The sequence below is a fragment of the Rhizobium binae genome (assembly GCF_017357225.1).
GTDB lineage: Bacteria > Pseudomonadota > Alphaproteobacteria > Rhizobiales > Rhizobiaceae > Rhizobium > Rhizobium binae.
In genome coordinates this window covers 1-57,671 of the sequence record NZ_CP071606.1, presented here as the reverse complement: position 1 = coordinate 57,671, position 57,671 = coordinate 1, and the positions used below count along the sequence as shown (strand labels likewise).

Genomic DNA, 57,671 nt, shown 5'->3' with positions numbered 1-57,671 from the left:
CTTTCGCTGCCCCGAACCGAAACAAGGCGCCGACTACCGGCTGTTCTTCGGCGCGCCGGTGCGTTTCTCGCAACCGATCAGCCGCCTCGGCTTCGACAGCGCCCTGCTCGGTCTTCCGATTTCGCGCAGCGATCAGGCGCTCAAACAGTTCCTACGCGGAGCGCCGGCCAATATCCTGGTGCGCTATCGCTACGATGCCGGCATCGCCGCCGCCGTCCGCCGGCGCCTGAGCCAGACAACGCCGGCTCTCTGGTTGAACTTCGCCTCGCTCGCCGCCGAAATGCGCATGCCGCCCTCGACGCTCCGCCACCGCCTGCACGACGAGGGGCAAAGCTATGCCGCAATCAAGGATGAGATCCGGCGGGACCTCGCTGCCGAATTGCTGCTGAATACCTCGAAAACGATCAGCGAGATCGCCGTGCAACTCGGCTATTCCGAACCCAGCGCCTTCTTCCGGGCGTTTCGCAAATGGATGGGCAAGAGCCCTGAGACTTTCCGGTGGGAGGAAGCGGATTCGACTTAGATCAGTCGAACCGCTTAACGCGACTCGACTGGCTGCGCGCTTCCGAGAACATGGCGGCAATCTTCATCACGAAGGATTTGCTGAAGCGACCGAGGACCTCCTGATGAGGCTCGATATACCAGGAGTGCTCGACAATATCATGATTGTATTCGTCGACGACGATCCAGCTCTGCTTGAGATCCCCAAGTCCGGCCCGTCGGCGCTCGATATCGGGAATTTCTAAGGCAACCCTCCCCGGCTGCGGCGGCTGTGTGGTAATTGCCAGCAGCACGAGGTGCGTATTTCCATCACTGGTACTGCGGATTGCAATCACGACACAGACCGGCCGCTGTTTTCGTCCCTCGGTCTCACCGCGTTGATGCTGCCACGCCCAGAGATAGGGATAGGTGATCAGCTCACCAGGACGAAACTCATGGCTCATCGTCGTAGCCTTCACCCTTCGCCAGTCGCTCAATCGCCTCGCCAAACAGTTCGGCATGCTCGTCCGGCATCTCCGAGATGGCATGGGCGCGGCGCGGATCCGTACCACTGCGCATGCGCTCATAATGCTCATAGCTCATCAGCACGAAACGAGGCTTACTGTGGCGGGTAAGAACGACCGGTTCGCGGCTCGCGGCATCAGTGACGTCCCCGACCTGTTTGTTGAGATCACCCGTCGTGAACTGTCGCATCGAACAGCGCTCCTATTATTTCCATATGTTCCATATATTCCATGTTTTCCATATTTTCAAGAAACCGAACTCTTAAGCGCATTATTCGGAGACACTTTGAACCTTCCGCAACCCGCGCTACATATTTCAGCGGGAGGAGTGCCATGTTTGATTTCTCGCTCGGCGAAACCGCGGATGCGATCCGCGAAACGACGGCGCGGTTTGCCGCCGATCATATTGCTCCGCTGGCCACGGAGATCGATGAAAGCAACACGTTTCCACGCCAGCTCTGGCCTCAGATGGGCGCGCTCGGTTTGCATGGTATCACCGTCGAAGAAGAATTCGGCGGCACCGGTCTCGGTTATCTCGAGCATGTCGTCGCCATGGAGGAGATTTCGCGCGCCTCGGCCTCCGTCGGCCTGAGCTACGGCGCCCATTCCAATCTCTGCGTCAACCAGATCCGCCGCTGGGCCTCGCCGGAACAGAAGCATCGGCACCTGCCGAAGCTGATATCAGGCGAACATGTCGGCTCGCTTGCCATGTCCGAGGCCGGCTCCGGTTCCGATGTCGTCTCCATGCGGCTGCGCGCCGAGAAGAAGGGCGACCGCTACATTCTGAACGGCACAAAATTCTGGATCACCAATGCGCCGCATGCCGACGTGCTGGTCGTCTATGCCAAGACCGATCCGGCCGCCGGCGCGAAAGGCATTTCCGCGCTCATCATCGAGAAGGGAATGCCCGGCTTCAGCGTTTCCAAAAAGCTCTCCAAGCTCGGCATGCGCGGCAGCGACACGGCCGAACTGGTCTTTGAGGATTGCGAGGTGCCGGCGCAGGCGCTGATGGGGCGGGAGGGCGAAGGCGTGAAAATCCTGATGTCCGGCCTCGATTACGAGCGCGCCGTGCTTGCCGCCGGCCCACTCGGCATCATGCAGGCCTGCCTGGATGTCGTGCTGCCCTATGTGCGTGAGCGCAAGCAGTTCGGCAAGGCGATCGGCGATTTCCAGCTGATGCAGGGCAAGATCGCCGACATGTATGTCGCGCTGAATTCGGCGCGCGCCTATGTCTATTCCGTGGCGCGGGCCTGCGATGCCGGCCGCACGACGCGCACCGACGCGGCCGCCGCGATCCTTTTTGCCAGCGAGAACGCCGTGAAGGTTTCGCTGGAGGCGATCCAGGCGCTCGGCGGCGCCGGCTATACCAAGGACTGGCCGGTCGAGCGCTTCCTGCGCGACGCCAAGCTATATGATATCGGCGCCGGCACCAACGAGATCCGCCGCTACCTGATCGGCCGGGAGCTGATTGCGTCATGACGGTGATTTCGACCGCGATCGATCGCGAGAGCGAGAGCTTCAAAACCAACGCCATCAAGAACCGAGCCCTGATCGACGAGCTCTATGAGCGCTCGGCGAAGGCGCGCGAGGGCGGGCCGCAAACCGCGCGCGAGCGCCACACGGCCAAGAACAAGCTACTGCCCCGCGACCGCATCCAGCTGCTCATCGATGCCGGCAGTCCCTTTCTGGAGATCGGCACGCTGGCGGCAAACGGCATGTATGGCGGCGAGGCGCCGGGCGCCGGCATCATATCGGGCATCGCCCGTGTTTGCGGCCGCGAGGTGATGATCGTCGCCAATGACGCAACGGTAAAGGGCGGCGCCTATTTTCCGATGACAGTCAAGAAACATCTCAGGGCACAGGAAATCGCCCTGCAGAACCGCTTGCCCTGCCTTTATCTGGTCGACAGCGGCGGCGCCAATCTGCCGCATCAGGCCGAGGTCTTTCCTGACCGCGACCATTTCGGCGCAATCTTCTACAACCAGGCCCAGATGTCGGCCGAAGGCATTCCACAGATTGCCTGCGTCATGGGAAGCTGCACCGCCGGCGGCGCCTATGTGCCAGCCATGTCTGATGAAACGGTGATCGTGCGCAATCAGGGCACGATCTTCCTCGCCGGCCCACCGCTGGTGAAGGCCGCGACCGGCGAGGTCATTTCGGCCGAAGAGCTCGGCGGCGCCGAAACCCATGGCCGCCGCTCCGGCGTCGTCGACCATGTCGCCGAAAACGACGAACATGCCTTGCTTTTGGTGCGCGATATCGTCGCCAGCCTCAACAGCGTGAAGTCGATCGATATCGACATTCAGGCCCCCCGGCCGCCGAAGCTCGACGTCCAAGACCTTCACGGCATCATTCCCGAGGATGTGCGCTCGCCCTACGACGTGCGCGAGGTGATTGGCCGGATCGTTGACGGTTCGGAACTGCATGAGTTCAAGCCGCTCTACGGCACAACGCTCGTCTGCGGTTTCGCCCGCATCTGGGGCATGCCTGTCGCCGTCATCGCCAATAACGGCGTGCTCTTTTCCGAAAGCGCGCTGAAGGGCGCGCATTTCATCGAGCTCGCCTGCCAGCGCCGCGTGCCCCTGCTCTTCCTGCAGAATATTTCCGGTTTCATGGTCGGCGGCCGCTACGAGGCCGGCGGCATTGCCAAGGATGGGGCAAAGCTGGTGACAGCGGTCGCCACCGCGACGGTGCCGAAGGTCACCGTCATCATCGGCGGCAGCTTCGGCGCCGGCAATTACGGCATGTGCGGCCGCGCCTATCGCCCGCGTTTCCTCTTCACCTGGCCGAACAGCCGCATCAGCGTCATGGGCGGCGAACAGGCGGCCTCCGTGCTTGCCACCATCCGCCGCGACGCGCTGGAGGCGCGCGGCGAAGACTGGCCTGTTGATCAAGAGGAGGCCTTCAAGGCGCCGATCCGCGCCGGCTATGAAGCCGAGGGCAATCCCTATTATGCCACCGCCCGCCTCTGGGACGACGGCATCATCCATCCCAGCCAGACACGGGATGTGCTGGGCCTTGCCTTTTCCGCCTGCCTGAACGCGCCGATTCCGAAAGGGCCGCGCTTCGGCCTGTTCCGGATGTGAGGCGGCGATGATGGAAAGCCTTCTCATTGCCAACCGGGGCGAAATCGCCCGCCGCATCATCCGCACGGCAAAGACGCTCGGGATCCGCACGATTGCCGTCTATTCCGAGGCCGATCAGAGCTTGCCTTTCGTGCGGGAGGCCGACGAAGCGATCGCGATCGGCCCATCGCCGACCCGTGAAAGTTACCTCTCGCAGGAACGCATCCTGGAAGCCGCCCGCAAAACCGACGCTGCGGCGATCCATCCGGGCTACGGTTTCCTCTCAGAAAATGCCGAATTTGCCGAAGCGGTGGAAAAAGCCGGTCTCGTCTGGGTCGGCGCGCCGCCAGCTGCCATCCGCGCGATGGGGCTCAAAGACGCGGCAAAGGAATTGATGCAGGCGGCCGGTGTGCCGGTGACTCCCGGCTATCTCGGCCCGGACCAGAGCGAAGCAAGGCTTATGGCCGAGGCTGATGCCATCGATTATCCCGTCCTCATCAAGGCCGTTGCCGGCGGCGGCGGCAAAGGCATGCGCCGCGTCGACCGCCCGCAAGATTTCGCCGAACTTCTCGCCTCCTGCCGCCGCGAGGCATCCGCTTCCTTCGGTGACGATCGCGTCCTGATCGAACGCTATATTGCCAATCCGCGCCATATCGAGGTGCAGGTTTTCGCCGATCAGCACGGGAACTGCGTCCATCTCTTCGAACGCGACTGCTCACTGCAGCGCCGTCACCAGAAGGTCATCGAGGAAGCTCCCGCCCCCGGCCTCGATGCCGCCACACGGGCTGCGATCTGCGATGCGGCAGTGAAGGCGGCAAGGGCAGTCAACTATGTCGGCGCCGGCACGATCGAATTCATCGCCGATGCCTCGCAAGGCCTGCATCCCGACCGCATCTGGTTCATGGAGATGAACACGCGCCTGCAGGTGGAGCATCCCGTCACCGAAGCGATATCAGGCGAGGATCTGGTGCTCTGGCAGCTGAAGGTCGCAAGCGGCGAACCGCTGCCGAAAAGCCAGGACGAGATCACCATGAAAGGCTGGGCCTTGGAAGCCCGGCTCTATGCCGAAAATCCCGCCGCCGGCTATCTGCCCTCGACCGGCCGGCTCGAACATCTCAAGCTCCCCAGAACCGTCCGCGTCGACAGCGGCGTCGAACAGGGCGATGAGATCACCGCCTTCTACGATCCGATGATCGCCAAGATCATTGCGCATGGACCGAACCGCGACGCCGCACTGTCGAAACTCGCGGCCGCCTGCGCCGGCATCGAGGTTTGGCCGGTCAGATCCAATGCCGGGCTTCTCGCCCGCATCGCCGCCGCCCCGGATTTCCGCGCCGCCCGGATCGATACCGGATTCCTCGACCGGCACGGCGAAACTCTGGTGGCGAAGGTACCGGATCAGACGGCAATCGACCGTGTGGCCACTGTTCTTTCGCAGACACCCGGCGATGATCCCTGGTCGGCGCTTTCCGGTTTTCGCATCGCCGGGCCGAGTGACAGCCGCGTGCGCCTCCGCATCGACAGCCACCTCTATTGGGGACAGGCACGTCCGGAGCTTGAGACAACTACCGCCAAGATTGCGGAAACGACGGTGCTTTTCGATACCGGCAATGCCTGGTCGATCGGCCTGCCGCTTGCGAGCGAAATCGAGGCCGACCACGGCGCGGGCGACGGCGCGATCCTCTCGCCCATGCCCGGCCTCGTCATATCGGTCGATGTCGCCGAAGGCGATCTGGTCACCAAGGGAGACCGTCTGCTGACGGTCGAAGCGATGAAGATGGAGCATACGCTGCGGGCGCCCTTCGACGGCATCGTCGGAAAACTGCAGGTTTCGCCAGGAACCAGGGTCTCGGAAAACCAGCTGGTCGTCACCGTCGTGATGGGAGAGGAGTGATGGCTGGCCGCTATTTCGACGAGTGGACGGTCGGCGACCGCATCGCCCACGACATCCGACGCACCGTCACCGAGACCGACAACCTGCTCTTTACCACGCTCTCCCACAATCCTCAGCCGCTGCATCTCGATGCCGAATATGCGGCCGGCACCGAGTTCGGCCGGATCGTCGTCAACGGCACCTTCACTTTCGCGCTCACCGTCGGCCTTTCGGTCGTCGACACCACGCTCGGCACGCTCGTTGCCAATCTCGGCTATGACAAGGTGACGATGCCGAAACCGGTCTTCATCGGCGATACGCTTAGAGTGGAAAGCGAGGTGACGGAACTGCGCCGCTCGAACTCCCGCCCCGACGCCGGCATCGTCACTTTCCGCCATGTAACGCTGAACCAGCGCGGCGAGATCGTCTGCCAGTGCCTGCGTACAGCCATGCTGAAGGTGAAACCGTCATGAGGCTGCGCTCGCTGCTCTTCGTGCCCGGCGACCGACCGGAACGTTTCGAAAAGGCGCTCGCCTCGGGCGCCGACGCCGTCATTCTCGATCTGGAAGATTCCGTCGCGCCTGCCAACAAGCCAAAGGCCCGCGAAAGCGTGCACACCTTCGTGCAGCGCCATGCCGGCGAGACCGCTCTTCTGGTCCGCATCAATCCCCTGGCCTCGCCGGAATTCGAGGACGACCTCGCCGCCCTGAGCGGTCTTCAGCCTTTCGCGCTCATGCTGCCGAAGGCCGAAGGCGCCGCATCGGTGCGCAAACTTGCAAGCGCCCTCGAATCGGCTTTTCCCATCCTGCCGATCGCAACCGAAACGCCGTCGGCTATCTTCGAGATCGGCAGCTATCGTGAGGTCTCGGACAAGCTCTGCGGCCTGACCTGGGGTGCTGAGGATCTGCCGGCCGCGATCGGGGCTTCGACCGCGCGCAGGACGGACGGCCGCTATACGCCGCCTTACGAACTGGCCCGCTCGCTCACGTTATTTGCAGCCCATGCGGCAACCGTTCCGGCGATCGATACCGTCTATCCCGATTTTCGCGATCTCAATGGTCTGCGGGCCTATGTCGGCCGCGCCCGGCGCGACGGTTTCTCCGGCATGATGGCCATCCATCCGAGCCAGGTGGAAACGATCAATCACGCCTTCACGCCGGATGCCACCGAGATCGTCTGGGCGGAAAAGGTCACCGCCGCCTTTGCCGGCAGTCACAACGCCGGCGTCATCCAGCTCGACGGGCGCATGCTCGACCTGCCGCACCTCAAGCTCGCGCTCCGCATTCTGGAGTCTGGACGATAGGCAAAACCTCCGGCCAATCAGCCCGACTTTGCAATTGGCTTGGAGGCCACCTGCTCCGGCTCGAGGTAGCCGGCGCCAATCGCGACATAAAGGTCCACATAGTCCTTCGCCACCTGCTGCACCGTGGCGGCAAGACTTGCCTCGGCATCGGAGACCGAACGCTGGGAGTCGAGGACATCGAGCAGCGACGAGGCGCCATCCCTGTAGCTTACGGTCGAAAGCGCGAGCGACCCCTGCGCCGTCTCTACCTGCCGGCGTAGCGGCGCCAGCGTCTGCGTGTCGCGGCGGACCGCGGTAAGCGCGTTTTCGACTTCTTCGACGCCGTTCAGCACCGCCGCTTTCCAGGCGAGATACTGGGTCTTCGCATCGGATTTTTCGATCTCGACATTGGCGCGCAGCGTGCCGCCATCGAGGATCGGCAGGTTGAGCGATGGGCCGAAGGACCACGTGGTCAGACTTCCGCCGCTGGCGCCCGACGATTTGACCCAGCCCGGCGAGATCGAGCCGGACAAGGTGATCGACGGATAAAGCTGGGCTTCGGCTGCGCCGATATCGGCGACGGCTGCCGCCAGTTCGCGTTCGGCCTTGCGGATATCAGGTCGATTGCGGATGAGATCGGCCGGAATACCGGCGCTGATGTCGCCGCGGTACACCGGCTGGCCCGCACTCCTCTGCAGTTCGTCCATCAGCGCGGATGCCGGCATTCCGATGAGCGTGGCGATGTGATGGGCCGATTCCGTGAAGCTCTGCTGAAGGCCGGGAATGTCGGATTTTGTCGACTGTACCAGGCCCTCCGCCTGCACGACGTCGAGGCGGGACGCGGCACCGGCTTTCAGCTGCAGCTGCGTCAGTTCATACGTCTGCTGGCGGGATTTCAAACTCGCTTCTGAAAGCGCAATGCGCTCCTGATAGTAGCGGGCGTCGATATAGCTCTCGACGAGGTCCTTCAGGAAAGTGAGCTTGGCATTGTCGGCCGTTGCATAGGCGGCCCCGAGCGAGGCGATTGCACTTTCCCTCGAGCGCCGATACTGGCCGAAAAAGTCGAGCAGCCAGGAAAGGCTGGCTTCGCCGCCTGATGTGTTCGTGGTGCCGACGCTCGTGCGCAGCCGTCCCTTCTCGCCAGATAGCGTATGCGATGCGCCGACGGTCAGGCTCGGCAGGCCTCCGGCGCCGGCGACGGTGACGTTAGCGGCGGCCGAATTGATGCCTTCGAGCGCCTGCAGCACATCGAGGTTCTCATGGAGGCCATGGGTCACCAGTCCGTCGAGCCGCTTGTCGCGATAGGCCGTCCACCATTCAGCGGTCACGACATTGCCGTTGCTCTTGCTGCCGCCTTCCTCGAATTTGGCGGAAAGCGGCATTTGCCGTGGCACGTGATCCGGACCGCTGACGCAGCCGGCCACCAGAAGTGCCAGTGCGGATGCTGAGAAGCGGAGGGGTGATAATCTTGTGCGAAGCGACGTACTCACGGGCGAGCCTTCTGAACCGGGATCGTGGGTTCAGGCTTAGCGACGCCAGCGTTAATGACGGTTAAGGAACTGTAAAGTTAGGTAAAACCGCCTTCATCAGATCAGCTTTCATCGCCGCCCGCGCCATAGGTCATCGGTCTTCTCGGAAGTTCCAGCGTGATTGCCAGGCCGCCGGCCTCCGGCAATGACGCATGCACGCGTCCGCCGTGGCGCTCGATTGCCTGCCGGGTAATGGCGAGGCCCAGACCGTATCCGCCTCTCGGCACGGCATCCTTTCCGCGGGAAAAAGGCTGGAAGATACGTTCGAGTTCGTCGCGCCCGATACCCGGTCCCTGATCCGCGACGCGGATCGTCAGACGCTCGGCCGTCGCCTCGCAGGACACCGATATATACGAATGCTCCGCCGTATGTTTGACGGCGTTGCGGACGACGTTTTCGAGCGCCCGGTAGATCAGTTCGCCTTCGACATCGGCACGGAAGGCGCCGTCGACGCCTGTCGTGATCGAGATCACCCGCGCTTGGGCTTCGAATGCCGCGTCGCCGAGGATTTCGTTGAGGAGTTCGATGACATTAAGGGTCTGCGTCTTCAGCGGCAGCCTGGATCCCGCTGTCAGCCTGGCAAGTGTCAGGACCTCGCCTACCAGCGTATCGAGCCGTTCGACTTCGCGGTCCATGCGATCCAGCATGGCGCCGAGTTTGGCCGGGCTTTGCCTGAGGACGCCGACGGCTGCCTGCAGGCGGGACAACGGCGAACGCAGCTCATGGGAGACGTCATGGAACAGTCTTTGCTGCGCATCATGCAGCTCCTGAAGCCGGGCGGCGCTCGCATCGAAATCATAAGCAAGTGCGGTGACTTCATCCTTTCGTCCGGCCATCTTGTCGCCGATGCGGAAGTCGAAACGGCCATGGGCGAGCGCGCTCAAGCCGTCGCGCAGATGCACGACAGGTCGAATGAGGTATCGCGCCAGCGTACCGGCCGCGATCGTGCTGGCGACCAGAATGGTGAGCCACGGCAGGAATGGGCCAAGGCTGTCGAAGGTGGAACCGGCCGGAACCGACACGGAAAGCCGATAGCAGATCCCATCCTTCAGCACGGATCGGGTGGTGGCCGTGTTCTTCTCGGCGCAGGCGTCAGCCCCGTCAGGCTCCGACAGGGTCAGGCCGAGCGGTTGCGTCTTTTCGCTCTTGGTCACGAAACGCGTAGCGGCCGCTTCGCCGTCATCAGCCAGAATTTTTGCGGTCAGGTTCAACACGAGCGTCCGCCGCTCATGTTCCAGCTCGCTTGAAAAGGGAACCGCCTGAAGCAGCTTGACGATAAGGATAATGGCAGCAAGGCTTGCCGCCAGAGTGAGCCAGATGATCCTGAAGAATTTCCAGAAAAGCCGCGGCATGGTCAGTCTACGAGAAGTTGGTAGCCCTGGCCGCGAACGGACTGGATCCAGGATTGCCCGTCCTCCCGCAGTCCGAGCTTCTGGCGAACGCTGCTGATATGGACGTCGATACGGCGATCGAACGGGGTCAGCGGCTTGCCGAAGGCCCGCTTCGAAATCTCCTGCTTCGACACCAGCTGGCCGGCGCTGCGGGCAAGCACCTCGAGCAGGCTGAACTCGGTGCCGGTCAGCTCCAAAGTCTCGCCGCGCCATTCGGCGCTTCTGCTGCCGGAATGGATCACGAGCTGTCCCGCCCTGATCGTATCGGTCGATGCGCCGCCTGTCGGCTGGCCCGCGCGGCGCAGGATGGCGCGCAGCCTTGCCGCCAGCTCGCCGGGCGAACAGGGTTTCGACACATAGTCGTCGGCGCCGAGATTGAGGCCCGATATCCTGTCGACGTCGTCGCCCCTCGCCGTCAGCATCAAAACGGGAACCTGGCTCAGTTTCCTGATCCGCTGCAATACCTCGATCCCGTTCATCCGCGGCATCATGATGTCGAGAACGATGATATCGACCATATTGCCGGCGGCCGCGGCGATGGCGGCGCGGCCGTCCGTATCCGTCACTACGTTATATCCTTCCTCGACCAGATATTCCTGCAGAAGCGTCGTCAACTCGGCATCGTCGTCGATGAGGAGAACCTTGTTCATGTGCTTAGTCCGTCATTGATCGGGCAAGCCATACAGCACATACGCGCTCGCCCGGCGAAGTTTTACCTAACTTAACACTAAGTTGACCGCGCTTAACGTTCGTCCCGTTACTTATCCTGCCCATGACATCGACGCGCACCGGGACCGGGTTGCCTCGACATGAGCGGCACTCCTGCGTCGCGTTCGCGCGGATCCAGAGGCACCGATGCCTTTGACCACAAGGAATGCTTTGTTGAGAAAACCATCCAGAATACTTGCCGCTGCGCTGGTTGCGGCAGTTCTTGTCTGCCCCGTCCGTCTTGCCATGGCGGAACAGGCAGCCGCAACCGCGCTCACCGTCTCCCTGACGGCGCCGGCGCAACGGAACTGGCCTGAGACCGTTCCCGCGAGCGGGTGGTTGAAACCGTGGCAGGAAGCGATCATCGCCTCGGAGACGAGCGGCCTGCGCATTACCGAGGTTCTGGCCGATGTCGGCTCCGCCGTCACGAAAGGACAGACTCTCGTCCGGCTTTCGCAGGAGAGCGTGCTCGCCGACCTGCGCAAGCAGGATGCGGCCGTCGAGAACGCCAAGGCAAGCCTTACGAAGGCCAAGGCCAATGCCGACCGGGCACGGCAGCTCCAATCCTCGGGTGCGCTTTCTGACGAGAAAATCGTCGAGTATCTGGCCGACGAGCAGACGGCGACGGCAAGCCTTGCAGCGGAAGAGGCCGCACTCGACAGCGAAAAGATCAAGCTGGCGCAAACGACCATCACAGCGGTCGATGATGGAGTCATAACTTCGCGGTCCGCCAATCTCGGCGCTGTCGTCTCTACCGGCACCGAGCTGTTCCGCATGGTGCGCCAGCAGCGGATCGAATGGCAGGCTGAGGTTTCCGCCCGCTACCTCTCGCGGATTTTCGAAGGCTTGAGCGTCAGGATCAACGGGCCGGACGGCCAACCCATCGAGGCCAAGGTGAGACTTGTCGGACCGTCGGTCAGCACAGATACCAGCCGGGCGATCGTCTATGTCACGCTTCCAGCCGACATGCGCCTGCGCACCGGGCTTTACGTGACCGGCAACATCGAACTGCAGACCTCCCCGGCGCTGACCGTTCCCGAAACGGCGATCGTATTCCGGGATGGCATTAGCTACGTCTTCACCGCGGGCGAGGATCAACGGGTGCAAAGGATCCGGGTGGAAACCGGCCGCCGCAACAATGGCGAGGTGGAAATCGTCTCCGGCATAGACCGCTCCGCAAAAGTAGTGAGCTCCGGCGGCGCGTTCCTGTCGGACAACGACCTCGTAAAGATTGCGGAGACGAACTGATGAACTTCTCAGCATGGTCGATCCGCAACCCCGTACCGGCAATATTGCTGTTCGTGATGCTTGCCGTCGGCGGGCTCTTGGCCTTCAAGCAGCTGCCGATCCAGAACTTCCCCGATATGGATCTCCCGACGATCAGCGTCACCGCAACGCTCGACGGCGCAGCACCGACGCAGCTCGAGACCGAGGTCGCCCGCACCATCGAGGATAGTCTCGCCTCGCTCAGCTATCTCGACCACATCACCACGACGATCACCGATGGTACCGTCTCGATCAAGGTTTCCTTCAAGCTTGAGAAAGACAGCGAAACGGCTCTGAACGAAGTCCGCAACGCCGTCGACAGCGTCAAGGGCGATCTGCCGGCGCAGATGGAAAGCCCAAGCGTCACCAAGGTCACGGTACAGAGTTCCGCGCTCGTCACTTATGCCATTCGCTCGACCGCTCTCAACGAGACCGAACTTTCCTGGTTCGTCGACAATGATCTGACCAAGGCGCTGCTATCGGTGCCGGGCGTCGGACAAGTCAACCGCATCGGCGGCATCGACCGCGAGGTCCATGTGGATCTCGACCCTGCGACCATGGCGTCGCTTGGGGTCACTGCGGCGACCGTGTCATCGCAGTTGAAGGCGGTGCAGGCGGATACATCAGGCGGACTTGGCGAAATCGGCGGCACCCGCCAAACCTTGCGAACGCTCGGCGCCCTGCCCTCGGTCGAGGCGCTGAAAGCGCTTAGAATTCCGCTGGCGAACGGCCAGCAGATTCGCCTCGACGATATCGCAATTGTCACCGACAGCTTCGCCGAACGCTCCTCGATGGCCTATCTCGACGGGAGGCCGGTGATCGCGGTCGAGCTCAAGCGCTCGAACGGGTTTTCGGACAGCGGTGTCGCTGAGAACGTCGACACAGCGATCAAGCAGTTTGCCGCCAAGCATTCCAACGTGCAGATCGAAGACGCCTACAGTACGATCGGACCGATCATCGAGAATTACAGCGGCTCGATGCACATGCTGTACGAGGGTGCGATCCTGGCGATCGTCGTCGTCTGGCTCTTCCTGCGGGACTGGCGGGCAACGATCCTGTCGGCCGTGGCGCTGCCTTTGTCTGTCATACCGACCTTCCTCGTCATGTCCCTCTGCGGCTTCAGCCTGAATATCATTACGCTGCTTGCGCTGTCGCTCGTGGTCGGCATCCTCGTCGACGACGCCATTGTCGAGATCGAAAACATCGCCCGCCACTTGCAGATGGGAAAGCGGCCGATCGATGCCGCCCTCGAAGCCGCCAACGAGATCGGGCTTGCCGTCATCGCAACCACCTTCACGCTGGTCGCAGTCTTCCTTCCAACCGCATTCATGAGCGGCATTCCGGGACTGCTATTCCGTCAGTTCGGCATCACCACCGCCGTCGCCGTCATCGCCTCGCTGGCCGTCGCGCGCCTGCTGACGCCGATGATGGCTGCCTATTTCATGAAGGCCCATCCTAAGGAGGAAAAGGACGGCCGTATCATGCGCGCCTATATGGCAGTCGTGAAAGCTGCCATGAACCGCCGGAAAACGACGGTGGCCGTGACCGCCATCGTCGTCGCCCTTTCGCTTTCCACCATTCCCCTGCTGAAATCGGGCTTCCTGCCCGCTTCCGACGACGCGCGAACCCAAATTACGCTCACCATGCAGCCGGGCGTCACGATCGAGCAGACCGACGACGCGGCGAAGAAAGCAGCCGATATCGTCGGCAAACTCAATGATGTCACACGTGTCTTTTCCTCCGTCGGCTCCGCATCCTCGGGCGGCGGCCCCGACAGCAGCACGACGAGCGATGTCGGCTCCGCCACGATCGTCGCCGTCCTGTCGCCAATCGGCGATCGCGATCGCAAGCAGTCGGAAATCGAAAACGACATGCGCCAGGCGCTGTCCGTCCTCCCCGGTGTACGCGTGGAGGTCGGCAGCGGCGGCAACGGCACGAAACTCGATATCACACTGGCGAGCGACGATGCGAATGTCCTCGACAGTGCAAGCACGGCGCTCGAGGAACAGCTGCGCACGCTGCAGGGTATCGGAGCAGTGACGTCAACCGCCGCCCGGCAGGCGCCCGAAATCCAGATCACGCCCGATTTTGCGCGTGCAGCAGCGCTCGGCGTGACGTCGAGCTCCATCGCCGAGGCCGTGCGCGTGGCGACGAATGGAGAATATTCGGCCGACCTGCCGAAGCTCAACCTGCCGCAGCGCCAGATTCCGATCGTCGTCCGCTTCTCGCCCGAGACACGCACCAATCTGGACGACATCAAGAACATGCGGGTGGCGGGCACGAACGGCAATGTCGATCTCGGATCGATCGCCGATATGAAGATCGGCGGCAGCCCTTCCGAAATCGACCGCATCGACCGGATGCGCAATGTCACCCTTTCCGTCGAACTCAACGGCCGCATCCTCGGCGACGTCAATCGCGAGGCGCAGGCACTGCCGGCGCTCCAGCACCTGCCGTCGGGCGTCACCCTCGTTGAACAGGGCGAGCTTCAGCGCAGTTCGGAACTGTTCCAGAGCTTCGCCCTTGCCATGGCGATCGGCGTGTTCTGCATCTACGCGGTTCTGGTGCTGCTCTTTCACGATTTCCTGCAGCCGCTCACCCTGCTGATGGCTCTGCCGCTCTCGCTCGGCGGCGCGCTGCTGCCGCTCGTTTTGACCGGAACCAGCTTCTCGATGGCGGCCGTTATAGGTTTGCTCATGCTGATGGGCGTCGTGACCAAGAACTCCATCCTTCTCATCGAATATGCGATCATGTCGCGCCGCCAGGGCATGCCCCGCTTCGATGCCCTCGTGGATGCCTGCCACAAGCGAGCCCGGCCGATCGTCATGACCACCATTGCCATGGCGGCTGGCATGCTTCCGGTCGCGCTCAGCCTGACCGGCGGCGATTCGAGTTTCCGGCAGCCGATGGCGATTGTCGTGATCGGCGGCGTGATGATGTCGACCTTCCTCAGCCTCATCGTCATCCCGGTCATCTTCACCTTCGTCGATGAGCTGGAACAGATCGTCAAGCAGTTGTTGCGCCGGATCGGGCTTGTTGAGGAAACCGCTGGAGATAAGCCGCATGCGTCCAACGATCACGCGACGATCGCCTTCCAGCCCGAGCAATCGCGGCGGGGGCACGGCTAGCGATGATCTCCGCCGCCTTCCAGTCAGCAGCCGGTGACGGCGACCTCTTCGGTCGCGTTCCCTCCCCACGGGAACAGACCGCGGGACGTGTTCCCCCGCAGGCGGCCTCAAGCCGCCTGCGCGTCCTGCATTCCAATCAGGAGGTACAGAAATGGTTCGGAACGCGCGTGATGCCCTGTGTAGAGTATCCGTTTTGGTGGAATTGGGTGCTCAGATCTCACAGTTCAACAGAACAGCGCTGCTCTCCATGCTGAATGTCGCCAAGTCTCACGACAATGATTTCATCGCCTCGAAATCGGGCAAAGCGCCGCTCGCGTAGCCGACGGCCCCGAGCGAAGCGATGGCGATCCGGCCGTCGCGGATCGACAGCAGCGGTCCGTCCCGGCCTTGCTCGTAGAGATCCGGATGGGCAGCGGCAAAACGCGCCTTCTCCGCCTGCGGCGCCCCTCGCATGCCGGCCACATAGTGATGGCCGTTGCGCTCGACATGGGAGAGGCCGAGCAGCGAAACCAACGCCAGATCCTGCTGCACGGCAAGCCCGGCCTGGCAGGTCAGATCCTCGCCGGAGAGAAACAATCCCGGCACGCCTGCCGTTTTGATGCGGATCGCCTTCATGAGCGAGCGGTAAATGCCCTTGCAGGTTTTCGAGGAAACGCCGGTATAGCCGAGCGGCCGGGCGCGGGCGAAGGCACCATCGCCATCATCGCTCTCATCGATCAGAAAAGGCAGCTGCGCCGCCAGATCCCCGAGCGGCGTTACCATGGTGATCGCGCGCGAGAACGGCTGTTCGATGAAGGCAATGGCCGCACGCAGCCGCACCAGTCGCGGCATGGCCGCGATCCGCGCCAGCAGGGCGGCAAGCTCGTCGGCGGCGGCGAACTGTTCATTGCCATCGACCGTCACCCGATAGTCTGGCAGACGGTCCAGCACGGCGGCGATCCGCGCCAGCCGGTCGATATCGGCATCGATCGCGCCGGACAGCTTGATCTTGAACCAGCGATTGCCATAGCGCGCGATGACCGCCTCGAGGCTTTGCGGCAGTCCGTCATCGACATGATCGACGATCTCGCTCTCGGTAATCGGGTCGAGAAGCCCGATCGTATGCCGGGCTGCGATCGAGACGGCGGGACGAAGGCTTGCGAGCACGGCTGACGCTGCATCTGCGGCGATATCGCCGGGCAGCATCGGGCCGCCGATGCCGATGACATTGCGCCTCACGGCATCGAAAAAGGAAATGCCGGCAAGGCGGCAATAGGCGTCCAGCACGCCGCGGGCGATCAGCGAAGGGCCGAAGCCGGTGGCCAGCGGATTTCCAGGCAGGCGGCGGGCGGTTTCCATCTGGTTCAACTGTGCAGCGGCAAACAATGTCGCAGGCGCGGACGCTTCGAGCGACGCGGCGGCCGCGGTACGGATCGAACCGCGCAATTGATCGACATTCTGCGCTGGCGTCAGCGCCGGATTTTTGTCGAACCATTTTGGCACCATCATTTCGGCGGCCGCGCCGATGGCGGTTTTCCCCTCCTCGTCCTCGACACGCACCCTGAGAAAGGCCTGCGGCGCCTTTTCCAGCGTCGCCGCGCCGAAGCGGAACGGCAGGCGCAGGCTGATCTCGCGCTCGAAGGCGTCTATCTCGACAATTCTGATGCGCGGCGCCGTCACGAGACTTCCGATACTTCTGTCCATGCTCATGCCATCCGCTCCAGCATGGCGCGCGACACTTCATGTTGGAGCGGTTCTTCGCGCAGCAGCCGGCCGATCTCGTCCACCATGGCCCGGCCCTGGGCGAAATGCGCCTCCTCGGTGTGGCCGGCGGCATGCGGCGAAATGGTGACATTGGCGAGCGCCGGGTCGCGGAACGGGCTGTCTTGAGGCAGCGGCTCACTGTCGAAGACATCGAGAGCAGCCTCGATGCGGCCGGAGCGGAGCTCGGCAAGCAATGCCGCCTCATCGACCAGCTCGGCCCGCGCCGTGTTGATGAACAATGCGCCGGGACGCAGCAGCGCCAGTTCGCGGGCGCCGATCATGCGGCGCGTTTCGGGCAGGACGGGCGCATGCAGGGACATCACATCGCTTTGCGCCAGCGCATCGTCCAGTGCTGTTCTGACGACACCGAGTGCCGCGGCCTCGCTGTCACTGAGATAGGGATCGACGACGAGCACACGGCAGCCGAATGGGACGAGCAGGCGCATGACCGCCCGCCCGACATATCCGGCGCCGACGATGCCGACCGTTCTGGCGCCGAGCAATCTTTGCGGCACCGCGGCGCGGACGTCGAGCCATTCACCGCCGTCACGCAATCGATGATGCAGAAGGTGAATGCCGCGCATGGCAAGCAGCGCTTCGGCGACGACGAACTCGGCAACCGAGACGGCAATTTTCGAGGCGGCGTGGCTGACGCGAAGGCCGTCATCGAACAGTCGCGCCGGAACGAGCTTGCGGATGCTGCCTGCGGAATGAGCCACGAGAGAAAGGCGCGGATGACGCTGTCGCAGGGCAGGATCGAAGGGCAGCGTGCCCCATCCGGTGAGGCAAGCCGTGGCGTCCTGCAGCAGCCGGTCGACATCGGCAGCATCGATCGTGGCGCCGGCCGGCCAGCGCACCTCGCCGAGGCCGTTCACCTCAGCGGTCGCCGCATCGTCCAGCATCATGCGGCGGGTCTTTTCTGTCAAAAGGACGGCAATGACGGGCGCCTGTTTGCTCATGGTCCTACTCTTTCGCTGCGGCGACGAGGCGCCTGAGATGGGCAAGATCGGCGCGGGCCTTGTCGAGCGCCTGTTCCCGGGGAAGACGGTATTGCGAATGCACCGAGAGCACGCCGGCAAAGCCGGTGGCGATGAGATGCGGGACGATGTCGTTCCAGGGCACCATGCCTTCGTCGAGCCCGTACCAGTCCGAATGCCATGCGCGCTGGCCGTGGGTTCCATAAGCGCCGGGAAACCAGCCGCAATTCTTGACACCCATGCAGCAGAACCAGGGATCGAGAAGATCAAGGGTCAGACGCCAGTCCTCGCTGCCCTCGCGAATGAGCTGATTGGCCGGGTCGGGATAGGCGCCGATCCTCATCGTGTCGCGCCCGGCCAGCAGTTGCGCTGCCAGCGCACCCGAAGCATGGAGGGTCCCGCCGTGAAGCTGGATGGTGAGCTTGATGCCGAATTTGTCGGCGAGACGCTCGAAACCATCGAGGTCGCGCCGCGCCTCATCGAACTGAACCTGCCAGCGCCGCGACGGATCATAGCGCCAGAAGCCAAGCCGGATCTGCCCGATTCCGGCCTCGCCGCAGCAAGCAAGCAGCCTGGACGCTGGATCGTCCGGCTGCGTGGCGTCGATCGTCGCCATCGGGATGCGCAGACCGGCCGCAGCAAAAAGCTTGCCCGCCTTGACGATCTCCTCCGGCCTGTCGGGTGAGACGGCGTGACCCTCGCGAATAAGTAGATCGGCGCAGTCGAAGCCAAGCTCCGCCGTGATCTCCGCCGCCGTCTCCACCGGCAGGCCTTCCAGGGTCTTGGTGAAATAGGCGATGTCCATTGTTTTCATTGCTCATCGACGAGAGGCACAAAGCTCGCTGTGGCGGCCGAACGCATCCCGGGCGCGCACCGCGTAATGCGCACCCGCCGGCGGCGACATCTGCAGGAATGCTGTCGAGATCAGCGGCGCGGGACTGACCTTTTCAAAGGTCTCGCCATCGGTGCTGACGAGGACATCGTAGAAGATGGCGGGGCTGGCATCGCCGGCCGCCCAGAACAGCATGCGCTCCTCCCGCCCGCCGAGGCCAAGGTAACGTTCGACGGTAAGGCCGGTGGGTGTAGCCGGGGGCGCGCCGATGTCGGGGACGACGAGCACCTGCGTCAGCGACGGCAACGGCACATCGAGATCGACGCTGATCCGGCCCTCGTCGCATTCGACGACGCTGATCGGATGCAGCAGGGCAGGCTCCTGGGCGCGGCGCAATTCGGCGAACTGCGCTTCATCAGGCACAAGCGGCGCGCCGACCGGCTCGAAGGGCCCGCGCGGATTGCTTTCGTCGCGCTGGGCCTCCCAGACCTCCATCGGATTGGTGAATTCCTCGTCGATGCGCAGCAGGCACAGCGCGTGGCGGCGGGGAGCGAGCCCAGTCACCTCGAGCCGCACGGCGGTCCGGCCCGAACGGTTGATGGCATCGACGCTATGGATGAGGCTGATCGAAACGCCGCCGCCAGGCATCCGCGTCGGCAGGATCGCCAAGCCATCCTGATCGGGTGTCAGCGGCGGCTCGGCCGTCACCTTGCAGACGGTGTCGCCGAGCGTCGCCAGCAGTTCCATCGAGGTGAGACCAGGCTTTTTGATGATATCGAAGGGCGGCGCGCTGTCGATGTCGGCCACCACCTTGTCGAGCTCGGTCTTGTGCTCCCACTGCGCCTTGGTGAAATTGCGCGGACCGAAATAGGCGAAGATTGTGCGCTGGCTCCAGCCGCCGATAAAAGCGTGGTCATTGCTGAGGAAAGTGAAATTCGCCGCCTTGGGGGCGATGATGCGCCGGTCGTGCTGTTCGATGATCCGGGCGATGATGCCGGCGTAATAGGCCTTGCCGTGCCAGCTGTGGTGATCGCTCCAGCCGAGCTGCGGGTCGCACTCGTCGTTTATGATCGGCAGGCCGGCAAGCCGCGGATGGTGCTCCTTGAGATAATCGACGACGAGCAGCGTCCGGTCGATGATGGCATTCGTCTTCGGCGTCAGGTCGTCCTTGCTGCCGTTGACGCCCTTTTCGTGGATCGAAATGTAGTCGAGGCGCGGCGGGCCGTCGCAGGTCAGGCAACTCGTGCCGCTGTCGCAATGGGCCATCAGGGCGCGAAAGATCGGTGAGAGCGTGCGGGCGGTGCCGGGACCGCCCATCGGCAGGCTGGGATCCACCGCATCGAGCCCTGCGACGCAGGCGTCGTAATAATTGGTGTAGCCCTCGATGCCGTAGGTCCACCAGCCGGAATCGGCCTCGTTCGTCGTTTCGAAGTACCATGTCCGCAATTCGTCCATGCCGTAGCGCGCGCCGTATCGATCCGCCGTCGCCGTCACCAGGTCCCGCCAGCGCCTGACCTGATCCATGTCCTCATAGTCGGTGAAGAGCCCCGAGGGATTGCCCATCAGCTCGAAGAACGGCTTCAGACGGTGCCCGATCATCACGTCGAGCGCCCGGTCGAGCAGCGACCAGTCGTAGCCGCCAAGACCACCGGTCGAGCGCAGCAGATTGTAGAGATAGTGGACGCGCAGGAACCGGATACCTTCGTTCGGCAGGCTGCCCATATAGGCGAGCATCTGGCGCATCTCGGGTTCGAGCAGCAGCTCGGCCGGCGAAAAGCCGGTGCCGCGCCAGAACCGGCTGAAGGGGCGCACGGCTTGGCCGGCATCAACGTTTATTCGCGTACGCTCACGCATGGATCATCTCTCCTAGGACGGAAATCTGGCGATGCCTGCTGCCGGCACCGGCTATTTGAACTTTTCGCGCATCGCATCGATGCCGGGGATGGTCTTGGTCAGATGCTGATGGGCGGGATCGAAGCGCTGGATCAGCCCGCGGCGATGCTTGCCGACGAGGATGGTGAAGATGTAGCCCCGATGGCCGGGCGAGGTGACGGTCGGGTGATAGCCTCGATCGACCAGGACAGTGTCGCCGTTGCGGGTCATCAGGATCTTGACCGGACCGTCGTCGTCATAGGTGATCTGGCTGCCGAAGCCGGTCTCGGGTCGGAAGCGATAGTGATAAAGCTCCTCGTGCAGCGTCTCGGCATCGCCATCTTCCGTATCGTGCTTATGGGGAGGATAGCCCGACCAGCAGCCCTCGCCGGCATAGAGTTCGCTCACCAGCAGATTGCCGCAGCGCCCGTTCTGCCTCTGGCCGAGCAGGTGAACGATGCGCCGCTGGCTGTGTGTATCGGGCGAGCCGACATTGACCGCATCGACCTCTTCGGGCGTGACGCGGAACGGGGCGTAGCGCCTGTCGCAGATGCCGCCGGCAATCGCGACTTCCGCCGGACCCCCACGGGCCGATATCCGGACGTTGGCGTCGACGGGCGCGTAAACCGAGTCCGCATCGCCTTCCCAAATATCGGCCCGCCGGCCCACCGCTTCGAACCTGATGTCATCCACCTCGATATCCACCTGACCCGACAGCACGACGTAGAGGCTTTCGTGCAAGCCCAGCCGCCGCGTGTCCCGACCACCGGCCGGAAGCGTGACGAGGTCGAAGTAAATGAGATCGAGCGTCCTGGAGGAGGTATCGACGATGGGACGCTGCTCGGAGCGTGGAATGAATTCGGGCATCAATTGAACTCCGGAACGGTACGGTCGGCAAAGGGATTGAGCGACAGGGTTTCGGCATAGTGACAGGCCGCCGCGTGCCCATCGGCCGTAATGGTGCGCAAGGACGGCACCTCCTGCCTGCAAAGCTCGGTGGCGTAGCGGCAGCGCGGATGAAATGCGCAGCCGGGAGGCGGATGCGCGGGGTCGGCGACCTCGCCCGCCAGTCGGATGCGCTTGCCGTGGCGGCGCATCCTGGGATCGGCGATGGGCACGGCCGACAGCAGCGCCTCGGTATAGGGATGGAGGGGGCGCGAAAAGATCTGCTCCGTCGGCGCCCTTTCGACCACCCGGCCGACATACATGACGGCAATATTGTCCGAGATGTGCCTTACAACCGAAAGGTCGTGGGCGACGAAGAGATAGGTCAGGCCGAATTGTTCCTGCAGATCCTGCAACAGGTTGATGGTCTGGGCCTGCACGCTGACATCGAGCGCCGAGACGGCCTCGTCGGCGATGACAAGGCGCGGGTTGGACGCCAGCGCCCGGGCAATCCCGATGCGCTGGCGTTCGCCGCCGGAGAAAGCATGCGGATAGCGGCGCATATATTCCGGCCGCAGGCCGACACTCTGCATCAGTTCGGCGACCCGGTGCTCCAATTCCCGGCCCTTGGCGATGCCGTTGACGCTGAGCACCTCGCCAATGATGTCGATGACGGGAAGGCGCGGATTGAGCGAGGATTGCGGGTCCTGAAACACAATGCGCAGGTCGCGATGGATTTCGTCGAGGGCCGGACCTGACATGGCCGCAAGATCGATCGTTGCGCCGCTGCGGTCGCGGTAGCGGATCTCGCCGCTCGTCGGCCGATAGATGCGCAGCACGGTGCGGGCAAGGGTCGACTTGCCGCAGCCGGATTCGCCGACAATGCCGAGCGTCTCCCCGTCCTCAATGCGCAGCGAAACGCCGTCGACCGCCTTGACATGCCCGACGACCCTTCGGAACGCACCCTTGCGGATGGGGAAATGCATGCGGAGCTCGTTCAGCTCGAGCAGAGGGCTTTTCTGCAGGGTGGGATCGGCCATCATTGTCCTCCCTCATAGAGCAGGCAGCTGGCGACGTGCCCGTCGCCGATGAGGACGGACTCCGGGTCCTTCTGATCGCACAGCCCCGCCCTCGCTTGCCTGCATCGGGGGTGAAAGCTGCAGCCCGCAAGCCGGGCGAAACGCGACGGCACCATGCCCTCGATGGTCGCGAGCCGTTCGCTCGGTTGTCCATGCATGCGCGGTACCGATTGCAGCAGCGCCTTCGTGTATGGATGAACAGGCGCATGGAAGATCGTGTCGACATCGCCCGCCTCGACCACCCGGCCGACATACATGACGACGACCTCGTCGGCGATTTCGGCAACCACACCGAGATCATGGGTGACGAACAGCACCGAGAGCCCGAATTCGGCCTGCAGCGAGGCGAGTAGGTCGAGGATATTGGCCTGGGTGGTCACATCGAGCGCCGTGGTCGGTTCGTCGGCGATCAGCAGTTTGGGGCGGCAGGCGAGCGCCAACGCGATGCACGCACGCTGACGCATCCCGCCGGAAAACTGGAAGGCGTAACTTTCCATGCGCTCGGCCGGCCTGGGAATACCGACAAGAGCGAGCGTATCGATGGCATGTTCGCGCGCCTCCTTCTTTCCCATCTTCAGATGCAGGCGGATCACCTCCACCATCTGGTTGCCGATCGTATGGACGGGTGAGAGCGCCGCCATCGGCTCCTGGCTGATCAGGCCGATCTGGGCGCCGCGGATCGCCCGCATGTCGCGGCCGCGCGGATCGAGCGCCGCCAGATCGATCGCGGGTGCGGCCGGATCGGGCCGGTAGCGGATCGCGCCCGAGACGATCCGCCCGCCGCGCGGAACCTGGTTGAGGATCGAGCGGCCGGTGATGCTCTTGCCCGACCCGGATTCACCGACGACGCAAACCGTCTTGCCGCGCGGGATGGAAAAGGAAACGCCGTCGACCGCCCTCACCGTGCCCGTACCGCCGAAGAAATGCGTCCTGAGCTCGTCGACCTCGATCAACGGGTCACGATGCCGGTGCAGGCTACCGGCCGTGGCGAAATTCGCGTCAGTATTCATAGGGATCTGCAGCATCACGTAATCCATCACCGAGGAAATTGAGCGCGAGCACCGTGACGATCACCGCCAGGCCCGGAAGAAACAGCCAGGGCGCGCTCGAGACCGCGAGAATGTTCTGGGCCTCCTGGAGCAGCACGCCCCAGCTGACCACCGGCGGCCGCAGGCCGATGCCAAGGAAGGAAAGTGCGGTTTCGGCGAGAATCATCGTCGGAATGGCGAGCGTGACCGAGGCGATGATGTGGCTCATGAAGGAGGGGACCATGTGCCGCCAGATGATGCGCATCCGGGAGCAGCCATCGAGACGGGCAGCGATGACGAAGTCCTCCGTCTTCAGCGACAGGAAACGGCCGCGCACCACGCGCGCAAGGTCGGTCCAGCCGATCAGCGACAGGATGATCGTGATCCAGAGATAGACCAGGATCGGATCGGCGCTGATCGGAACGGCGGCGGCAAGCCCCATCCACAGCGGGATGGTCGGGATCGAGTTGATGAGCTCGATGGAACGCTGGATGACATCATCCACCCAGCCGCCGTAAAGACCGGAGATGCCGCCGACGATGATACCGAGGACGAGGCTGATCGCCACGCCGATCAGGCCGACCGACATCGAAACCCGCGTGCCATGCACCGTCCGGCTGAAGACGTCGCGCCCCAGCCGGTCGGCGCCGAACAGGTAGAATGGCTTGCCCGCCTCGACCGGGCCGATCAGGTGACGGTCGAAATCGAACAGCCCCCAGAACCGATAGGGTTCACCTTTCACGAAGAAGCCGACGGGAATGACGACGGCGGGATCGGGCACGTAAGTGCGGCTGAGCGCGATCGGATCGACCTTCATCGAATAGCCGTTGACGTAGAGCGCATGAAACTGGCCCGCCGCGTCGTAACCGGCGACTTTGAGCCGCTGGGGCGGCGCATAGGTGTAGCGGGAATCGTAGGTCTGCGATGAAACCGGGGCGAGGACCTCGGCAAAGAGCGCGACCAGGTATATCAGGAGAATGACGAACCCAGCGGCCAACGCCAGCCGGTGACGACAGAAGCGGCGCCAGATCAGTTTCCATTGGCCGGCGACGGCATCGGAATTGTGAACAGCTTCAGGCGCCAGCGCGATAGCGTGATCGGTCATTGGTATCGTCCTTCAGCCATTGCGAATGCGTGGATCGAGCCAGGCGAGCAGCAAATCGGAGATCAGGGTGCCAATCAGCGTCAGCATGCTCATCAGCAGGATGAACGTGCCGGCGAGATACATATCCTGGGCAAACAGGGCGTTGAGCAGCAGCGGTCCGGTGATCGGCAGGCTGAGGACGATGGAGACCACCACCGAACCCGAGACGAGGTGCGGCAGCACCCAGCCGACCGTCGAGACGAAGGGGTTGAGGGCGACGCGCACCGGATATTTCAGCAGCAGCCGGATTTCGCTGAGGCCCCGGGCCCGCGCCATGTCGACATAGGGCTTGTTGAGTTCGTCGAGCAGGTTGGCGCGCATGATGCGGATCAGCGCCGCCGTCGCACCCGTGCCGAGCACGACGACCGGGATCCACATATGCGAGATGAGGTCGCCAAGCTTGGCCCAGCTCCAGGCGGCGTTGATATAAAGGGGCGAAAACAGCCCGCCGACGCTCTGGCCGAAATACTGCGCGGAGACGAACATCAGCACCAGCGCCAGCAGGAAGTTCGGAATGGCAAGGCCAAGGAAGCCGAAGAAGGTGGCGACGTAATCGCCCACCGAATATTGCCGCACCGCCGAATAGATGCCGATCGGAAAGGCCACCGCCCAGACGAAGAGCAGCGTGGTCACCGAGACCACCATCGTCAGGCCCATGCGCGCCCAGATCAATTCGCTGACCGGCTTGTTCCAATCGAGGGACTGGCCGAAATCGCCGCGCAGCAAGATGCCGCTGATCCATTTCCAATATTGCACCGCCCAAGGCTGATCGAGGCCGTAGCGCTCGCGCAGGCCGGCGATGACGCCCGGATCGATGGTCTCGTTCTGCGAGGCAAGACGCGCGGTCATCGCGGTCAGGAAATCACCCGGCGGCAGCTGGATGATGATGAAGGTCACGACCGAGATCGCGAACATCATCGGGATCATGTATAGCAGACGTCTGATAATGAAGCCGGCCATATTCAAGCTCCTTCAACCGGCAATCGCCGATCGCTTTGGGTGATGGGGCGAGGCTGTGCTTTGGGAATGGCGCCGGAGACGCCATTCCGCCGATCGGAGGCCCTTATTGCTGGTAATAGAAGGTCTCGGGCTTGGCCGGTCCCGGCGTCATGTAGAAGGACGTGCTGGGAATGACCTTCGGGACGTTGTGCATATTGGTCTTGACGATACCAACGCGATCCGGCTCGAGGTTGGTGCCGATGACGTAGAATTCGTCCCGGGTGATGGCCAGCAGTTCCTTCATGGCGGCCAGCTGCTTTTCGAGCGTCGGGGCTTCCTGCACCTGCCGGTAAAGGTCCATCTGCTTCTTGGCGGCCGGGCTCGGTTCCTGAGCGTTCGGGTCCTTGGGATTCTGGTAATAAAGACCCCATGCGGTCGCGAAGCTCGACTCGTATTCGTGCGGGAAATACCATTTGGGATCGAGCAGGCCGAGGAAGTCGTAGCCGCCGCCACCAACCCATCCGAGGCCGTCATTGTCGTTGTTCTGCAGGCGGGAGAAGATCAGCGACCGTTCAGCCGGGCGCGGTTGCATGTCGATGCCGACCGCCCGCCAATAACGTTGGATCATTTCCAGCGCGTCGACCTGGATCGGGCTGCCGGTCAAGGCGTCGATCGCGAAAGTGATGCGCTTGCCGTCCTGACCGAGGCGAAAACCCTCGGCATCTTTTTTGGTCAGGCCCGCCTTGTCGAGATATTGATTGGCGAGGTCGACATTATATTCGAGATACTGCGTCGCCATCTTCTCGTCGTAGAGCGCGGTGCCTTCGCGGGGCGCCGCCTGATAGGGTTTGGCCTGCCCGGCATAGATCAGCTGGTTCAGCTCCTCACGGTTGATGGCGTAGCTGAGGCCGATGCGGAAATCCTTGTTGGAGAAGACGGCGCGCAAGGCCGGGTTCTTGTGGGTCTGGTTGAGCGTGATCAGCAGGGCGTTCGACCAGGCCGGCCGGGCGATGAACAGGCCGTAGCCGCCCTTCTGCTGGTTCTGCACGATGACGGTGCGGGCGTCCGTCGTCTCGATGAAGCGGTTCTGCATGTCGATTTCGCCGCTGATCGCCTTCAGGATGATCGCCTGCGTATCCTGCATCACGTCGATGGTGACACGATCGAAGTAAGGCAGCTGGTTTCCCGCGGTATCCACCTTGGCGTAGTAGGGATTGCGTTCGGCGACGACCTGGGTCGTGCCGTTATAGGGCGCGGTCAGCACCCAGGCGTCGAGCGTCGGCCGGCCGAGATCGCGCCAGCGGCCGGGAAAGCCGATCTTGTTGTTGAAGAGCTGGACCCAATCGGCCGCACCTGCCGCCTTCACCAGGGCATCGATGCCATCGGGATTGAAATCCTTGTGGAACTGCTTGAGGTAATGTGCGGGTGCCGCCGCCAGGATATCGGAGCCGCGCACGGTCGCCATGTTCATCAGGAACAGGCCGTTCGGCGCAGCAAATTTGAAGACAACTTTGTCGTCGCCAAGCTTTTCGACCTTGACCGGTTCCCCGCCGGCCGTCAGCCAGTCGGGTGCAGCAGGCGTGATCTTGGTGTTGCGCAGCACATTCTCGTTCCACCACACCAGGTCGTCTGCGGTGAAGGGCTCGCCGTCCGACCAGCGCGTGCCTTGACGCAGCGTGAAAGTATATTCGGTGGCATTCGCATTGACCTCGACGCTCTTGGCGATATCGGGGATCACCTCAGTCCATTCCGGGTTCCAGCGGACCAGCCTCGTATAGCCGATCGAACGCTCGATCTCGCTGTCGCCGCCGCCGAAGGTGGCCGTGCGCCAGGTGCCGCCATAGGTGCCGACCGATTCAAGCGGGGTGAGCACCAGCGGCTCCTTGGGCAGGCGTTTATCCACCGGCGGCAGCTTGCCGGCATCAACAAGCGCCTTGAGTTCCGGCGCCTCCTGGAAACCGAGCGCGGCGCCGGCCCAGCCGGCCCCGATGAGGATGGCCGCGGCAACGGTCGAAACGACCTGCCGTCGTAGAATCCTGACGTGCTGCATTCTCTCCTCCCTGTGTTCGAGTAGGTTATCGTTAACGTCTTCTCCTCAATTGGGAACGTTAACGTTATCGTATGATCTTGTCAAAAGGATTCGCATTGACGTGATCCAAACCTGCAAAGGCTTGGTTTTCACCGAAACTATGTTAGTTATCGTTATCGTAATTTTCCTGCCTTCTCAGAGACAGCCTTTGAACAGCCCCAAAGAACCAGATTCCAAAATAACCATCGCCGATGTCGCCCATGCCGCAGGCGTGTCGCCAATGACGGTCTCGCGCGTGCTCAACGGCCGCGGCGGCGCCAGCGCCGAAACCAGTCAGCGTATTCTCTCCGCGGCAAACGAGCTCAACTATCGCCCCAATCCTTTTGCGCGCGGATTGCGGTCGGACCGGTCAAAGACCATCGGTCTTCTTGTTCCCGACATCACCAACCCGTTCTTTCCAGAGGTCATCCGGGGCGCCGAGGATGCGGCGAGCGCGGCCGGCTACAATCTGCTTCTGTCCAACGTCGTCGAAAACAGCAAACGGGAAGAGGAACTCATCGAAGCGCTGCTCAGGCATCGGGTCGACGGGATCATCGTCTGCAGCGCCCGGCTGCCGGATGCCGCGCTTCATAAGGCGCTCGCACCCCACCGCGCCGTCGTGCTCATCAACCGCGAGGCTCCGAACGAGATCGCCGGAACCATTGTCACGGACTACGAGACCGGCGCGTCGCGGGCCATCGACCACCTGGTCGAACGCGGCCGCCACAAAATCGCGATCATTGCCGGGCCGCGCAGCTCCTTCGGCGGCAAGAGCCGTCTCGTTGGCTTCCGCAAGACGCTGGCTGCCCATGGGCTGAAGGCGCACGGCATCGTCTACTGTGATCCCACCGCGGCCGGCGGACAGACGGCGGCGGCGCAATTGCTGGCGGAAACGCCCGATATCGATGCCCTCGTCTGCTACAACGACCTCAATGCGATCGGCGCGATGAAGGCCTGCCGGGCTGCCGGGATTTCGATCCCCGGTCAGATCGCGCTGATCGGTTTCGACGACATCCCGACAGCCGAACTGCTGTCTCCGGCGCTCACCACGCTGCGCGTGCAGAAACGGGAGATGGGAGAGGAAGCCGTGCGCCTGCTGCTCAGCCGCATCGCCACAAAAAACCGCCAGCACGGCATCGTCATCGTGCCTGAGCTCATCGTCCGCGAAACGACCTGATCGACGATCAACAGGAGGATATCACATGGACGCCGACAGTCTGCAGTCACTGGCCCTGCCCGACGAGAAGAAGGCCTGGTTCGTTCACGACCGGTTCGGCATGTTCGTGCATTGGGGGCTCTATGCCCTGCCGGCGCGCCATGAATGGGTCAAGAGCCGCGAAGAGCTTGATGACACCGACTACCAGAAATATTTCGATCATTTCGACCCCGATCTCTACGACCCGCGCGAATGGGCGAGACGCGCCAAGGCCGCGGGCATGAAATATGTCGTGTTGACGACCAAGCATCATGAAGGCTTTTGCCTTTGGGACACCAAGGCCACCGACTTCAAGGTGACCAACACCCCTTATGGCAAGGATCTGCTGCGCCCTTTCGTCGACGCCTTCCGCGCCGAGGGCCTGAGGATCGGCTTCTACTATTCGCTAATCGACTGGCATCACCCCGATTTTACCGTCGATCCCCGCCACCCGCAGCGCAATCATCCCGATGCAGCGAAAATCAACGAAGGCCGGGATATGCAGCGCTATGCCTCCTTCATGCGCGAGCAGGTGCGCGAGCTGCTGACCGAGTTCGGACGGATCGACATCATGTGGTTCGATTTCAGCTATCCGCAGTGGAAGCTCGGCGAACTTGTGGGAAAGGGCCATCGGGACTGGGAAAGCGAGAAGCTGGTGCGCCTGGTGCGCGAGCTTGCCCCCGACATCATCATCAACAACCGACTCGATCTTGCCGGTCTGCAGCCCGACATCGTCACCCCGGAGCAATATATGCCGCGCACCTGGCCGAAGCGCGACGGCCGGCGCGTTGTCTGGGAAGCCTGCCAGACACTCAGCGGCTCCTGGGGTTATCACCGCGACGAGGACACCTGGAAAAGCACCGAGCAGCTGGTGCAGATGCTTGTCGGCACCGTTGCGATCGGCGGCAATCTGTTGATGAATGTCGGGCCGACGGCACGCGGCACGCTCGACCACCGGGCGATATCAGCCCTTACTGCCTATGAGGAGTGGATGGCGCTGCACGAGCGCAGCATCGTCGGCTGCACCCAGTCCGACTTCACCGCCCCACCCGACTGCCGCCTGACCCAGAACGGCGACCGGCTCTATATCCACCTCTTCAACTGGCCCTATAGGCATCTGCATTTCGATGCCCTGGCGGGCAAGATCGAATATGCGCAATTCCTGCATGATGCCAGCGAAGTCACCTGGCTGCGCCCGTCCGCCAATACGCTGTGGACGAACACCCAGTTCCCCGTCGCCGAGAACGAGCTGACATTCGTCCTGCCGGTGCGCTGCCCCAAGGTCGTCGTCCCGGTCATCGAGGTCAAGCTCAAGGCTGGGAGCGACGCTGGCATTCAGGATTGATGCGTTTGTTCTGTCCTGATCCGTGCTTCAGGACAGGCTGATCGCTACCGATCTTTCGAGGTCGCGGGCGAGATAGTCCTGGATCTGGCGGACGATCTGGCTGGCATGGGCGATTGCCAGCCGGTCGGCCTGCTCGGCGTCGCCGGCCTCGATCGCAGCGATGATTTCCTCGTGTTCATCGACATATTGGCGCGGCAGGCGGTCGTCGAAGGTCGAATAATAGAGCCGAAGGATACGCCGGCCCTCGTCGAGCAGTTTGGCAAAGAAGGCCGTGTAATAGGCATTGCCGGCTAGCTCTGCAATCGCCACGTGAAATTCACGGTTCGCCTCGATCATCGCATAAGCGTCGCGCGCGGCGACGGCATCGGCAAAATCCTTCTGATGCAGGCGGATCGATTTCATGATTTCGCCGTTCCGCCGCTCGGCAGCCCCACGCGTCGTCACCCGGTACATCAGCGTCAGCGCTTCGAAATAGGTGGGCAGGCTGGCGAAATCGATCGGCGCGACGATCGTGTTCCGGTTCGGCAGGGTCGTGACCAGCCCATCGGCGACAAGCCGCAGCAGCGCTTCGCGGATGGGCGTCCTCGACATGCCAAAGCGCTCCGACAGCCGCACCTCATCGAGCGGACTGCCAGGTTCCAGAGCCATCGACAGGATCTCCCGGCGCAGGGTCACATAAACGCTCTGCGTGCCCGAGCCGCGCACCCGCACATTTTCCGTGTCATTCTGCATATGTCCCGCCTCTGTCCTGAAGCCTTTTATTGCGTTTCGGCCGGGTTATGCAACGGTCCTCATAAAGCCGGTTGAGTCTTGTCGACAGTTTGTATATAACACTCCTGATTTTAATGGAGTTCAAGTGATGACGACAGGATGGAAGGGCGTGTTTCCCGCCGTAACGACACAATTCAACGAAGATCTCTCGGTGGACTTGCCCTCGACCCAGCGCGTCCAGGACGCGCTCGTCAATGACGGCGTCAACGGCCTGATCGTCATGGGCACATGCGGCGAGAACAATTCGCTCGATCCCGATGAAAAGCGCACGATCCTTAAAGCCGCCGTCGAGGTCGTCAACGGCCGCGTTCCGGTTGTGACGGGCGTCTCCGAATTCGACACGCGCCGCGCCGTCGCCTATGCCCGCGACGCCGAAAAGCTCGGCGCCGACGGGTTGATGCTGCTGCCGGCCATGGTCTATGTGCCGAAGTCGGAAGAGCTGATCGCGCATTTTCGCACCGTCGCCGAAGCGACCTCGCTGCCGATCATGCTTTACAACAACCCGCCGGCCTATCGCGTCAATATCGGCGTCGACGTGCTGACGGTGCTGGCCGACGTGCCGAATATCAAGGCCGTCAAGGAAAGCGCGCCGGATCCGCGTCGCTTCACCGACCTCATCAATGAATTCGGCGACCGCTTCGATCTTTTCGCCGGCCTCGACGACGTCGCGCTCGAAGGCCTGATGCTCGGCGCCAAGGGCTGGGTCTCGGGCCTCACCAGCGCCTTCCCGGAGGAATCCGTGCAGCTCGTTGCCGCCGCCGAACGCGGCGATTGGGAAAAAGCCCGCGATATCTATCGCTGGTTCATGCCACTTCTGCACCTCGATGCCGAGCATGACCTCGTGCAGTCGATCAAGCTCGCCGAGCAGATCATGGGCCGCGGTTCCGAACGCGTTCGCATGCCGCGCCTGCCGCTGTCTGGCGCGCGGCGCGCGGAGGTCACCGCCATGGTCGAGAAGGCGGCCGCCACGCGTCCGTCGAAAATCGGCAAGGCCGCCTGAGCTAAAGAGAGGGCATAGCGCTGGTTTCCCGCTAAACAACTCCAAGGTAGGACGAAGCCTGAATGCTGTCATGCGGCTCGCTGTTTTCCAGCCAGGTTGAGCGGTTTTCGGTGGGTTGTCTTCGCGGCAGATCCCAAAGGAAATCGCTAGAGAAGGCGACGTGCTCCCTTCCGACCGCCACCGGGGCCGCGAGAATGAGACCTGCGGCACTGCCAGCGGCCGCAGCCGCTCCGGTCGTTCCGGCGATCAGGCGGTCCCCGAGACCCACCCTGCTGTCGGTTAGCGTCTGGCCTTCAGAAATACGCCTGCCGATGAGCTGGACGATCTCCGGCGATTCCGCGAACTTGCTATGGTGGAGACTGTCGCCAGCCTTCACCTTGGTCATGTCGATCACAGCGATCTTGTTGGCTTCGAGTTCCTCCTTGTAGGGAGCCTGCTCCGGATCGATCGATCCAAGCCGGGGGATGTCGCCCCAGATCCTGCGCGAGAAGGCAAGAGCGCGGTCATCGCGCGATACGAACAAGGTAAAGCGGGGATGCTGCTTGCCCATGTCGACGATCTCCGAGCGGAACACGTCCACGTCGACGTCCGGAGCGGCAAGCATCACGTTCTTGAATTTCGCTGGCAGCCCGCCGTTGCGTATCGCCATTTGGCGCAGGCCTTCGAGGGCCAGCCAGTTGCCCATCGAATGCGCAAGGATGGAGACTTCCTTTATCTCCTTGTCGTCCGCCAGATACTGAAACAGTTTCTCGAGGGCGTTACGCGTATAGTTGGTGCTTTCGCGATCGTAACCATAGGCGAGCAGGCTGCCCCGTGACGGCCATGTCACGAGGACGGGCGCGCTGTGGACGCCTGAATCGTGGACGATCTGCGCAAAGCGGTAGACGGAGTCCTCGAACCGGTTGTTGAACCCGTGGATGAAGACGAACGCGCTGCCGTCGGGGCTTTTGCGGACTGCGGCGTTAAGCCAGGCCTTTGCCTGCTCCCGGCTGAGCTCATCCGCCTTCAGGGTTGCAAAATCAGTCGCCGGATTTGACGGAAGCCGTTTTGGCCATGCGACGTCGCCGACCTTGCGCACGCTCGCAGGTGGAATTGAAACGGTGATGTCGGCAAAGGCAGGAGCAAGGGCTCTTTCGCCGGTGAACATCTCGCCGCGATTGGTGGAAAGCGCCCGCGTCGTCGCAATCAACATGTCCACGCGGCTTGATCCGCGCGAGGTGTCCGCAACAGGCAGCAGCACGTCTTTGGGATGTCCGCCGCATCCGGAAGACAAAGCGAGCGCGGTGTAAAGAAAGAGCCGCCGGCACCCCTTGAATAACGCCGCCGGACGAAGTTACTGACGCTATGCAGAATGCCCACTGCACTTCCCCCCGGTCCCTCCATCGAGACCTTATTTCGGAAAGAGAAAAGTCATTGCCACTCGGAAGCCCCATCCCTCTGGGCCGTTTTCTGGGGCCGCGGCCCAGTAGCGCGCGCCTGCCGTGAAGCTGACGGGTTGCTTGTCGAACCTGACGAGCTTCGACACCTGGAAGTTGATCGGGACAGACCATTGTTCGTCTTCCCAATTGTAGGTGCTCTCGGTGTTGAGGGTAAAGGTCCAGGCGTCGGATGTCGTATAGGAAACGAAGGGCTGCAAGAAGGTGGAACTGACGTCGGGCCGATCCCCCTCGCCGGCAACCGACCAGATGTGGTTGGCGAGCGCCCCAACGGTCCAAGGGCCTTCCTGCTTGAGGACCACGGCGGTCGGACCGATGCCGAACTTGCCGCTGCCCAGGAAGTCGTCCGTTGCTGTCGGCAGCAGGAACGCGGGTCCGGCGCCCCAGATGATCCCGCCAGCCGTCGGCTCTTTGGGGGAGAAGAAGAAGCTCTGCGTAGTGTCTCCGATCCCAAATTGGCTGCCGGAGGGACCCGCAATGTCGTCCTGCCAGATCACCGGCACAATCGTGCGAGAGATCACATTCCAGTTCTCGTTCAGCGAGAACGGGATGACAGGTTGGATATTGAGAGTTTCGCGATTGCCGTTGTCGGGACCGAAGCCGTGATCATAATTGAACTGGAACGGCACGCTGATCAGCGACGCCACAGGATTGCTCAGCTTCTTTGCAAGATCGGTATCTGCCTCCCATGCCTGCGCGATACCAGTGGGCGCGATCGTCAGGCAGGGTATTAGCGTCATGACCAAAGTAACCTTCATTGCGTCCTCCAACTTCAATGACGGGTCATAGAATCCGCGTGGAATCGCACCACGGCGAGAACCTCACGCAACCGCGATTGCGTCCTGGCCGGGAAGTCCGACTCCTTACAGACCTCCACGCCAGCCTGGTTCTCAACGGCCTACTAGAAGTGAACCGCTATCCCTAAAATCGGCCCCTGCAGGACAGCGTCGAAGACAAACCCGTCATTGTTGCTGTAGTTCACGCCCGTCGCCCGATACCCTGCGATAGCGGAGACTGCGTTGTTAAATTTATAGCCAAGCCCCAGCGCCACGTCCCAATCGACATCCGCGCCACCGCCGCCGACAAGGCCCCATCCGGTGAGATAGAATTGCGGCGTGAAGAAATAGTTGCCCCGCACACCAGCCACAGCGTCGACCCACGTCGCGCTGTCATCCCTTTCACGTCCATCCAGAATACCGCCGTTGAACGCGATATTGGTGTCCGCCGACCAGACCCTCACACCGCCGACCAGATCGAGATGCCCCGACTGGTCCTCGAGCACTGAATAGCCGACGCCGACAATTCCGGCGAACGCCTTTGAGGTCACATCGACGCTGTCGGCCAGGATACCTCGTCGTGTATTAGCATCTGCGCCAAGCTTGACATAGAAAATGTCGCCGAAGACGCTGTAGCGGTCATATCGCGCTTCGCCCGCGCCCATGAAAGCGAAGTCCAGATTCTGCAGGAGATCGCTAAAGCTGGAATCGATATGGACCTCGGGCAGGCCGAACTGCGCAACATCTCCGGAAATCCCGGCAGCCCAGAAATATGGGGCGGCCGTAAACGACCATCCGCTCGGGGTTTCGACCACCTTCGCCTCCGGCGCCAGCGGTGTCAGGTCCGCCGACCAACCCGGCGATGCAACGGCAAGGCCCACGCAAAGGAAAGCTGCAGGTACAAGAATAGTCTTCATGATCGTCTCCGCCCCCTTCATCGGCGACTGATAAGCGCCAAGAGCGACCCCTCTCTTGATTCGCTGATAAATAATCTGCCCGAAAAGTCGAATGTACTTAAGTAACTTTTGATTGCAGCCGATCTCTGATCGACTCGCCAGATGATACACTGTCGATCCGCGATCGCGTGCGCTGTCGCATTTCATTCGGGAGAATGCGCCCGCCGCAGATCCTCGGTAAGACGAAGGATATTAGGATCATTCGGAACAAGGGAAAGCAGCCGCTTGGCATATCCAAGCGCGGCGGCGAAATTCCGCGCGTCCCGATTAAACGTTGCCAATGCCAGCAATGTGTCGCGGTCATTCGGATGACGCTCAAGGCTCGTTTCGAGCATCGCGATCGCGTCATCCCGACGCCCGGTCGAATGCAGTGCAACCGCATAGGCAAAGGCATATTGCGCCTGGTCGGGCGCAAGTATGGCTGCCTGACGCAGTTCGTCGAATGCGTCGTCGGATCGGCCCAGCCGAATGAGAGTAAGCCCGAGTGCGTAGCGAAGACCGGCATCCTCGGGCGACGCCTTCACCACTGCGCGTAGCACCTGCTCGCCATCCAGATCTCGCCCCAGCGCTCGGTAGAGGTCGGCCAGATTCACTGCCGCCGGCGCGAATCCGGGGCTGAGGCGCAACGCAGCCCGGTATTCACCTTCCGCCGCCGCGCCCATCCCGCGCTTGGCGAAGAAGCTTCCCAATGCGCTGCGCCCTTCGGGGCGGTCAGCATTGAGACGCTGGGCGGCGATGAACTCGGCTGCTGCCTGGTCGAAGCGTGCGCGATCGGCCGCCGGCTGGCTCGCTGTGGGAACCGAGGCCAACAGCGATACGGCCCTGAGGCGCACGTCGCCGACCGGATCCGAAAGCAGTGGCGAGATAATCGGCCAGAGCTCGTCGGCCGGGGCGCCTTCCAGCATGTCGAGCGCGCCGATGCGCACCATTGGATCGCGATCGGCTAGGCCGGACCGCGCCAGTTCAACGTTGGCGCCGGACAGATAGGCGTTCAACTCGGCCAGGGCGCTGGCGTGCACGAACGGTGAGGCTGCCGGATCGCGCGCGACTGCGGAGAGAAGCTTTTCGGCGTCTGCCTGTTCCGTCCAGGCCGCATTGAACGCCTCGGCATAGTTCTGAAAGCCTTTGCGGTTCGGCCCGAACCAGCCTCCGACCGCAGCGGCCGCCCATTCGGCGGATTTATCCTTGTGGCAATCGTTGCAAGCATTCGGTGTGCCGAGCTTGGTGGAAAGGTCCGGACGGGGAATGCGGAAACTGTGGTCGTGCCGCTGGTCGATCACCATGTAGGTCCGCGCCGGCATGTGGCAGGAGGCACAGGCGAGCGGCGCGTTCGACTCATCATGGTGGCGGTGTGCGGCGGTTTCGTATCTTTGCGGCGCGTGACACTGCCCGCAGACGCCGTCTTGGGGCGCACGCAGCGTCGCACTGTGCGGATCATGGCAATCGCTGCAGGTGACGCCGTGCGCAAACATCCTGCTCTGCTTGAAAGGCGCATAGTTGTAGGTCTCCTCCATGTCGCGCATCTGCCCGTCGGCATGAAACAGCGAGCGATCGAGGGCGGAAACATGGTGCGTATCGGAGAGGAACGATCCCGGCATCCAATCCTCCGAGAACTGGCTGCGCCGCGCATGGCAGAGGCCGCATGTCTCGACCTCTTTGCGCAGGGCCAATGGTGGCGAACTGCGCGTTGGCAACCCGGTCGCAGCGTCCGGCGTCCAACTCACCCCCTCGCGCTCGTCGAAGCGGACGACGAGACCCTTTTCAGGATCCTCCTCCCTGCCGAACGGCCACCAGCTCCGCCGGGCGCCCGCCCAGGCAAGGTGACGGGAGCCCATGCCGTGGCAAGCCTCGCAACCGACGCTGATTTCGGCCCAACCGGTGGCGAAGCGATCACCGGCCGCATCATAGTTCTTGCGGATACCGGTCGAATGGCACTCGGCGCACATGAAGTTCCAATTCTGGTTGAGCTTTGTCCAGTGCAGGATGTCGTCATGACCGATATGTTCGTCCGCATAGAGATGGAACCAGCGCTGCCCACCCACCGCCGTCGGCCGGCTGTCCCAGGCAAGCGGCAGCGCCTGGATGCGGCCGTCAGGAAATTCTACCAGGTATTGCTGCAGCGGCGCGATGCCGAATGTGTATTTGACCTCGAATTCGGCAAGTTTGCCGTCGGCTCCGTCGGTCTCGACCATGAGCTTTCCATCTTTGCGGAAGAACCGGGAGTTGACGCCGAAATGGTCGAAACTGGCATCGTGGAAATCGCCCAACACCGATTTCTCGGTCGCATGGTCCATGGCATGCTTGTGCTGGGAGGTACGCCACAGCTCTGCCTCGGCCTGGTGGCAGCCAGCGCACCTCTCGCTACCAACGAAGGAGACGACGTTCGCGGACGAGGATCCAAGGGCGGTTGATCGCGGTCCATCGTCCCGCGCCAGCCAGTTGGCAAACCCGCCGACGATCACGATCAGTGCTGCCGCGGCCGCAATTGCTATCTTCCACCGGCCCGTAGTATGGACTGATAGGTCCGGTGGCTCGGTTGGAGGAGGTGCGCTCGGAAGGCTGCGCTTTGCTTGACCGGGCTTCCGGTTGGACCGTCTCTTCCTCAATTCCTGCGCCTCCTCTCCCGCAGTTACGTTCGGCGGTCTGCCAAAATTCGCTAAGCGAGTAGGCAATGGCAAATGCCTGCCGCCCTAACAGATCGAACCACGCGACCCCGGCCTATGACGCGGCGCGCTGTCGGTCCGGTGCAGTGTTCACATCGGTTTCGCCCGATTGTTGCGTCGCGACAGCCATTGACCGATCATCGGCTGAATCGCGTTTGAGTTGAGCTGAACTTGGCAGCGAGGAGGAGAGTTCTATTCCTTCTCTGCGACAGGCTTCGAGGATTTGCCACTTGGCGTCGGCTTCGATACCACTTGCGCTGTCGGCGCGAATGACAAGCTTGAAATTGACCACCAGCGCGTTTTCGGTAATGTCGGAAATGCCCTTCAACTTGAGGGGCTCAAGGATGGCATCCTTATAGTCCGGGTTGTCCATCAGTTCGATTCCGACGCTCTTGGTGATCATGCGAAGTCTCTCGAGGTCCGTGTGACGAGCGAAATTGATCTGGAATTTGACCGTGGACCAGTCGCGGCTAAAGTTGGTGATCTGGCCAAGCTGTCCAAACGGGACGGTGTGAAGCTGACCGCTTTGATGCCTGAGCCGCACCGAGCGCAGCGTGAAGCCTTCGACCGTCCCCTTTACTTTGTTGCAATCAATGTATTCTCCAACCCGGAAAGCGTCGTCTGCAAGGTAAAAAATGCCTGAGACAATATCGCGCACCAGCGATTGGCTGCCGAACGAAACAGCAAGACCAAATATCGAAGCGCTGGCGATAAGAGGGGCTGTGTTGACGCCAAGTTCCGAAAGGACCATCAGCGTTGTGACAATCACGATCAGCACGCTGAGGGTCACCCGTACGACTGGCATAAGCGTTAGTATGCGGGATGACCGCATTCGCACCGAGGAGGAAAGGCTTGCGTCGGCTGTCTGGGGCGGAAGTGTTGCGGTGTCCATGTATTTGCCAACAATATATCTCATCGCTTCCCAAGCGATATACGCGACCAATGCGACGACACCGGCCCTTACCAATGCTTTCTTCCAGCTGTTCCACTGCGCCGGCGTGAAGATGCCCAAAGCCTCTCCGAGCCAGATGTGCAAGACATAGATCACCGCGCTGATGATGATAACAAGACGCGCGGCGCGGATGAGAACGCTGTAAAAGTGGCGCGACGGGGCTACGGTAGAGTCCTTAGCCGCTGCCGCCGCGAGCCTGCGCTGGAAAAACTTAAAGAGAGACTCGGCGAGGATGACCCCGATGACTACGTTGATGGCGGTCATCTCGACATGGTGCCCTTCCACGGCACCGTAGACATCCACGAGGCTTCGGAGAGCGATCAGCGGAAGCGCGACAAATAACCAGCCTTCAACGATTCGTTCCTGCTCTTGTCCGCTTTTCCACCATCCGAGGCTCGTTGCGACCAATTTTCCGATCGCCCGACGCCAATGAATGACGCACCAGGTGAGAACCGCTGCGAACGATAGCGCATTGATCAGGAGACCCGCCGCAATGGCGTCAGAGGAAACTCCTGCGGCCATTGGCACCAAGATCCAGCTCCGAAGGGCGTTCGCCGCAATGGTTATTGCCAAAAAAACAGATGTCACCCGGTTCGTATCGTCATCGAGTGCAACGATACGCAGGGACGGTCTCCGCGGCCGAAACCAGACCAGTATCACATGCCCATAGAAGCTCAGTTGGAGCACCACGTTAAGGAGGAGCTTGCCGACGCGCGCCTCAATTCCCATTCCGGCAAACCAGGTGCCCTTGGCAAGATCGCAGACAATCCACGCCGTGCTGAAAGCCAAAACATTCACGAGCGCGATCAAGCCGAAAGTCATGAGCGTCGGGGGCTCGTCCGCGGAAAGTCTATGATTCAGGATCTGGCTACCGAAGCTGATGACCACAAATTGTAGGAAGATGGCGGTGCCTATGGCGACCAAAACCAGCGACAGAAAACTCCCGGCATCGCGGCCATCAGAGTTCGTGTCATCGAGTTGATCGAAAGTGCTGGAAAAGACCTGAGGCAGCTGAGGAAGCGCGGTGATAACGGCAATCAGGCGGTGAAAGAATCGACTTGTTCCTGTATCCAAGTCTTGCTCCAGAATGCTCGCAGATTTTTCCGGCAAGACAGAGACCGGGTGGGATTGTGTCGAGGAAGCTACTGGTTTGTCCGCCAGCTTGCGGATCACAGCGTCGCTGACGTCGGTGACAAGTTGATCGAGCTGCTCTTTCGAAAGTGCGACCGTTGAGGAAGGCGAGCTGGTCTGCGCATTTTGCGCGTAACTGCTCACCTGTGCGGTGAACAGCAGCAGGCATAGGCAAAGCATAGTTCTCTGGAGTAGGCTTGTCCTCATCGATATTTTTCCTGAGGCAACTTCGGATCAGATCTCTCCGACAGAGAGGCTGCTTCCTGGGAAAGCAGCCTCAGCTTAGGCGTTACTGCATCTGCGACGGTCCGAGTTTGACCGAGACTTTCTCAAGCGTGCCGTTGAACTTGAACGGCACCTGGTAGTCGCTGTCGTTCACGCCCGTGCGCGTGTCCACGCCGAGGTCAAACGTCTCGTCTAAGCTCATGATGGCCGGAATGGTGTGCGGAATCTGCTGGGTGGCAACCTGCTGGCCATCGACCGTCAGAGTGCCGGTCCCGCCTTTCCCAATGCCAGGGCCATCATACTTGAAGTCAAAAGCAATGGTATGTTTTCCCGCTGCGAGTGCCGTGGCACCTTCCCAACGGAATTTGGCCAGGCTCAGCAGGTTGTAGGTGAAAATCGGCTTGCCGCTGACGAGATAAAACCCAAAGCCGCCGAACTTCCCTCCATTGGTCACGATCATCCCGCTGCCATCGGCGGGCACCTCGACGTCGGCTGTAATCGTGAAGTCTCGCGCCAGAATGTTGGGCGCATTGCTTGAAGCAATACCGGACAACTCGGCCGAGTAGACGAAGAAGTCCCGGCCCGCCACATAGCTCGGTTTCGGCGACAGTACGCGCGGAAGAACGCTGTTATCCAGCGGCAGGACGCCGTACTTCTCCGCCTGGATCAGGAACCGTTCCTGCATCTCCTTGAGCTTGTCGGGCATCTGCCCCGCCAGATCGTTGTTCTCGGAGTAGTCCTTGGCGATGTTATAGAGTTCCCACTTGTAACTCAGTACATCGGGCATCGCCTTGGTACCCATGAACCATGGGCCTTCCGGCGGAGTCGTCGCCGCCAGCCAGCCATCATGATAGATGGCGCGATTGCCGAATATCTCGAAATATTGCGTATCGCGTTTCGACGGTGCGTTTGCATTTGCTTTGTCGAAGGTATAGGCCATGCTGATCCCCTCGATGGGCTTCTGTGCAACGCCATTCAGCATCTGCGGTGCAGGGATTCCTGTCACCTCGAGGATCGTCGGCACGATATCGATCATGTGATGAAACTGCGGGCGGATGCCGCCGAGGTCTGCAATGTGGCCTGGCCATGAAATCGCCATGCCCTGCCGCGTGCCGCCGAAGTGCGAGGCCACCTGCTTCACCCATTTGAACGGCGTATCAAAGGCCCAGGCCCAGCCCACCGCCATGTGCGGCTGGGTGGCCGCCGTGCCCCAGGCGTCGTAGAACTTCATCTGATCGGCGACCGGGATTGGAATGCCTTGGAGGGCGGCCAAATCGAATGGGGTGCCGTTGGGCGTGCCCTCGGAACTCGTACCGTTGTCACCTTCGATATAGATGATAAGCGTGTTGTCGAGCTTGCCCATGTCCTTGACCGCCTGGATCACGCGGCCGATCTCATGATCGGTATAGGCCACGTAGGCGGCGAACACCTCAGCCTGCCGGATAAAGAGTTTCTGTTCATCCGCCGTCAGTTGATCCCAGTTCTTCAGCAAATCTTGCGGCCAAGGCGTAAGTTGGGTGTCCTTTGGGACAACTCCAAGCCGCTGCTGGTTGGCGAAAATGGTCTCCCGCAACTTGTTCCATCCGCCGTCGAACAGGTGCATGGCGTGGATCTTGTCCACCCATTCCTGCGTTGGTTGATGAGGCGCGTGCGAGGCGCCTGGCACATAGTAGACAAAGAATGGTTTCTCCGGCGCCTGAGCGTTGAGTTTCTTCAGGTGGTCAACGGCATCGTCCGCCATGCCGGTGATCAGATTGAAGTCGGGATTCTGCTCCCACGGAGCGATCTGGTTGGTATTGCGGAACAGGAACGGACGATGCTGGTCCGCTTCGCCACCCATGAACCCGTAGAAATATTCAAAGCCCATGCCGATAGGCCACTGATCGAACGGACCGGCATCGCTGTACTGATAGCTCGGCGTGTTATGGTTCTTTCCGAACCAGGAGGTGGCATAGCCGTTCTGCCTCAGAATTTCGCCAATCGTGCCGTTGTCGACCCCTATGACGCCATCATAGCCGGGGTAGCCAGTGGCCTGTTCGAGCACTACACCGGCGCCCACCGAATGGTGGTTGCGGCCGGTGATCAACGCAGCGCGGGTCGGGGAACAGAGGGCGGTGGAATGGAACTGCGTGTAGCGCAGGCCGTCGGCCGCCACCTGGTCGAGCGTTGGCGTCGGAATCACACCGCCGAAGGTGCTGGACACGCCATATCCGGCATCGTCGGTCATGATGAGGAGAATGTTCGGAGCACCCTTGGGCGGCACGATGTTCGGCTGCCAATAGGGCTTCGAATCCTTTGAGCTCAATCCGATTTCGCCGCCGAACGACGCTGGCGGATTGGGCAGATACCGCCCGTCGACCGTTGTCGTGGCACTCGGCGAGCCGGGCGTGCCGGTGACCTGTTGTGCAGAAGCCAATACCGCGCTGGACAGCAGCGCCGCAACCAATGCGACGATGCGAACGGTCACTTTGAGAACAATTCCAGGCATGTTCATTCCTCCCTTCGTGACGGCTTTTGCCGGTGGAGTTGCGGCCCTTGGGCGGGCTCATATCGAGGTTCCTTATGCTCCATTCGCTCCTCGGCAATGAGGTCCCTCTAGGAGATGACGGCACCTGCGAGCGCCGCCAGGCGGGTTCCGACGACTGAATTCAGCAGTAGTAGACGCCCGCCGCGCAGCGGCGCACCGTGCGACGGGCGACGCCGGCGTAGCTGACTGGCGTGAGAGGCCTGCCGATGATGGCCTGCGCTTCAGTCACGAAGCTCGCGCGCCTGCCACGGACGACCAGTTCTTCGTTCCATAGGAGGCCGGAAAAGCCGGCGGCGAGTGCTGCGGCTGTGAGCACGAAGGCTCGGACTAATCTGGTCATGATACAATCCTTGCTGATCTATGTTGGTACGCGGTTGCGTTCAGGCCGACCTTCACTTCGCCGGCCCACTTGGCGGGAGTTCGTCCATCTCGGCGAACATGTCCGCCGAGACCTCCTTTGCCCCTGCGGGCGGCTTGAAGGTGAACGCGGCATCGTCGACCGGCACGTCGGTCTTCCAGTCGCGGATGGTGAGCGTGTATTGGGGAGCTTGTCCGACCGCTTTGCTGGTCACGACCATCTTGCAGGGGATTGGATCGGAGCCGGCGCGAACCCAAAGCTGCCAGTCCGTGTCCTGCTGGCGGAAGGCAAGGTGTTCGCATTCGATGCCACCGACGACGCCCTCGCCGATATGCTTGGCGTCGATGATCTCTTTCGACAGTGTGCTGTAGACATCGGAGAGGAGCAGATCTGCGCCGGGCAAAGCGCGGCCGCGATCCCGCAGCATGTCGATGAGCTGGTCGACGGTGCCGGCCGCGGGCAGCTTGATATAGCCGTCAATGTTTTTGCCGAACACGGTGAATGTCTTGCCGTCGAAGACCATCTCGACGTCGGAATAGCCGCCGGTGCGGGTCGCGTGGATCTTGTCTGGACGAACCAGGTGCAGGCTGCCCGAATTGTCGAACTGGATTTTCTCCATTTGCGGCGTAACCACCTCGATCGATGAATCGAAGGCAACCGAAAGGTTCTTCTGCGCCGCCAGATAATCCGACATCGCTTTCAGGATCTTCTCCGCGTCGTCGCCTTCAGCGCGGGCGGGAGTGGTCGTCGTAGCGGCGACCGCCAACGATGCCGCGAAAGCGGCGCAGCAGAAAGTCAGTCTAACCGGAAGTATCATTTTCGTTCTCCCCTTGTTGCGTTTCGCCTGAGCCTATTGTGCTGGCCCAATAGAAATCAGATGCTTGTCTTGAGTTGTCGCCTGCGGCCTTCACTGCGGCTTCGAACTCGGCTTTGTCGGCCTACTTCGGCGTGGCCGGCTGCGATCGCCCCGCCGACATCGCGGCGCTCGTTAGGTCACCCGCCATGGTCGTGGTCTCCTGCCGTCCCCTTCGCAGCGAAACGCTGTTTGCGAAGCCCTGCAACGCACCAGAGCGTCAGCACGACGTGGCCGACAAGCGCCACCCAAAGCCCGACGCCAGACAGGGCAAGCCCGAAATAGGCATAGGCCAGCAGCGCCGCCGCGATGACATCGTAGATCAACAGCGACAGGACGAGGCCCGCCGCGGCGCGGCTCTCTTCGTCCTCACTCGCTTGCCAGCATGCCACGCCCAAGGCGATCAGCGCTGCGCCCGCGACACGCCCGATCAATTCCGGAAGCGCGCTATCGAGCGGTCGCCCCAGGAGGATCAGCACTGGGAAATTCGGCACGAGCAGGAATGCCAGTCCTGTCGCGCCCTCAGCGACTGCGGTGACACGGAGCAGCAAGCGCAGCATCATGGGCCTCCTCGCAACAACGTGGTTCAGGTGTGTATCAGGCAGAGTTTCGGCCGCAGCCCCAGCATCGCGGCTATTCCCGCCGCCAGTGTCGCAAAATCCGTATCGCGCCGGCGCAATAGTGGCGTCGATGCAAGATTGTGGCTGTCCATCTCTGCCTCCCGAAAATGCTCTCACTGTTGCGCGGGCTCCAACTTGAAGGTCAGCCTGTCGATCTTGCCGGTGAACTTGAATGGCGTGTCGTAGCGGTATTCGAGCAGCGCCACGCCTGTGCGCGTGTCCTGGCCGACATCGAAGGTTTCGTCCTCGGGGAAGGTCACCGGAATGCCGTGCTCCAGGGTGTTCGTGGCCACTTCCTTTCCATCGACGGAGAGGACGCCCTTACCACCCGTACCCAGTTTGGTGCTGTCCGTCTGGTAGTCGAAGACGATCGTATGCTTGCCCGCTTCGAGTTCGGGCCCTTCCCACATCGTGCGCTTGAGGTCGAGAAAGTTGTAGAGGTACACCACCTTGCCGCGTCCGACGCCAAAATCACCTTTGCTCAGGAACAGGCCGTAGCCGCCGAAGCGCCCGCCCTCGGTGACGATCATGCCTTCTGCGCCGCCCTCGGGGATGTCGACCTCGGCGGTGATGGTATAGGACTTGTTCAGGATATCAGGGGCGGCGCTGGCCGGCACCCCGCTCAACTCCCCAGAATAGGCGAACTCGGTCCGCCCGCCCGTCAGGTTTGGGCGCGGGGTGTTCCAGCGGGTAAGCGTCGAGTTGTCGAGCGGCAGCACGTTGTACTTCTTCGCTTCCGCATAGAAGAGGTCCTGCATGTCCTTGAGCTTGTCCGGCATCTTTGCGGCCAGATCATTGAACTGGGTGGGATCGTCACTGACGTTGTAGAGTTCCCAGTTGTAGCCGGTGATGACATCCGGAGGCGTCTTGGTGCTGAGCTCCCATGGCAGCGTCGCCGGCGTCGTCGCCGCCACCCAGCCGTCGTGATAGACGGCGCGGTTGCCGAGCATCTCGAAATATTGCGTGTCGTGACGGGTGGGCGCGTTCGCGCTGGCCTTGTCCCAGGTGTAGACCATGCTGACGCCCTCGATCGGGGCCTGCTTGATGCCGTTGATCATATCAGGCGCCGGAATGCCGGCCGCTTCGAGGATGGTCGGCACGATGTCGATGACGTGGTGGAACTGGCCGCGGACGCCGCCATGATCCGTGATGTGGCCGGGCCACGCCATGACCATGCCCTGCGCGGTACCGCCGAAATGCGAGGGCACCTGCTTGACCCATTTGAACGGCGTATCCATCGCCCAGGCCCAGCCGGCCGCGTAGTGTGGGAAGGTCCGTTCCGATCCCCAGAAGGGATACCAGAGAAACTGGTCCTTGACCGGCACCGGGATGCCATTGAAGGTCGTGAACTCGTTCGGCGTGCCGTTGAGCATGCCTTCGGCGCTCGCCCCGTTGTCGCCGCCGATGTAGATGATCAGGGTGTTGTCGAGTTCGCCGAGGTCGTCGACCGCCTGAATGATGCGGCCGATCTCGTTGTCGGCATAGGCAAGATAGGCGCCATAAATGTCCGCCTGTTTGATGAAGAGCTTCTTCTCCTCGAAGCTCAGCGAATCCCATTGCGGCAGGCCGTCCGGCCAGGGCGTCAGCTTGGCGTCCTGCGGCATGATGCCCAGCCGCTTCTGGTTGGCGAAGATCGTCTCCCGCATCTTGTTCCAGCCGTCGTCGAAGAGGTGCATGTCGCTGATCTTCTTGATCCAGTCCGGGGTCGGGTGATGGGGCGCATGGGTGGCGCCGGGCACATAATAGACGAGCCAGGGCTTTCCGGGGGCGATCTCCTTGAGCTGTTTGATGTAGCCGATGGCTTCATCGGCCATAGCCGTCTCCATGTTCCAGCCGGGATTGCCCTCGAAGGGATAGATGGCCGTGGTGTTGCGGAACAGGTTCGGCTGCCACTGGCTGGCATCGCCGCCGACGAAGCCGTAGAAGTAATCGAAGCCCATGCCGTTCGGCCACTGGTTGAACGGTCCCGCCTGGCTCGACTGATAGGACGGAGTGTTGTGGTCCTTGCCGAACCACGAGGTGGCATAGCCGTTTTCCTTGAGGATCGTGCCGATCGTGCTCTTTTCGATGGGAATGATCGAATCGTAGCCCGGATACCCCGTCGCTATTTCGCCGACGACCCCGTAGCCGACCGAGTGATGGTTACGTCCGGTGATGAGCGCTGCGCGCGTGGGTGAGCATAATGCGGTGGAATGGAAGTTCGTGTAGCGCAGCCCGCTGTTCGCGATTCGATCCATGGAAGGAGTGGGTATGACACCGCCAAAGGTACTCGGCGCGCCGAAACCTTGGTCATCCGTCATAATCAACAGAACGTTGGGGGCGCCCTTTGGGGGCACGACGCGCGGCGCCCACCAGGGCGTCGATTCCGAAGCCTTGTCCTTGATCACCCCGCCGAACGCAGGATCGGGCGCTGGCAATTGCTTGCCGTCGATCGTCGTCGTAGCGTCTGGAGAGCCGGGCGTGTCCGTGACCTCTAGCGCCGGGGCCGGCAGCACGCAGGACAGGAGCGTCGCGACAAAGGCAGTGCTCCACAGGGTCACTTTCCGAGTAGTTCTACACAGGTCCATTTTACCCTCCCGTGTGATGCAAAAGGCGCGAAGTCAGCCGCTCTACGCTAGTAGCAGGGTGGATAGGGATAGTAGCCGCAGGCCGGCGGGTATGGTGGGCGGTAGTATGGGGCAGCCCCGTAAGCGGCACCCGCAGCCGCGCCCGCGTACCAGGCGCCGCGATAGGCGGTGCGGCGGGCCGCACCCGCGAAGGATGCGGGGGTGCGCGGCAGCCCGATGATATCGATGAAGATGGAAGCCGGGCCATCGGCTTTCTCAAGATTGCTCTCCAGAACGTCGACGGTGAACGTGAGCGTATCGCCCGAAAGCTTCGGATCCTTGAGGACGACTACCGCATCTTCAGCCGTTGACGCCTCCTTGTCGAAGACCGAAACCGTTGCGTTCGGCGGGTCCTTTTCAAAGCTGCCGCCCGGTGCCCACTCCTCCAAGAGATGTGCGGTCAATCCGTGGCCGGCCGAGCGCACCGGGCGATCGGCGAACATGATCGAGTTGGGCGAAATGCCGTTGAGCGTTAGGGTCGTCCCCTTCAGGCTTGCGCCGTCGGCATTCATCACGATCAGGGACGGAACGATCTCCTGCTTGGCGGTGCCGATCGACTTTTGGGCGGGTGCCTTAATTGCATTCTCGGCAACGGCCGATCCTGTCACGCCGAGAAGCCCAGCGACAGCAATCGCCAGCGCAAATCCCGATACACCTCCGATAACCATCTTGTCCTCCCTTGATGCAAGCCGGGACTGGCGCGACTATCGTGCGACAGTCGTCCGCTCCTGAAAATCTGGTCAAGTGTCGTGCGCGAATACCGGCCTCGCGGGCAAAGTTGGCCCGTCCACCGACACAATCGTTTGATGCACATGAGATTTGAGCATGCCGTTCCCCAAAAACTGGCCACACGCTCTTTCCCTAACGCGTATATTAGTTCCTGGCTTTGATCTGGCGCAATCAAGTATAAATAAGTAGCAGCTAGTGACCGACAGTCATGACGTCACCGTCTACAAGCTTATCTAAAGGGAGTCGCAACAAGAACAGTTCAAAATCGTAACCCTAAGGTCGACCGGATCGCGAACTCTCGTCGCGAACCCGCATGATGGTCTGGCGGCTTGTTACGAATTTCCTGGCGATCGCTGAAATGCTCATCCCCGTTGCGAGATCGTCGCGCACATTCTGCTTCTGTTGTCGCTGAGCGTCGAGGGGCGGCCGAGGGTCTTTCCTTCCGACTTGGCGCGTTTGAGACCTGATTGCGTTCGCTCGATCAGCAAATCGCGCTCGAACTGGGCGACGGCGTTGAGCACGTTCATTGTCATCGTGCCGGCCGAGATGGTGAGATCGGCGCCGCCGAGCGCGAGGCAATAGACCCTCATGCCCATTTCGGTAAGCCGCCTGACTGTGGTGCTGACGTCGATCGCATCGCGGCCAAGGCGGTCTAGCTTGGTTACGATTAGAATGTCGCCTGACTCCAGTTTGTCCTTGAGCCGGGAAAAGCCACGGCGCTGCTCAATGGCGGTGCTGCCGGAAACGGTCTCGGTGACGATCCGGCGTGGCTCGACAGGGAAGCCGGGGGCTTCAATTTCCTGAATCTGGTTTTCGGTGGTCTGTCCTGTGGAGGAGACGCGGACATAGGCAAAAGTGCGTGGCATGGGTCCATTTCGTCCGAATAGGCCGTCCGAAATGTCAGCCATGTACGAAACTCAGCCAAGATAATTTGTGGACGGGGCGTTTTGGGCCTGTACGAAATCGACCGTTTCCGGACAGAGATTTGGCCACCAGCGCATATTTGTAAGGAGGCTGCTGCAGATCAAGCCTGGTCTCGAGGCGATGGTGGAAAGCAGCGACGCTTCGTCTTTGGTGCTGGCCACTGCGCAACATGGGAATATCCGCAAGTTCGCAGGAGCCTTCCTTCAGGCGTTTACGTTCCACTCGCGTCGCCGACACGATCCGCTGCTCGCGGCGATTGCGACTCTGAAAATGCTTTATGTGGAAGGGCGTCGCATCTTGCCGAATCGCGTGCCGGTCGACCATCTGGGAGCGATCGAGAAAAAGGTGATCTTCGAGAATGGAAAACCGGATCGGCGGCTTTACGAAATCGCGACGCTTACGCATTTGCGGGACCGACTGAATTCGCGAGACGTCTGGGTCGAGGGTAGCCGGTCATTCCGGCCGATAGACGAACATCTCATGCCGAAACAGGCCTTTGTCGCCCTGAGAGAGGAAAATGAACTCGGGTTCGGTGTCACGATCGACTGTGCGGCTTGGCTTGCGGAAGTTCGTCAGATGATGGACGTCAATCTCAAACGGTTGGCTTGGCGAGCCCGCTTCGGGAAGCTGGATGGCGTCAGAATGGAAGACGGCACACTGATCGTGACGCCGCATGCAAGCGACGTTCCCGCCGCGGCTGAAGCCCTCAACGCCGAAATCACGGAAATGTATCCGCTGGTCGAGGTGCCGGACCTACTCAGGGAAGTGCATGAATGGACCGGATTGCCGACCAGTTTACCCATGTCCGGACGGGAGATGCGCCACAAAACATCGCCGCTATGCTGGCCGGCGTTTTGGCGGATGGCACCAATCTCGGCCCGAAGCGTATGGCGGGAGCCTCCAAGGGTATCAGCGCCCACCAGATCGGCTGGATGCGCAGCTTCCACGCCCGCTCGGAAACCTATCGGGCCGCGCAGGCGTGCGTCACCGATGCCCACACGCGGCATCCGCATTCGCAAATTTGGGGCGACGGAACGACCGCTTCGTCTGATGGGCAATTCTTCCGCGCCAGCGACAGGGCCGCCAGGCGAAGTGACATCAACCTGCATTATGGCAGCGAACCGGGGTCGAAATTTTACAGCGGGCTTTCTGACCAATACGGTTATTACAGCATCCCGCCGATCAGCCCGACCGAGAGCGAGGCCGTTTATGTGCTTGATGGCCTATTCGACCACGACACGATTCTCGACATCGAGGAACTGTTCACCGATACAGGCGGTGTCAGCGATCAGCCCTTCGGGCTTTTCCCCATCGTCAACAGGCGCTTCTCGCGTCGCATGCGTAATCTCAAGGACCGGAAATTCCATACATTTTAGAAAGGAGATGCCTACCCGGAGCTGGCTAAACACATTGGTGTGCCGATCAATACCGATCTCATCCTGGAGCATTGGGACGAGTTCTTGCGGCTTGGCGTATCAATCACGACACGAACCGTTGCACCATCGACGATCCTGAAGTGGTGCTCATCGTCGAAGTCCAGCGATCTCGCCAAGGCCTTACGCGAGCTCGGCCGCATCGAGCGTACCTTGTTCATAATCGAATGGTATTCCAACCCGGCTTTGCGCCGGCGCTGCCAGGCCGGGCTCAACAAGGGCGAAGCCGCCCACAAACTCAAACGCGCTGTCTTCTTCCATGAGCGCGGCGAAATACGGGATCGCTCCTTTGACAGTCAGGCGTTCCCTGCTTCCGGGCTTAACCTCGTGGTCAGCGCCATCGTTCATTGGAACACCGTCTATCTCAGCCGCGCGGCGGCACACTTGCGCCAGCGGGGTCGGCATATTCCCGACCAACTGCTGAGGCACGTCTCACCGCTCAGTTGGGAGCACATAAATCTCACCGGCACCTATTCCTGGGACACCGAGGAACTGTTGCCCGAAGGCTTCAGGCCCCGGCTTCCCGGCCGAATCCTCCGAGCGGCGTGACGTTCACCGTTCGTTCGACCTTAGCGCAGGATTTTGAACAGATCTTGTTCCGACCCCGATCTCGGCGAAATGGTCGTGCGAACTGAAGGCGAGACACCGTTTGCGCCCGGGATGACGGTCTGGGCAAGTCCAATTGAAGGCGCGGAACACAGGTTCTGAGAAGACGAAGAGCGCCAGCCTATCGACACGCGATTGCTGGTTCGCGCGGCGATTCGGACGCCCCGCCTCACCCACCACTCATACTTTGAATATCTGCAACCAATGATTAACATGCAATCGTTGATGAATGGAGCCAGAGACGGCAAGCATGACGATCCGCAACCTGGACGATTGGTTGAAGCAGCGCTTGCGCTTGCGGGCGGTAGCACATGGCCGCTCCATGGAGGATGAAGCGCGGGATTTTCTGCGCACGGCGCTAGCAACCAACGAGCCAATTGCTCGCAATCTCGCCGATGCCATCCGCACGCGCCTGCTCTCGGTCGGCGGCATCGAACTCGACATCCCACGCCACGAGCCAATTCGTGAGCCGCCGGATTTTGCCGCGTGATGAGTTCGGTATATTCGTCCAATCCGTGCTTGGACCCTTCGCGGCCGAGACCCGACATTCTGACGCCGCCGAACGACGCCTCGGTGGAGACGAGACCGGTATTGACCCCCACCATCCATATTCGAGCGCTTCGGCCACGCGGAAGACCCGCGACAGATCGCGCGCTGGTGTAAACTTCATCGATTGGTTTGCCGAAGAGGCACGACGCACCATAGATAATTGCCCCCTGGCTTTAGCCAAGGGTTTCCCTGCTCCAGCCGCTCCAGCCTCAGGATCATCGCCAAATCGTCACCGCTTTCGATCATCAGCGATGCCAAGCCTTGAGAACGGCGCCGCGCTCTCCGGCTGTCTTCGTCGCCTACGGCGATGGCATCTTCGGTTTCCGCCGCACCGTCGCTCTCCGGCTGTCTTCGTCGCCTACGGCGATGGCATCTTCGGTTTCCGCCGCACCGAAACCAGGGACCGCGCCCAGCACCTCACCTGTCGCCGGATTTCGGACCATGGCCGACACGCGACCTTTTGCTTCGATCCACCGATCGCAATGGGGCATGCCTAGCAGGGAGGGATCATTCAGTCTCATGGGACACCTTTCAACAGACTGGGTGAGCGGCGCCCGGCTCGAAATTGAGATGCACTATATGTCCAGGATTGTGTCCGGCAATAGCCTCATGACCGAACGGCCTCCGCGCCTCGCCCGTTGCCGTCTCCGCGGAGAGTGGATACTATTTGCGGCAAGGCCTGCCCCCCCACGGCTCCTGCAATTCAAAGACGCTCCAGATTTGCTCGCTTGATCCCTGCGGGCCCGTATCATCCATCGCGCCTCCTGGGAACGGAGTTCGTGACGCCCTTATTCGGCCGCCGCTACTGCCGGTCTTGCCTCTGGAAAGAAGGCCGACAATTCGCCGACCACCTCACAGATACGGTTCGAAAGCGCATCGGATGAAACCGCGTAGTCCGCAAAATCACGGTCTGACGCATAGACGGCCGTCGGTAGCGTGTGGGCCATGAAGAAACCGAACAGCGGCCTCAGCTGATGCTCGACCATCAAGGCATGCCGGTCGCCGCCGCCGGTCGCCGTAATGATGATCGGCTTCGCGCGAAGCTCCTGTGGATCGATCAGATCGAGGAGGTGCTTGAAAAGGCCAGGGTAGGAGCCCTTGTAAGTCGGGGAACCGACAATCAGCACATCGGCCCTTACGATCTCGTCGACGACACGCCTGGCCTGATCATCGAGGTCCTTGCGCCACAGGGCGTCGCCCAGCGACGGACCGACATCGTGCAGATCATAGGTTTGCTCGAAAAGCCGTATCTGACACTGGCGCGCTCGGCGACATGCCGGACGAGCGCCAGTGTCTTCGATGGACGGTTGAAGCTGCCGGCAATGCCGACGAGTTTGAAACCTGACATGGCTTTTCCTCTCTGTGGTTGGTCAAATATTGTCTATAAAATTACTGGATTAAAGGAATGTGCGTCTCTCCTTCGCCGCTCCATTGAAAAAACATTCGCACACGGTCTGCCGACCATTTGTTCTGGACGTCGTCGTCGGCTTGGCGCCTGACAAGTGCTGCGCCATCGAAACCGGCTGCTGTCACGATCGCCTCGCGAACATCGGCCTTGCCGATACCCCTCGTCTCGCTTCAGAAAGCGTGCTGCAGGGCCCTGCTAACGCCAATCCAATCCTGCCCGTCGAATAGGCAGCGATCTCGAAAAGAGATGCCGGCGTCGGATCGCTGAATTCCGGCTCGATCCTCGAGCCGCATTTCTTGCCACGCACGCTCCTCCAGCGTTTGAGGTCGCGCGTCCAATAGCGCGACGAGCCTGCGGGCGGTCCGGACCGCCGACCTTCAAAGGGCTTCCTTTAATCGACCATTTAATGATCTACATCCCGGTCGAAAGGGAGCAACCGCATGAAGCTGTCAGAACAGGTCAAGCCGATCAGCCATCTCAAGGCGCATGCGCCCGAGATCATCCGGACATTGAAACAATCCGCAGCCAGTCGTCATTATCCTTCACGGCGAGGCGAAAGCCATTCTGCAGGACGTACGTTGGCCAATACGAGGAAACTCAGGAGACCCTGGCGCTCCTGAAGGTTCTGGCGCTCGCCAACCGGCAGTCGAGGAAGGCAAGCTGCGCCCTGCTGCCGACACATTCGCGCGCATCCGCAAGCGTCTGTCAGACAACAAGTCCTGATGCCCTATCGTGTTCTTTTCGCAGAGGAAGCGGAACGCGACATCGAGGATCTCTATCGTTTCTCGCCGGCCGCGACGGCACCGAGACCGCTGAGCGCATTCTGAGCCAAATCGAGAGCGCCTGCGCCGATCTCGAAAAATTTCCTGCGCGAGGAAATATTCCGAAAGAGCTCACCGCGATCGGCCTCACCGAATATCGGGAACGGCACCATAAACCCAAGCGGATGATCTATCGCATGATCGGCACCGATGTCGTCGTCTACTGTGTCGTAGACGGGCGCCGCGACATGCAGGCTTTCCTGGAGCGAAGGCTGATCCGCTGACACTCGCCAAATCAAGCTGTAGCGGTCTCCAACCCTCGCACCTTATCCGGTTTTTCGGCCGGTCGGCGCATTTGCCCGCAACAGCGCCATCAGCATCGGGCCGATCGCAAATTCCCCCTTTTCGCTGCGTCGCGTCAGGTCGCGGAGGTAACCACCGGCCGAATTGATATGGCCGCCGCGTTCCAGGATACATGCCATCACCGTTGCGGCATTTTCCGGTCCCATAGCGTTTGCAGCTTCCTCGTAGGCTGACGGACTGACGCCGAGCATCGATCGCACCATCACGGCCGCGGTCATCAAGTCACGCCAGTTGCGGATTTCACCATGCGGCCCATAGGCAAGGATTTCCGGGCAGGCCTGCAGAACCAGGCCCAGCGGGAAGGTTTTCAGTCCGCCACCCTCATCGTGGCTGCCCGGTCGCCGGCCTCGCGTTTCATCCTGCCGGCCCGAACCGGCTGCCTCCCCCCTGCCCCGCTCTCGCGGCATGGCGGTCAGCCGGTTGTCTTGCTCAGCCATCGCCCCCTGCTTCGTTTCGAAGCCTGGTTCAAGTTCAGAATTGGATTCAGGGTTTGAACTCTGTATGTGGCGCTCGATATAATCGGCATTGCCGCGCTGTTTCGTCGATTTAACTCGAATTTCCAGCCGGTTAAGGATATCCGCCCGGAGCGCCGTCAATTCGTCCAGCAATTGTTCGAGTTGTGCCGTCGTCGGTGAGCGTGGCAGGCCTTCGATCAGTTCCCGGAACTCCCGGTGAAGGCCCTGCCAATCCCCTTCAACCTTCTCTTCGACGGCCGCTTCAATCAGCTTGGCGATATCGCGGCGGCAAAGCGTGATCCGTTCGCGCAGACGCTGGACATGCAGCCGCTCGGCCATCACCTCGGCAGCCAGTTGTTCGATCTCTTCGGCACGGGCAAGCAGCGGCGCCAGCGAGAAGCCGAAGGCCTCGTTGACCTCCCCTGCCCTGTCTCTGCGGACATAACGCTTGCCGTTGGGACTATCCTTGCGCAGCAGAAGCCCCGCCTCGACGAGCGCTGCAAGATGGCGCCGCACGGTCTGCTCAGCCATGCCGTGCGTTCTGAGTGAAAGCTGAATGTTCGACGGGAATACGATCAACCCGTTTTCCTGCGCCAGCTCGTTCTTGGGATAAAAGCTCAAGAGTGCATTGAGCACCGCAAGTGCGCGATCGCTGATGCCAAGCAGCGGCTTTGCTTCGCACAGCGCGCGAAACAGCTTCCATTTGTCGACCGATTGATCGGGTTTGATTTCACCTGCCATCACCTGGCTTGCGAGCATGCCAAGCGTCATCGGCCGCCGCCCGAAGGGCGTCGTTATACTTCCGGTTTCCATCTCTTCCACCTCGACGAGGCAAAAGAAATCCGCTCGCCAAAACGGCGCCAAAGACTCTTGACAGCGATTCTCGGAAGTGCGATTCTCGGAGGTGTTCAAGACTACGAGGAAAGCTTCCGCGACGGTGACGTTCGGGGGCTTTTTTCTTTTGCGCGTTATCTCCTATCCGAATTGTCAGCTGACAATCGGTCTAACTGCCTCATTTTCCCTCATTTTCCTCTTCGAACTCAGCGGCGAGGCCTATCAACCGCCGGGCCAGGAATTCAGAGAACGCCGCCGATTTGGCGGTGATGCGAAAGGTTTTTCCCGAACGGGTCACGGAAGCGAGCGTTCCCCCGCCAGGGGTCCGAAGCGTCTGCTCGGCCCGCTGCGGGGCGCTCTTCTCCTCCAGCGCCTTCCATATGACATCGAAGCGGCTATTGCTCTCCAACGTGTGGAAATCTGCAGCACCGATTGCGGCTTGCGCCTTTTTCTGCCCGCCCGCTTCCCTGAATTTCTCAGCAAAGGCCAACCAGCGCGGACGCCCGACCTTGGGCGCCGGTCCGATGGCAAGAATGATCTCAGGATCGATCGTCTGCGCCACCTGCAGCAGCCTTGATGTTTCGGGCTTGTCCGTCGCCAGCGCCTGAGCAATCATATCGCGGCTGAAGCCGTGTTCGTCCATGCGCCGCGCAAATAGCGCCCGTTCGATGAAACTCAAATCGACGCGTGGACCGTTTTCCTGACCCTGTGCGAGGATCAACTCCTCATCCGTCAGCTTGCGTACCACGGCCTTGACGGGCACCCCGATCTCCGCCGCCGCACGCAGCCGCCTGTGGCCGTAGGCGGCCTGGTAATGCCCGGCCTTCACCGGGTCCGGCCGCACCAGGATCGGAACCTGCTGTCCGCTTTCCTGGATCGACTGCTTCAACCGCTCGAACTCGGGGTCCTTGCCGACCGGGATGCGGTCGCGGATAAAGGACATTTCGACGGAACCGGGATCGATCTCCAGCACCTTGTCGCCGGAGGCCAGCGATTCCCGCAAAGCCTTGGCGGCCGCCGCTTCCTCACCCAATCGTCCAAGCGACAGGTTCATCGCCTTGACCGCGCCCGAGGGCCGATGCGGCGGTGGCACCGCTGGCGCCTCCGGTCGTCCCGGCTCCACGGCGCCGACCATGCTCTTCAGGATATCGCGACCTTTTGGGCTCATGTCCTGCTCCATGCACTGCGAATGAGTTGCTCAACCTCGGCATTGACGCTGTCGACGGACTCGACGCCGCGGTCATAGGTCTGGCGATGCATGGTCTCGCGTCCTGCCTCGTAGATCGTCTGCTTGGAGAGGCCCGCGTCCGAAACCGCCGTCGACTTGACCATCATTGAGGTCAGCACGCGCTCGCCAAACAGGCTGCGCAAGAAGGCGACGATCTGGGCCTGTGGACCGTCATTCGCCTCGTAGCGGGTGACCAGGTAGCGCATCCAGTCATATTCGAGATTGCCGCCCGCCTGCTTGACCACCGCCAGAAGGTCGGAGGTCATCGTCAGGAACTGGTTCATCGACGCCACATCGAGCATCTGCGGATGGACGGTAATGAGCACCGCCGTAGCGGCACAAAGAGCAGACAGCGTCAGAAAACCGAGGGTAGGGGGGCAATCGATGATGACGACGTCGTAGCTCTGCTCCAGCGAATGCAGCGCTTTGCCGACCCGCATGAAGAACATGTCCTTGTCGTCGCGATTGCTATCGGCCAGCGCCTTTGGTGTGTCGTGTTCGAACTCGTGCAGTTCGAGATTGCCGGGGATGAGATCGAGACCGGGGAAATAGGTCTGGCGGACGATGTCGGCGACGTCGCGGCGTGTCTCGTCATATTTGATGGCGCCGTAAAGCGTCTCGTTCTCGCCGACATCGAATTCCGGCTGATATCCAAGCATCGCCGACATCGATGCCTGCGGGTCAAGGTCGACGGCAAGGACGCGGTAGCCGCGAAGCGCCAGGAACTGCGCCAGATGGATGGATGTCGTCGTCTTGCCGGAGCCGCCCTTGAAATTGGTAACGGCGATCACCTGGAGATGGTCGCCCGGCCGGCGCATCGGCAGATAGGAAGGTTTGGTGCGTCCGAGATACTGGCGCATCGCATGAATTTCTTCGAGCGAGAACACCCGGCGGCCAGCCGCCGTCTTTTCGGGATTGATCGTTTCCACCTGCGCGGCGAGGTGGCGAACATAACTGTCGGTGACGCCGAGCAACTTGGCGGTCTCGGTGCTGCTGAACCGCCGCAGCGATTTACGGGCATTGGGCGAAAACAACCGCTCAAACAGCACCTGCAACTGGCTGCTGAGCATCGTCGAGTCCTGGGCAATCGTCTCGTCGATCGAGACTTGACTCGCTCTCTTGGCTTTCTCAACAATCGCGGCCTTGGTCGGCAT

Annotated in this window: 43 protein-coding genes and 9 pseudogenes (1 of these 52 running past the window's edge); 16 read left to right on the top strand and 36 right to left on the bottom strand. The window is 61.6% G+C overall.

Annotation, left to right across the window (positions count from 1 at the left end; translation table 11 throughout):
- Positions 1 to 523, top strand: partial view of an AraC family transcriptional regulator gene (locus J2J99_RS24660; protein ID WP_168297443.1) — the 3' portion only. It extends 482 nt beyond the left edge of the window; the window shows 523 of its 1,005 coding nt (coding positions 483–1,005); its start codon lies beyond the left edge, outside the window; the stop codon is at positions 521 to 523.
- 1 nt (position 524) lies between these two features.
- Here the strand turns inward: J2J99_RS24660 and J2J99_RS24655 are convergent, their stop codons facing one another.
- Both J2J99_RS24655 and J2J99_RS24650 read right to left on the bottom strand, forming a co-directional pair.
- Positions 525 to 944 carry a hypothetical protein gene (locus tag J2J99_RS24655; protein ID WP_168297444.1) on the bottom strand — a complete coding sequence of 140 codons (420 nt, stop codon included), beginning with the start codon at positions 942 to 944 and terminating at the stop codon, positions 525 to 527.
- Positions 934 to 1,194 (bottom strand): type II toxin-antitoxin system prevent-host-death family antitoxin, encoded by a 261-nt coding sequence (locus tag J2J99_RS24650; protein ID WP_168297445.1) that lies wholly within the window; start codon positions 1,192 to 1,194, stop codon positions 934 to 936. Before J2J99_RS24650 ends, J2J99_RS24655 begins: the two co-directional genes overlap by 11 nt.
- A gap of 143 nt (positions 1,195 to 1,337) precedes the next feature.
- Here J2J99_RS24650 and J2J99_RS24645 point away from each other — a divergent pair, with 143 nt between their 5' ends.
- Genes J2J99_RS24645 through J2J99_RS24625 form a run of 5 tightly spaced genes read left to right on the top strand, consistent with a single transcriptional unit; the run spans position 1,338 to position 7,245 of the window.
- Positions 1,338 to 2,483: an isovaleryl-CoA dehydrogenase gene (locus J2J99_RS24645; RefSeq protein ID WP_168297446.1), complete on the top strand. Its 1,146-nt coding sequence runs from the start codon at positions 1,338 to 1,340 to the stop codon at positions 2,481 to 2,483.
- Positions 2,480 to 4,090 (top strand): carboxyl transferase domain-containing protein, encoded by a 1,611-nt coding sequence (locus tag J2J99_RS24640; RefSeq protein ID WP_168297447.1) that lies wholly within the window; start codon positions 2,480 to 2,482, stop codon positions 4,088 to 4,090. The genes J2J99_RS24645 and J2J99_RS24640 overlap by 4 nt, the downstream gene beginning before the upstream one ends.
- Before the next feature lie 7 nt (positions 4,091 to 4,097).
- Complete coding sequence (locus J2J99_RS24635; RefSeq protein ID WP_168297448.1) at positions 4,098 to 5,963, top strand: acetyl/propionyl/methylcrotonyl-CoA carboxylase subunit alpha; 1,866 nt, start codon at positions 4,098 to 4,100, stop codon at positions 5,961 to 5,963.
- On the top strand, positions 5,963 to 6,415 hold the full coding sequence (locus J2J99_RS24630; RefSeq protein ID WP_168297449.1) for a MaoC family dehydratase: 453 nt from the start codon (positions 5,963 to 5,965) through the stop codon (positions 6,413 to 6,415). Before J2J99_RS24635 ends, J2J99_RS24630 begins: the two co-directional genes overlap by 1 nt.
- Complete coding sequence (locus J2J99_RS24625) at positions 6,412 to 7,245, top strand: HpcH/HpaI aldolase/citrate lyase family protein (protein ID WP_168297450.1); 834 nt, start codon at positions 6,412 to 6,414, stop codon at positions 7,243 to 7,245. Before J2J99_RS24630 ends, J2J99_RS24625 begins: the two co-directional genes overlap by 4 nt.
- Before the next feature lie 17 nt (positions 7,246 to 7,262).
- Here the strand turns inward: J2J99_RS24625 and J2J99_RS24620 are convergent, their stop codons facing one another.
- The 3 genes from J2J99_RS24620 to J2J99_RS24610 all read right to left on the bottom strand — a co-directional run bounded on the left by J2J99_RS24620 (position 7,263) and on the right by J2J99_RS24610 (position 10,794).
- The gene (locus tag J2J99_RS24620; protein ID WP_168297451.1) at positions 7,263 to 8,714 is read right to left on the bottom strand and encodes an efflux transporter outer membrane subunit; all 1,452 of its coding nucleotides are present in this window, start codon (positions 8,712 to 8,714) and stop codon (positions 7,263 to 7,265) included.
- Positions 8,715 to 8,815: 101 nt separating this feature from the next.
- Entirely contained in the window at positions 8,816 to 10,105 is a 1,290-nt protein-coding gene (locus J2J99_RS24615) for a HAMP domain-containing sensor histidine kinase (protein WP_168297452.1), read from the bottom strand.
- A 2-nt stretch (positions 10,106 to 10,107) separates the two neighbouring features.
- Entirely contained in the window at positions 10,108 to 10,794 is a 687-nt protein-coding gene (locus J2J99_RS24610) for a response regulator (RefSeq protein WP_168297453.1), read from the bottom strand.
- Positions 10,795 to 10,999: 205 nt separating this feature from the next.
- Here J2J99_RS24610 and J2J99_RS24605 point away from each other — a divergent pair, with 205 nt between their 5' ends.
- Both J2J99_RS24605 and J2J99_RS24600 read left to right on the top strand, forming a co-directional pair.
- Positions 11,000 to 12,100, top strand: a complete 1,101-nt coding sequence (locus J2J99_RS24605; RefSeq protein WP_205918900.1) for an efflux RND transporter periplasmic adaptor subunit — start codon at positions 11,000 to 11,002, stop codon at positions 12,098 to 12,100.
- Positions 12,100 to 15,246 (top strand): efflux RND transporter permease subunit, encoded by a 3,147-nt coding sequence (locus J2J99_RS24600; RefSeq protein WP_168297455.1) that lies wholly within the window; start codon positions 12,100 to 12,102, stop codon positions 15,244 to 15,246. The genes J2J99_RS24605 and J2J99_RS24600 overlap by 1 nt, the downstream gene beginning before the upstream one ends.
- Positions 15,247 to 15,513: 267 nt before the next feature.
- Here J2J99_RS24600 and J2J99_RS24595 read toward each other — a convergent pair whose 3' ends face one another.
- The 10 genes from J2J99_RS24595 to J2J99_RS24550 form a co-directional block, all read right to left on the bottom strand.
- Complete coding sequence (locus J2J99_RS24595) at positions 15,514 to 16,935, bottom strand: enolase-like domain-containing protein (protein ID WP_168297456.1); 1,422 nt, start codon at positions 16,933 to 16,935, stop codon at positions 15,514 to 15,516.
- Positions 16,932 to 17,948 carry a hydroxyacid dehydrogenase gene (locus J2J99_RS24590; RefSeq protein WP_168297457.1) on the bottom strand — a complete coding sequence of 339 codons (1,017 nt, stop codon included), beginning with the start codon at positions 17,946 to 17,948 and terminating at the stop codon, positions 16,932 to 16,934. Before J2J99_RS24590 ends, J2J99_RS24595 begins: the two co-directional genes overlap by 4 nt.
- Positions 17,949 to 17,952: 4 nt before the next feature.
- A complete protein-coding gene (locus J2J99_RS24585; RefSeq protein WP_168297487.1) occupies positions 17,953 to 18,771 on the bottom strand; it encodes a sugar phosphate isomerase/epimerase family protein in 819 nt (272 codons plus the stop codon).
- 12 nt (positions 18,772 to 18,783) lie between these two features.
- A complete protein-coding gene (locus J2J99_RS24580) occupies positions 18,784 to 20,652 on the bottom strand; it encodes a GH39 family glycosyl hydrolase (protein WP_168297458.1) in 1,869 nt (622 codons plus the stop codon).
- Between the two features lie 51 nt (positions 20,653 to 20,703).
- On the bottom strand, positions 20,704 to 21,537 hold the full coding sequence (locus tag J2J99_RS24575) for a 5-deoxy-glucuronate isomerase (protein WP_168297459.1): 834 nt from the start codon (positions 21,535 to 21,537) through the stop codon (positions 20,704 to 20,706).
- Positions 21,537 to 22,595 (bottom strand): ABC transporter ATP-binding protein, encoded by a 1,059-nt coding sequence (locus J2J99_RS24570; protein ID WP_205918903.1) that lies wholly within the window; start codon positions 22,593 to 22,595, stop codon positions 21,537 to 21,539. Before J2J99_RS24570 ends, J2J99_RS24575 begins: the two co-directional genes overlap by 1 nt.
- On the bottom strand, positions 22,595 to 23,644 hold the full coding sequence (locus tag J2J99_RS24565) for an ABC transporter ATP-binding protein (protein ID WP_168297461.1): 1,050 nt from the start codon (positions 23,642 to 23,644) through the stop codon (positions 22,595 to 22,597). The genes J2J99_RS24570 and J2J99_RS24565 overlap by 1 nt, the downstream gene beginning before the upstream one ends.
- Entirely contained in the window at positions 23,634 to 24,767 is a 1,134-nt protein-coding gene (locus tag J2J99_RS24560) for an ABC transporter permease (RefSeq protein WP_168297462.1), read from the bottom strand. The genes J2J99_RS24565 and J2J99_RS24560 overlap by 11 nt, the downstream gene beginning before the upstream one ends.
- Before the next feature lie 12 nt (positions 24,768 to 24,779).
- Positions 24,780 to 25,766, bottom strand: coding sequence for an ABC transporter permease (locus tag J2J99_RS24555; protein ID WP_016736892.1), 987 nt, complete (start codon positions 25,764 to 25,766; stop codon positions 24,780 to 24,782).
- 103 nt (positions 25,767 to 25,869) lie between these two features.
- Entirely contained in the window at positions 25,870 to 27,795 is a 1,926-nt protein-coding gene (locus J2J99_RS24550; RefSeq protein ID WP_168297463.1) for an ABC transporter substrate-binding protein, read from the bottom strand.
- A gap of 187 nt (positions 27,796 to 27,982) precedes the next feature.
- On the opposite strand from J2J99_RS24550, the gene J2J99_RS24545 reads away from it, so the two are divergent.
- Both J2J99_RS24545 and J2J99_RS24540 read left to right on the top strand, forming a co-directional pair.
- The gene (locus J2J99_RS24545; RefSeq protein ID WP_168297464.1) at positions 27,983 to 28,990 is read left to right on the top strand and encodes a LacI family DNA-binding transcriptional regulator; all 1,008 of its coding nucleotides are present in this window, start codon (positions 27,983 to 27,985) and stop codon (positions 28,988 to 28,990) included.
- Positions 28,962 to 30,353: an alpha-L-fucosidase gene (locus J2J99_RS24540; protein ID WP_343229142.1), complete on the top strand. Its 1,392-nt coding sequence runs from the start codon at positions 28,962 to 28,964 to the stop codon at positions 30,351 to 30,353. Before J2J99_RS24545 ends, J2J99_RS24540 begins: the two co-directional genes overlap by 29 nt.
- A 27-nt stretch (positions 30,354 to 30,380) precedes the next feature.
- On the opposite strand, the gene J2J99_RS24535 is transcribed toward J2J99_RS24540, so the two are convergent.
- A complete protein-coding gene (locus J2J99_RS24535) occupies positions 30,381 to 31,085 on the bottom strand; it encodes a GntR family transcriptional regulator (RefSeq protein ID WP_168297466.1) in 705 nt (234 codons plus the stop codon).
- A 127-nt stretch (positions 31,086 to 31,212) separates the two neighbouring features.
- Between J2J99_RS24535 and J2J99_RS24530 the strand changes: the two genes are divergently transcribed.
- Positions 31,213 to 32,124, top strand: a complete 912-nt coding sequence (locus J2J99_RS24530) for a dihydrodipicolinate synthase family protein (protein ID WP_168297467.1) — start codon at positions 31,213 to 31,215, stop codon at positions 32,122 to 32,124.
- Between the two features lie 31 nt (positions 32,125 to 32,155).
- Here J2J99_RS24530 and J2J99_RS24525 read toward each other — a convergent pair whose 3' ends face one another.
- From J2J99_RS24525 to J2J99_RS24470, 13 genes and pseudogenes are all read right to left on the bottom strand, one after another.
- Entirely contained in the window at positions 32,156 to 33,271 is a 1,116-nt protein-coding gene (locus J2J99_RS24525; protein WP_246735373.1) for an alpha/beta hydrolase, read from the bottom strand.
- Positions 33,272 to 33,514: 243 nt separating this feature from the next.
- Positions 33,515 to 34,318 (bottom strand): transporter, encoded by an 804-nt coding sequence (locus J2J99_RS24520; protein ID WP_425526068.1) that lies wholly within the window; start codon positions 34,316 to 34,318, stop codon positions 33,515 to 33,517.
- A gap of 143 nt (positions 34,319 to 34,461) precedes the next feature.
- Positions 34,462 to 35,253, bottom strand: a complete 792-nt coding sequence (locus tag J2J99_RS24515; protein WP_168297469.1) for a hypothetical protein — start codon at positions 35,251 to 35,253, stop codon at positions 34,462 to 34,464.
- 182 nt (positions 35,254 to 35,435) lie between these two features.
- Positions 35,436 to 37,586 (bottom strand): tetratricopeptide repeat protein, encoded by a 2,151-nt coding sequence (locus J2J99_RS24510; protein WP_343229140.1) that lies wholly within the window; start codon positions 37,584 to 37,586, stop codon positions 35,436 to 35,438.
- A gap of 424 nt (positions 37,587 to 38,010) precedes the next feature.
- Positions 38,011 to 40,245: a mechanosensitive ion channel family protein gene (locus tag J2J99_RS24505; protein WP_168297471.1), complete on the bottom strand. Its 2,235-nt coding sequence runs from the start codon at positions 40,243 to 40,245 to the stop codon at positions 38,011 to 38,013.
- An 82-nt stretch (positions 40,246 to 40,327) separates the two neighbouring features.
- A complete protein-coding gene (locus J2J99_RS24500; RefSeq protein ID WP_246763163.1) occupies positions 40,328 to 42,757 on the bottom strand; it encodes an arylsulfatase in 2,430 nt (809 codons plus the stop codon).
- Between the two features lie 154 nt (positions 42,758 to 42,911).
- Entirely contained in the window at positions 42,912 to 43,130 is a 219-nt protein-coding gene (locus J2J99_RS24495) for a hypothetical protein (RefSeq protein WP_168297472.1), read from the bottom strand.
- A gap of 52 nt (positions 43,131 to 43,182) precedes the next feature.
- Entirely contained in the window at positions 43,183 to 43,965 is a 783-nt protein-coding gene (locus tag J2J99_RS24490; RefSeq protein ID WP_168297473.1) for a DUF2092 domain-containing protein, read from the bottom strand.
- A gap of 176 nt (positions 43,966 to 44,141) precedes the next feature.
- Entirely contained in the window at positions 44,142 to 44,564 is a 423-nt protein-coding gene (locus tag J2J99_RS24485; RefSeq protein ID WP_168297474.1) for a hypothetical protein, read from the bottom strand.
- Between the two features lie 23 nt (positions 44,565 to 44,587).
- Positions 44,588 to 44,713, bottom strand: a complete 126-nt coding sequence (locus tag J2J99_RS34520; RefSeq protein ID WP_281410841.1) for a hypothetical protein — start codon at positions 44,711 to 44,713, stop codon at positions 44,588 to 44,590.
- A gap of 21 nt (positions 44,714 to 44,734) precedes the next feature.
- The gene (locus tag J2J99_RS24480) at positions 44,735 to 47,188 is read right to left on the bottom strand and encodes an arylsulfatase (protein ID WP_246735374.1); all 2,454 of its coding nucleotides are present in this window, start codon (positions 47,186 to 47,188) and stop codon (positions 44,735 to 44,737) included.
- Positions 47,189 to 47,235: 47 nt separating this feature from the next.
- Entirely contained in the window at positions 47,236 to 47,895 is a 660-nt protein-coding gene (locus J2J99_RS24475; RefSeq protein WP_168297475.1) for a hypothetical protein, read from the bottom strand.
- 334 nt (positions 47,896 to 48,229) lie between these two features.
- Positions 48,230 to 48,822 (bottom strand): annotated as a pseudogene (locus tag J2J99_RS24470) (recombinase family protein).
- Positions 48,823 to 48,964: 142 nt separating this feature from the next.
- On the opposite strand from J2J99_RS24470, the pseudogene J2J99_RS24465 reads away from it, so the two are divergent.
- The 3 genes and pseudogenes from J2J99_RS24465 to J2J99_RS24455 form a co-directional block, all read left to right on the top strand.
- Positions 48,965 to 50,862 (top strand): annotated as a pseudogene (locus J2J99_RS24465) (Tn3 family transposase); the annotation flags it as partial.
- Positions 50,863 to 50,916: 54 nt separating this feature from the next.
- Positions 50,917 to 51,021, top strand: a pseudogene (locus J2J99_RS24460) (sugar ABC transporter ATP-binding protein); the annotation flags it as partial.
- A gap of 148 nt (positions 51,022 to 51,169) precedes the next feature.
- Positions 51,170 to 51,409 (top strand): FitA-like ribbon-helix-helix domain-containing protein, encoded by a 240-nt coding sequence (locus J2J99_RS24455; RefSeq protein ID WP_246735375.1) that lies wholly within the window; start codon positions 51,170 to 51,172, stop codon positions 51,407 to 51,409.
- Position 51,410: 1 nt separating this feature from the next.
- On the opposite strand, the pseudogene J2J99_RS24450 reads toward J2J99_RS24455, so the two are convergent.
- The 4 pseudogenes from J2J99_RS24450 to J2J99_RS34610 all read right to left on the bottom strand — a co-directional run.
- Positions 51,411 to 51,577 (bottom strand): annotated as a pseudogene (locus J2J99_RS24450) (aldehyde dehydrogenase family protein); the annotation flags it as partial.
- Between the two features lie 422 nt (positions 51,578 to 51,999).
- Positions 52,000 to 52,229: pseudogene (locus J2J99_RS34615) on the bottom strand (ABC transporter ATP-binding protein); the annotation flags it as partial.
- 27 nt (positions 52,230 to 52,256) lie between these two features.
- Positions 52,257 to 52,816, bottom strand: a pseudogene (gene msuE / locus J2J99_RS24445) (FMN reductase).
- 98 nt (positions 52,817 to 52,914) lie between these two features.
- Positions 52,915 to 53,239, bottom strand: a pseudogene (locus tag J2J99_RS34610) (thioredoxin domain-containing protein); the annotation flags it as partial.
- Positions 53,240 to 53,316: 77 nt separating this feature from the next.
- Between J2J99_RS34610 and J2J99_RS24435 the strand changes: the two are divergent.
- Both J2J99_RS24435 and J2J99_RS24430 read left to right on the top strand, forming a co-directional pair.
- Positions 53,317 to 53,599, top strand: a pseudogene (locus tag J2J99_RS24435) (type II toxin-antitoxin system Phd/YefM family antitoxin).
- Positions 53,599 to 53,921: pseudogene (locus J2J99_RS24430) on the top strand (type II toxin-antitoxin system RelE/ParE family toxin). Before J2J99_RS24435 ends, J2J99_RS24430 begins: the two co-directional pseudogenes overlap by 1 nt.
- Positions 53,922 to 53,963: 42 nt before the next feature.
- Here the strand turns inward: J2J99_RS24430 and repC are convergent.
- From repC to repA, 3 genes are all read right to left on the bottom strand, one after another.
- Positions 53,964 to 55,268: a plasmid replication protein RepC gene (gene repC / locus J2J99_RS24425; RefSeq protein ID WP_168297477.1), complete on the bottom strand. Its 1,305-nt coding sequence runs from the start codon at positions 55,266 to 55,268 to the stop codon at positions 53,964 to 53,966.
- 199 nt (positions 55,269 to 55,467) lie between these two features.
- The gene (gene repB / locus J2J99_RS24420; protein ID WP_168297478.1) at positions 55,468 to 56,457 is read right to left on the bottom strand and encodes a plasmid partitioning protein RepB; all 990 of its coding nucleotides are present in this window, start codon (positions 56,455 to 56,457) and stop codon (positions 55,468 to 55,470) included.
- The gene (repA, locus tag J2J99_RS24415; protein WP_168297479.1) at positions 56,454 to 57,671 is read right to left on the bottom strand and encodes a plasmid partitioning protein RepA; all 1,218 of its coding nucleotides are present in this window, start codon (positions 57,669 to 57,671) and stop codon (positions 56,454 to 56,456) included. Before repA ends, repB begins: the two co-directional genes overlap by 4 nt.

Bases quoted from the DNA above. Each gene is read 5' to 3' on its own strand.
- J2J99_RS24505 (WP_168297471.1), bottom strand. From the start codon at position 40,245: ATGAGGACAAGCCTACTCCAGAGAACTATGCTTTGCCTATGCCTGCTG.
- J2J99_RS24520 (WP_425526068.1), bottom strand. From the start codon at position 34,318: ATGAAGGTTACTTTGGTCATGACGCTAATACCCTGCCTGACGATCGCG.
- J2J99_RS24605 (WP_205918900.1), top strand. From the start codon at position 11,000: ATGCCTTTGACCACAAGGAATGCTTTGTTGAGAAAACCATCCAGAATA.
- J2J99_RS24630 (WP_168297449.1), top strand. From the start codon at position 5,963: ATGGCTGGCCGCTATTTCGACGAGTGGACGGTCGGCGACCGCATCGCC.
- J2J99_RS24455 (WP_246735375.1), top strand. From the start codon at position 51,170: ATGACGATCCGCAACCTGGACGATTGGTTGAAGCAGCGCTTGCGCTTG.
- J2J99_RS24510 (WP_343229140.1), bottom strand. From the start codon at position 37,586: ATGGACCATGCGACCGAGAAATCGGTGTTGGGCGATTTCCACGATGCC.
- J2J99_RS24480 (WP_246735374.1), bottom strand. From the start codon at position 47,188: ATGGACCTGTGTAGAACTACTCGGAAAGTGACCCTGTGGAGCACTGCC.
- J2J99_RS24525 (WP_246735373.1), bottom strand. From the start codon at position 33,271: ATGTTCACCGGCGAAAGAGCCCTTGCTCCTGCCTTTGCCGACATCACC.
- J2J99_RS24590 (WP_168297457.1), bottom strand. From the start codon at position 17,948: ATGAGCAAACAGGCGCCCGTCATTGCCGTCCTTTTGACAGAAAAGACC.
- J2J99_RS24485 (WP_168297474.1), bottom strand. From the start codon at position 44,564: ATGATGCTGCGCTTGCTGCTCCGTGTCACCGCAGTCGCTGAGGGCGCG.
- J2J99_RS24555 (WP_016736892.1), bottom strand. From the start codon at position 25,766: ATGGCCGGCTTCATTATCAGACGTCTGCTATACATGATCCCGATGATG.
- J2J99_RS24625 (WP_168297450.1), top strand. From the start codon at position 6,412: ATGAGGCTGCGCTCGCTGCTCTTCGTGCCCGGCGACCGACCGGAACGT.
- J2J99_RS24655 (WP_168297444.1), bottom strand. From the start codon at position 944: ATGAGCCATGAGTTTCGTCCTGGTGAGCTGATCACCTATCCCTATCTC.
- J2J99_RS24490 (WP_168297473.1), bottom strand. From the start codon at position 43,965: ATGATACTTCCGGTTAGACTGACTTTCTGCTGCGCCGCTTTCGCGGCA.
- J2J99_RS24535 (WP_168297466.1), bottom strand. From the start codon at position 31,085: ATGCAGAATGACACGGAAAATGTGCGGGTGCGCGGCTCGGGCACGCAG.
- J2J99_RS24645 (WP_168297446.1), top strand. From the start codon at position 1,338: ATGTTTGATTTCTCGCTCGGCGAAACCGCGGATGCGATCCGCGAAACG.
- J2J99_RS24595 (WP_168297456.1), bottom strand. From the start codon at position 16,935: ATGAGCATGGACAGAAGTATCGGAAGTCTCGTGACGGCGCCGCGCATC.
- repB (WP_168297478.1), bottom strand. From the start codon at position 56,457: ATGAGCCCAAAAGGTCGCGATATCCTGAAGAGCATGGTCGGCGCCGTG.
- J2J99_RS24600 (WP_168297455.1), top strand. From the start codon at position 12,100: ATGAACTTCTCAGCATGGTCGATCCGCAACCCCGTACCGGCAATATTG.
- J2J99_RS24530 (WP_168297467.1), top strand. From the start codon at position 31,213: ATGACGACAGGATGGAAGGGCGTGTTTCCCGCCGTAACGACACAATTC.
- J2J99_RS24565 (WP_168297461.1), bottom strand. From the start codon at position 23,644: ATGAATACTGACGCGAATTTCGCCACGGCCGGTAGCCTGCACCGGCAT.
- J2J99_RS24515 (WP_168297469.1), bottom strand. From the start codon at position 35,253: ATGAAGACTATTCTTGTACCTGCAGCTTTCCTTTGCGTGGGCCTTGCC.
- J2J99_RS24635 (WP_168297448.1), top strand. From the start codon at position 4,098: ATGATGGAAAGCCTTCTCATTGCCAACCGGGGCGAAATCGCCCGCCGC.
- J2J99_RS24500 (WP_246763163.1), bottom strand. From the start codon at position 42,757: ATGAACATGCCTGGAATTGTTCTCAAAGTGACCGTTCGCATCGTCGCA.
- J2J99_RS24550 (WP_168297463.1), bottom strand. From the start codon at position 27,795: ATGCAGCACGTCAGGATTCTACGACGGCAGGTCGTTTCGACCGTTGCC.
- J2J99_RS34520 (WP_281410841.1), bottom strand. From the start codon at position 44,713: ATGGACAGCCACAATCTTGCATCGACGCCACTATTGCGCCGGCGCGAT.
- J2J99_RS24575 (WP_168297459.1), bottom strand. From the start codon at position 21,537: ATGCCCGAATTCATTCCACGCTCCGAGCAGCGTCCCATCGTCGATACC.
- J2J99_RS24570 (WP_205918903.1), bottom strand. From the start codon at position 22,595: ATGGCCGATCCCACCCTGCAGAAAAGCCCTCTGCTCGAGCTGAACGAG.
- J2J99_RS24580 (WP_168297458.1), bottom strand. From the start codon at position 20,652: ATGCGTGAGCGTACGCGAATAAACGTTGATGCCGGCCAAGCCGTGCGC.
- J2J99_RS24615 (WP_168297452.1), bottom strand. From the start codon at position 10,105: ATGCCGCGGCTTTTCTGGAAATTCTTCAGGATCATCTGGCTCACTCTG.
- J2J99_RS24475 (WP_168297475.1), bottom strand. From the start codon at position 47,895: ATGGTTATCGGAGGTGTATCGGGATTTGCGCTGGCGATTGCTGTCGCT.
- J2J99_RS24560 (WP_168297462.1), bottom strand. From the start codon at position 24,767: ATGACCGATCACGCTATCGCGCTGGCGCCTGAAGCTGTTCACAATTCC.
- J2J99_RS24610 (WP_168297453.1), bottom strand. From the start codon at position 10,794: ATGAACAAGGTTCTCCTCATCGACGACGATGCCGAGTTGACGACGCTT.
- J2J99_RS24585 (WP_168297487.1), bottom strand. From the start codon at position 18,771: ATGGACATCGCCTATTTCACCAAGACCCTGGAAGGCCTGCCGGTGGAG.
- J2J99_RS24640 (WP_168297447.1), top strand. From the start codon at position 2,480: ATGACGGTGATTTCGACCGCGATCGATCGCGAGAGCGAGAGCTTCAAA.
- repA (WP_168297479.1), bottom strand. From the start codon at position 57,671: ATGCCGACCAAGGCCGCGATTGTTGAGAAAGCCAAGAGAGCGAGTCAA.
- J2J99_RS24650 (WP_168297445.1), bottom strand. From the start codon at position 1,194: ATGCGACAGTTCACGACGGGTGATCTCAACAAACAGGTCGGGGACGTC.
- J2J99_RS24495 (WP_168297472.1), bottom strand. From the start codon at position 43,130: ATGACCAGATTAGTCCGAGCCTTCGTGCTCACAGCCGCAGCACTCGCC.
- repC (WP_168297477.1), bottom strand. From the start codon at position 55,268: ATGGAAACCGGAAGTATAACGACGCCCTTCGGGCGGCGGCCGATGACG.